The organism is Sphingomonas sp. Leaf21, from assembly GCF_916858675.1.
Lineage (GTDB): Bacteria > Pseudomonadota > Alphaproteobacteria > Sphingomonadales > Sphingomonadaceae > Sphingomonas.
Genome location: NZ_CAKASM010000024.1, coordinates 1 through 56,357, shown reverse-complemented (window position 1 = coordinate 56,357; position 56,357 = coordinate 1). Strand labels below are relative to the sequence as shown.

The window sequence follows — 56,357 nt, the reverse complement described above, 5'->3', positions numbered from 1 at the left end:
ATCTCGAAACCTTCGAGGTCGAGCTGCGCGAGCGTTCGCTCTAGGGCGCGAAATAGGATAAGGGATGGGGGCTATGACCCGTGGATATGACGCCCCCATCCCGATCCTGCGCAGCTTCGATGCGGAGCATGCGCGGGCCTTCTACTTCGACTTTCTGGGGTTCGAGCTGGTGTTCGAGCACCGCTTCGAACCCGACATGCCGCTTTACATGGGTATCGCGCGCGGGGCGTGCGTGCTGCACCTGTCCGAACATTATGGCGATGCGACGCCGGGCTCGGCGGTGCGGATTCCGGTGGACGACGTCCATGCGTTCGTCGCCGAACTCAACGCCAAGGGACATGGCCACGCCCGTCCGGGGAAACCCCGGTCGATGCCCTGGGGCATGGACGAGATCGCGCTGACCGACCCGGCGGGCAACCGCCTGATTTTCTATACCGAACGAGATGATGAAACAGAGCAATGAACCCCGGGGCGAACCCTCGGTCCGCACGCTGCGCGTCGGTGAGCAGGTGCGCCACATCCTGTCCGAAATCCTCGCGCGCGGCGATGTGCATGACGACACGCTCGCCAAGCATCTGGTCAGCGTGACCGAGGTGCGTATGTCGCCCGACCTGCGCCATGCGACGGTGTTCGTGAAGCCGTTGCTCGGCAAGGACGAGGAGGTGGTGATCAAGGCGCTGCGCACCAACACCGCCTATCTCCAGCGCGAGGTCGCGACGCGGGTGAAGATGAAATATGCGGCCAAGCTGAAATTCCTGGCGGACGAGAGCTTCGACGAGGGGAGCCATATCGACACGCTCCTCCGCTCGCCCAAGGTCGCACGCGATCTGGCGGATGGGGAGGAGGCTGAGGGCTGAGGGCTGAGGGCTGGGGGCTGAGGCCCCGTCCTGCTGTCCTTGGCCTTCGACTTCGCTCACGCTGAACGGGGCGAAGGATGATTCGCTCGGGCATCCGGCCGTCCGCCGCTCGAAATCGTGGCGCCCTTTCGATAAGGGCCTGTCATGGCCAAGCTCTATTTCTACTATGCCAGCATGAATGCCGGGAAATCGACCATGCTGCTGCAGGCCGATTTCAACTATCGCGAGCGGGGAATGAACACGATGCTGTTCACCGCCGCGATCGACGACCGCTTCGCCTATGGCACCATCGCTTCGCGCATCGGCCTGTCGCAGCCCGCGACGCCGTTCCATGCGACCACCGATCTGGAGGGCTGTGCGCTGGATCGGCATGTCGGCACGCCGCTCGCCTGTATCCTGGTCGACGAGGCGCAGTTCCTGACGCCCGAACAGGTCGACCAGCTGGCGCGGCTGGCGGACGTCCATCGAATCCCGGTGCTGTGCTACGGCCTGCGGACCGACTTCAAGGGGCAGCTCTTCCCCGGTTCGGCGCGTCTGCTGGCGCTGGCGGATGCGCTGAGCGAGATCAAGTCGGTGTGCGTCTGCGGCGCCAAGGCGACGATGAACCTGCGCGTCGATGGCCAGGGCAAGGCGATCGCCGAGGGCGCGCAGACCGAGATCGGCGGCAATGATCGCTATGTCGCCCTGTGCCGCCGTCATTTCGGCGAGGCGCTCGCGGGTGGGACGGTGCTTGAGAGGATGGCAAAGCCCGACTAACGCCCGAGCGATGCATGGATGGATCATTCTCGACAAGCCGCTGGGGCTCGGTTCGACCCAAGGGGTGAGCGCGGTCAAGCGCTGCTTGCGCCAGGGCGGCTATGGCAAGGGCATCAAGGTCGGCCATGGCGGCACGCTCGATCCGCTGGCGACCGGCGTGCTGCCGATCGCAGTGGGCGAGGCGACCAAGCTCGCCGGGCGGATGCTCGACAGCGACAAGGTGTACGATTTCACCATCCGGTTCGGCGAGCAGACCTCGACACTCGATGCGGAGGGCGAGGTGGTGGCGGAAAGCGACGTGCGGCCGACTCGCGCCGCGCTGGAGGCGGTGCTGCCGCGCTTCACCGGGCCGATCGACCAGGTGCCCCCCGCCTATTCGGCGCTAAAGATCGATGGCGAGCGTGCGTACGACCTCGCGCGCGCCGGGGAAGACGTGGTGCTGGCGAGTCGCGCGGTGACGATTCACAGCCTCCATTCCTCCCCATCTCTGATGGGGAGGGGGACCGCGCTCGAAGAGCGTGGTGGAGGGGCGGGGACGCTCGCCACCGCTCCCGGCGCTGGCGCGCCGCCCCTCCACCATCCTTCGGATGGTCCCCCTCCCCAAGCCGAGCTTGGGGAGGATTTGTTGGAAGAGATCACCCTTACCGCGCATGTCTCCAAGGGCACATATATCCGCAGCCTCGCGCGCGACATCGCGCTGGCGCTCGGAACCGTCGGGCATGTCACCATGCTTCGCCGCATCAAGGCGGGGCCGTTCACGCTGGCCCCGGCGATATCGCTGGACAAATTGAACGAAATGGGGCAGGCGCGCACCCTTGAACAGATACTCCTGCCGCTGAGGGCGGGGCTGGACGACATCCCGGCTCTTGCTCTCGACCCCGACCAGGCAGGGGCGCTCCGTCAGGGGCGTGTGCTGGTTGGGATCGCCGTGGACGATGGCCAATATTTCGCGATGCTGGGTGAGAACCCGGTGGCGCTGGTAGAGGCCTTGGACGGAAACGTCCGGGTCGTGCGCGGCTTCAACCTCGATTAAGAAAGGACCACGATGTCGGTAACCGCTGAACGCCGCCAGGAAATCATCAAGGATCATGCCCGCGCCGAGGGTGACACGGGTTCGCCCGAAGTCCAGGTCGCGATCCTGACCGAGCGGATCCAGAACCTGACCGGCCACTTCAAGACCCATGCGAAGGACAACCATTCGCGTCGCGGTCTGCTGATGCTGGTCAACAAGCGTCGCTCGCTGCTCGACTATCTGCGTCACAAGGATGGCGACCGCTATCTGGCGCTGATCGCCAAGCTCGGCCTCCGCAAGTAACAGCGGGGCGCAAAGCCACCAAAAAAGGGCACTCCCATCAGGGGGTGCCCTTTTTTTATCGGCTGGTGTATGTAGCACCGGGCCGACCGGATGCCGCAGAAATCGCGCATCCCCAAAGCCTCTATGTCATCAAACCCGGTGAGAATGCCGGGTAGAGCAATCGGAGGATCGGCAATTCGGCCGAGCTCCAGAGCCAATTTTGGCTCAACCCATAGGCCCCGGCGGGATAGGCCCGTCGGAGTGAAGGATATTCCATGTTCAATACCAAGAAAGTGGCCATCGAGTGGGGCGGCAAGACGCTGACCCTCGAAACCGGCAAGGTGGCCCGTCAGGCCGACGGCGCGGTGATCGCGACGCTGGGCGAGACGGTGGTGCTGTGCGCCGTGACGGCCGCGAAGAATGTGAAGGAAGGGCAGGACTTCTTCCCGCTCACCGTTCACTATCAGGAGAAGTTCTCGTCGGCGGGCCGTATCCCCGGCGGTTTCTTCAAGCGCGAGCGCGGCGCGACCGAGCGTGAGACGCTGATCAGCCGCCTGATCGATCGTCCGATCCGCCCGCTGTTCCCCGAGGGTTTCTACAACGAGATCAACTGCATCTGCCAGGTGCTCTCCTATGACGGCGAGAATGAGCCCGACATCCTGGCGCTGGTCGCCGCGTCGGCCGCGCTCACCATCTCGGGCGTGCCGTTCATGGGCCCGATCGGCGCCGCGCGCGTCGGTTATGTCGATGGCGAATATGTCCTGAACCCGACCGATGCCGAGGCGCTGGCCGGTGACCTGGACCTGGTCGTCGCCGCCACGCACGACGCGGTGATGATGGTCGAGTCGGAAGCCAAGGAGCTGTCCGAGGAAGTGATGCTGGGCGCCGTCATGCACGCGCACAAGGCGTCGCAGCAGATCATCGACGCGATCATCGACCTGGCCGAGCAGGCCGCGAAGGATCCGTGGGAGCTGAAGGTCGGCGACGACCAGAAGGCGGTCAAGGCCGAGCTGAAGAAGCTGATCGGCAAGGACATCACCGCGGCCTACAAGCTGACCGACAAGCAGGCGCGCCAGACCGCGCTGGGCGAGGCCCGCGCCAAGGCGAAGACCGCCATGGCCGAGCGTACCCCGCAGGAACAGCTCGTCGCCGCCAAGCTGGTCAAGAAGCTGGAAGCCGAGATCGTCCGCACCGCGATCCTGAAGGACGGCCGCCGCATCGACGGTCGCTCGACCACGCAGATCCGTCCGATCGAGGCGGAGGTTCACTTCCTGCCGCGTTCGCACGGCTCGGCGCTGTTCACGCGCGGCGAGACCCAGACGATCGCGACCACGACGCTGGGCACCCGCGACGCCGAGCAGATGATCGACGGCCTGAACGGCCTGTCGTACCAGCACTTCATGCTGCACTATAACTTCCCGCCCTATTCGGTCGGCGAAGTGGGCCGCTTCGGCGCGCCGGGCCGTCGCGAGATCGGCCATGGCAAGCTGGCCTGGCGTGCGCTGCACCCGGTGCTGCCGTCGAAGGAGGAATTCCCCTACACCATCCGCGTGACCAGCGACATCACCGAGTCGAACGGCTCGTCGTCGATGGCCACCGTCTGCGGCGGCTCGCTGGCGCTGATGGATGCGGGCGTTCCCTTGAAGCGTCCGGTCTCGGGCATCGCCATGGGCCTGATCCTGGAAGGAAAGGACTTCGCCGTCCTGTCCGACATCCTGGGTGACGAGGATCACCTGGGCGACATGGACTTCAAGGTCGCTGGCACGTCCGAGGGCATCACCTCGCTCCAGATGGACATCAAGATCGCCGGTATCACCGAGGAGATCATGAAGGTCGCGCTGGCGCAGGCCAAGGAAGGCCGTGCGCACATCCTGGGCGAGATGAACAAGGCGCTGTCGTCGACCCGGACCGAGCTGTCGGCGCACGCGCCGCGTATCGAGACGATGACGATCGACAAGTCGAAGATCCGCGACGTGATCGGCACCGGCGGCAAGGTGATCCGCGAGATCGTCGCCACCACCGGCGCCAAGGTCGACATCGACGACGAGGGCGTGATCAAGATCAGCTCGTCGGACGGTTCGCAGATCGAAGCCGCGATGAACTGGATCAAGGGCATCGTCGAGGAGGCCGAGGTCGGCAAGATCTACAACGGCAAGGTCGTCAACCTGGTCGATTTCGGCGCGTTCGTGAACTTCATGGGCGGCAAGGACGGTCTGGTCCACGTCTCCGAGATCAAGAACGAGCGCGTCGAGAAGGTCTCGGACGTCCTGACCGAAGGTCAGGAAGTCAAGGTCAAGGTCCTCGAGATCGATCCGCGCGGCAAGGTCCGCCTGTCGATGCGCGTCGTCGACCAGGAAACCGGCGCCGAGCTGGAGGACAACCGCCCGGCCCGCGAACCGCGTGAACCGCGCGGCGATCGTGGTCCGCGCGGCGACCGTGAAGGCGGTCGCGGTCCGCGCCGTGACGGCGGCGATCGTGGCGGTGATCGTGGCGGCGAGGGCCGTGGCGGTCCGCGTCGCGACCGGGGCGACCGTCCCCGTCGCGAAGGTGGCGAGCAGGGCGGTTCGTCCGAATTCGCCGCTCCGGCCTTCTTGACCGGCGATCGTGACTGATCCACTGCCGTGAGGTAGGAAAGGGGCTCGGGGGAAACTCCGGGCCCTTTTTCGTTGGAAGGGAGTGCCCCTCCACCACCCGGCTGCGCCGGGCGGTCCCCCTCCCCATCAAAGAAGGGGAGGATTTGCGCACCCATTCCTCCCCAAGCTATGCTTGGGGAGGGGGACCATCCGAAGGATGGTGGAGGGGCATGGGGCCCAGCCTCACCGCGACCGCAAATCCATCCAGCGGGCGATCACCCCCACCACCTTGTCCTCGATCCCATAATAGCCATGCGGCGTCAGCGACCCGCAGGGATTGTCCGACCGGGTCACCCCGCCCGACACGGCGATCACCTGCACCATCGGACTGTGCTTCATCGCGGTGGCGATCCGCGAGGCATTGTCGGGCGAGGCGACCTTGCAGGCGTCATCGCTGTTCGCGATCACCAGCGCCGGCACGGTCACGCCCGCCGGATCGGCGTCGAACACCGTCTCGTGGCTGCCGCCCATCACCGACACCGATTCGGTCAGCACCACCCCGGCGATACTGCCCGGTGCGGCATGGGCCGCGCCGTTCATCGCCGCGACCGATCCCTGGCTGGTGCCGAGCAGGAAGACCGGTCCCGTCCCTTCACGATGCGCCAGCGCCACCAGATCGCCGATCACCCGCGCATAGCCGGGCGAACTGCGCCGCCCCCGCATATTGGCGTGGCCCAGCGCATCGGGGATCAGCACGCCGTAACCCCGGGCGTTCCACAGCCCGTGAGCCCGCACGACGAAATTGTCGCCATGCCGCAGCGTCCCGTCGCGTTCGATCCCGATATCGCCCGCGCCTCCCGGCAGCATCAGGATCATCCCGCGCGGATGGACGGGCATCGACAGCAGGACCCGCTGATCGGCCCCGTTCGGCCGGGGCATGTCGATGACGCGGGTGGCGATCGTCCGGTCCTGCGCCCGGCCGGGTCCGGATAGGGCCAGCGGACCGCCGACCAGACCCGCTAGCAGCAAGAGTTTCGCCCAACGCATCGCCACGACCTTTTCCTGTCCGGGATCCCTTGTAAGCGCGGCCTCTGCTGAACGGAGGCTGATCGCGCGCCTCGCTGGACAGCGTCTTGGTCGGCACCCGAGCTGATGATCCTCGACGAACCCGAGGCGAGGCTGCATCCCGACCTGCTGGCGCCACTCGCCCGGCTGATCCTGAAGGCCTCGGCGCGGTGCCAGATCATCGTGGGGTCGCACGCCGCCCCGCTGGTCGAGGATGCCGAACGCCCGCGCTGGACCTGGCCGTCGCGATAAGCGTCAGGCCGGATCCTTCGCCCCCTCATGCGCGCTGTATCCCAGCCGCGCGTGGCCCTGCACCGGGCCGGCCACATCGGCGACCAGATAGAGCGGCCGCCGCTTCGACTCGATATAGAGCCGCCCCAGATATTCGCCGATCATGCCCAGCACGAACATCTGCACCGCGCCCAGCACGACCGTCACGAGCATGGTCGAGGTCCAGCCCTGCACCGCCGTGCCCGTCAGCCAGCCGATCGCGATATAGACCAGCAGCAGCAGCGACGCGCCGGTCAGCGCCAGCCCGATATGGCTCGCCCAGCGTAAAGGTGCCGTCGAGAAGCCGGTCACCGCGTCGAAGGCGAGCGCGATCATCTTGCCCAGCGGATAATGCGTCTCCCCCGCATGACGCTCGGCGCGGTCATAGGGGAAGGGGACCTGGCGGAAACCGACCCAGGCGACCATCCCGCGAATGAAGCGCGCCTGTTCGGGAAGCGATTGCAGCGCATCGAGCGCCCTGCGGCTCATCAGGCGGAAATCGCCCGTGTCGAGCGGGATCGGCGTGTCGGTCAGCCGGTCGAGCATCCGGTAGAAGATCGCCGCCGTCGCCTTTTTGAACAGCGTTTCGCCCGCCCGCTTGCGACGCACCGCATAGACCACGTCGGCACCCTGCGCCGCCATGGTCGCGCGCATGTCGGTCAGCAATTCGGGCGGATCCTGAAGGTCGGCGTCGATGATCAGGATCTGCTCGCCCGCGCACAGGTCCAGCCCGGCGGTCAGCGCGAGCTGGTGGCCGTGGTTGCGCGACAGGTTGATCGCGACCAGATGCGGGTCGGCGGCGGCCAGCCGCTGCATCACCGGCCAGCTATCGTCGCGCGAGCCGTCGTTGATCAGGACGATCTCGTAATCCTCGCCGACCGCCGCGCGCGCCGCGCCCGCGATCCGGGCGTGGAGCACGTCCAGGCAGGCGGCTTCGTTATAGCAGGGAACGACGACGGACAGGGCAGGGCGCTTCATGACGCTGCCGGTTTAGCGGCGTCGGGCGCGTCCGTCACCCGTTGACGACGAGTTTGACCAGACGGCCCGGCGTCAGCGGTTGTTCGGGATCGAGGCCATTGAGCGTCACGAACCGCTCGCGCCGGTAGTCCGGATAGGCCATGCGTGCCGAGAGGCCGTCGATCGTGTCGCCGGGCTTCACCGCCACGATGCTGATCCGCTTGCCGCGAATGGCATTCGCCTCCGCCGTCGACAGCGGCGCGACCGAGGCGAGAAGCGGCAGGAACGGGCCGATACCCGAACCGGCGGGAGTCACCAGCGTGAAGGTATAGACGGCGGACGGGAAGCGATAGGCGACCACCGTCGCATCGACCGCACGATTGCTGGCCGAGGCGCGGGTCGTCACCCAGGCATAGGGAATGCCGTTGGCGGTGCCGTTCTGGAGCGTACCGGTCGGCGCGCCGGTGCCGAGCTGGCCGAAGCGCTGGCTGATCGCCTGGGTCAGGTCGGTCCCCTGGCCCAGCCGCATCTCGGCCTGCCCGCCCTGACCGACGATCGTCACGGCGTCGCTGCCATTCGCGATGGCATAGCCGTCCGGGGCCGTGAAGCGGAGCTTGAGGCCGGGATGGCGGAAGCTCCGGCCGTCGACGATCCCCTCCTTGGGGTCGTCGCCATAGGTCATGCCGTCGAGCATCCGCAGAAAGGCGATATCCTGTGGCGGCGTCGTTTCGGGGCGGCCGGTCTGCTTCGCCAGGGCGGCGGCGCGGCGAACCCGGTCGGCGCTGTTGGGGTGGGTCGAGGCCCAGGTCGGTACGGCGTTCGCCTCCTTGCCCGCCGTGCGCGCGGCAAGGTTGCTCGATGCCGCCAGCGAGGCGAGCATGTCGGCCGAGGCATAAGGGTCGTACCCGGCGGCGGTCATGTAGCGGATGCCCAGGCCATCCGCCTGATACTCCTGATCGCGGCCGTATTTCAGCGTGTAGAGCTGCGCGCCGGTGCCGACCAGCTGGGTGGCGACATTGCTGCCCGTCAGCAACCCCGCGCCCGCCGCCAGGATCGATCCGATGGTCGAGCGGGTGTTGCGGCTCTGCGAATGCCGCGCGGCGACATGGCCGACCTCGTGCCCCAGCACCGAGGCCAGTTCGGCCTCCGAATTCATCAGCGCGAGGAGCTGGCGGGTGACGTAGATATAGCCGCCGGGGATGGCGAAGGCATTCTCGACCGGCGAGTTGAGCGTCGTGACGGTGAAGTCGCTCTGCGCGCCCGACAGGCCCGACTGGACCGCGACCCGCTTGCCGACCCGTTCGACGAACGCCGCCTGCGGGCCGGTGTAGCGGCCGCCATATTGCTTGACGAGTTCGGGATTGGCCTGCGCCCCCTGTGCCTTGTCGGAGGCGGAGATCGACCGGGTCTGCTGGGCGACGACGGGCGTGGCGATCAGTGCGAATATGGCGGTGGCGGTGGCGAAACGCATATGGAGGCTCCCCTGTTCGAGCTTTCCAAAGCGCGTTGCGCGCGTGGGTTCCAGTATTTTGTTACGGCGGCGTCATTCCGGCGTCATGATGAGCGGCGCCCCGATCCTCCCCAGGCGTGCTCCGGGAGGGGAGGAACGATCAGACCCGCTCGACCGAACTCACCACGTCCGCCGCCCGAAGCGCCGCCATCAGGCGCATCAGATGTTGCAGGTCGTGCACCTCGACATCGATCAGGTTGGTGTGGAAACGCGTGTCGCGCGTGTCCAGCCGGACGTTGATGATGTTGGCCTTATGTTGGCCGATGATCGTCGCCAGGATGCCCAGCGCGCCGGGTTCGTTCTTGACCATGACGGAGATGCGCGCGGTCGCGCCCTCGCTGTCGTCGCCCCAGGAGACGTCGACCCAGTCGGTTTCCTCGTCCGAGCGATCGGCCAGTTCGGCGAGCACCGGGCACTGGATGGCGTGCACCTCGATCCCCGCATCGGGGCGGCGAAGGCCGACGATCCGGTCGCCGGGCACCGGATGGCAGCATTGCGCCAGGTCATAGGCGACGCCGGGGGTCAGCCCCTTGATCGAGATGGCGCTAGACTGCGGCGGCAGCGCGGCGACATCCGCACCCGCCGAGCCGGGCATCAGCGCCTCCATGACCGCCGCGTCGGACAGGGTACGCCGGGCGATGGCGATCATCAGATGCGCCTCGTCGGGCATCTTCAACCGCTGGAGCGCATGGGTCAGCGCGTCGGGCCCGATCTGGGCCGGAAGCCGCCGGACGATATCCTCGTACAGCTTGGTGCCGAGCGTCACCTGCTCGGCGCGTTCGGCATGGCGGAGGTGACGGCGGATCGCGGCCAGCGCCTTGCCGGTGATGGCCAGGTTCAGCCAGTTGGCCTGCGGCGTCTGTCCCGCCGAGCGCAATATCTGCACCTGGTCGCCGTTCGAGATGACGGTCGACAGCGGCACGACGCGGCCGTTCAGCTTGGCGCCCACCGCCTGGTCGCCCAGATCGGTGTGGACCGCATAGGCGAAGTCGATCGGCGTGGCGCCTTTGGGCAGCTGGATCAGCTCGCCCTTGGGGGTGAAGGCGAAGATGCGATCCTGGTACATCGCCATCTTCGTATGTTCGATCAGCTCCTCGGGGCTGTCCGAGGTGTCGAGGATCTCGACCAGATCGCGAATCCAGCTGACCTGCGCGTCATGGCGGGTCGCCTGCTTGTAGGTCCAGTGCGCGGCCAGGCCGTAATCGGCCTCGGCATGCATCTCGGGCGTGCGGATCTGGATCTCGATACGCGCATTGTCGGCATGGATCACGCTGGTGTGCAGCGAGCGGTATCCGTTGCGCTTGGGGGTGGAGATATAATCCTTGAACCGCCCCGGCACCATCGGCCAGCGGCGATGGATCAGCCCCAGCGCGCGGTAGCAATCCTCCTCGGTCGGCACGATCGCGCGGAAGGCCATGACGTCGGACAGTTGCTCGAAGCTGATGTGCCGCTCGTTCATCTTGCGGAAGATCGAGAAGGCGGACTTCTCGCGCCCCGTCACGTCGGCATCGACCCCGCCGCGCGACATCAGCAGCCTGAGCCCCGAGGCGATCTTGGAAATCCGGTCGCCGCCGCCTTCCTTCATCTGGGCGAGGCGAAGCGAGATCGATTCATAGGCTTCGGGTTCGAGTTGCTGGAAGGCGAGCATCTGCATCTCCTTCATGAACTCGTACATGCCGATCCGCTCGGCGAGCGGGGCATAGATGTCCATCGTCTCCTTCGCGATGCGGCGGCGCTTCTCCGGCTTCGCGATGTGATGGAGGGTGCGCATATTGTGGAGACGATCGGCCAGCTTCACCAGCAGGACGCGGATATCGTCCGACATGGCGAGCAGGAACTTGCGCAGATTCTCGGCGGCGCGCTCGCTCTCGGTCTGCGCCTCGATCTTGGACAGCTTGGTGACGCCGTCGACCAGCCGCGCGACATTGGGACCGAACAGCCGCTCGATCTCGTCATAGGTGGCGACCGTGTCCTCGATCGTGTCGTGCAGGATGGCGGTCGCGATCGTCTCGTCATCCAGATTCAGGTCGGTCAGGATGCCCGCCACCTCGATCGGATGGCTGAAATAGGGATCGCCCGAAGCCCGCTTCTGGCTGCCATGCGCCTTCATCGAAAAGACATAGGCGCGGTTGAGCAGCGCCTCATCGGCCTGGGGGTCGTAGTCGAGCACGCGGTCGACGAGTTCATACTGGCGGAGCACGATATCAGATTTGCGTGGTAGGGATGGGCATTGCAACATTTTTGATGCGATCAGGGTGATCGAGGTCTTCTTACGCCCCTTTCTTCTTAAGCCCCTCTCCCGGCAGGGGGAGGGGTTGGGGAGGGGCAAGAGCCACGGGGGCTGGTCTCTATGAGACCCGGTGCCCTCCCCCATCCCCTCCCGCCAGCGGGAGGGGCGCGGCCAGAGGCGAGGGTGGGGCGTGGCCTTCGACTTCAGCCTGAGCGAAGTCGAAGGCCACGGGCCTCACTCTCCCATCGCCTCCGCCGCCAGCGCCTCCGCCTCGATCAGCAGCTCGTCGTCCGCACTCCCCGTCGCGACCTTCTCGCGCCCGATCAGCACCAGCACCGGGACCGCCAGCGGGCTCACCCGCTCCAGATCGACGTGCAGCATCGTGCCTCCCGCCCGGTCGAGCAGATTCGCCAGCCGCCCCACATCGGTCATCCGCGCGCGCGCATCGTCCCACGCCGCCTGGAGCAGCAGATGGCCGGGCTCATATTTGCGCAGCACGTCGTAGATCAGGTCGGTCGAGAAGGTCACCTGCCGCCCGGTCTTGCGCTTGCCGGGATGCTGGCGCTCGACCAGCCCGCCGATCACCGCGACCTCGCGAAAGGCGCGCTTCAGAAGGTGCGACTGCTGCACCCAGTCGACGAATTCGTTTTCGAGGATGTCGGGCGAGAACAGGCTGGCCGGATCCTCCACCTTCTCCAGCCCATAGCAGGCCAGCGCATAGTCGCTGGCGACGAAGCCCAGCGGTTTCAGCCCCTGCGCCTCCATCCGCCGGGTGATCAGCATCCCCAGCGACTGGTGCGCGTTCCACCCCTCGAAGCTATAGGCGACCATGTAATGCCGCCCCTCGCGCGGGAAGGTCTCGACCAGCAACTGGCCGGGGCGGGGGAGGACCGAGCGACGGTCCTGCGTCTCCAGCCAGTCATGCACGTCCGCCGGAAAGCGATCCCATTCGCGGCGATCGGCCAGGAACGCGCGCACCCGGTCGGCGAGGCTGGTCGAGAGCGGCATCCGGCTGCCGCCATAGGTCGGGATGCGCGCGGGGCGGGAGGTGGCGCGGACGATCAGGTCCTCGCCGTCGATCGATTCGACCTCCAGGCTCAAGCCCGCGAAGAAGAAGGTGTCGCCCGGCGCGAGGGTGGCGGCGAAACCCTCCTCGACGCGGCCCAGCTGGCGGCCGTTGCGGAAGCGGACCTTGAGCATCGTCGCCTCGACGATGATCCCGGCGTTGAGGCGATGCTGCGCGACAAATTGCGGATGGGTGACGCGCCATGTCCCGTCCGCCTGCTGCACCAGCCGCTTGAACTTGTCGTAGGCGCGCAGGGCATAGCCGCCGTCCGCGATGAAGCGCAGAACCCGGTCGAACGTTTCGTCGTCCAGCGCCGAATAGGGCATGGCCGAGCGGATCTCGTCGAGCAGCGCGCCCTGCTCGAACGGGGCGGCGCAGGCGCAGGCCATGACATGCTGCGCCAGCACGTCGAGCGCGCCGGGGCGGAACAGGTCGGGATCCAGCTCGCCCGCCTCCACCGCGTCGAGCGCGGCGCGTGCCTCCAGATATTCGAAGCGGTTGCCGGGGACGAGAATCGCGCGACTCGATTCGTCCAGCCGGTGATTGGCGCGACCGATCCGCTGGAGCAGCCGCGACGAGCCCTTGGGCGCGCCCATCTGGATGACGCAATCGACATCGCCCCAGTCGACGCCCAGGTCGAGGCTGGCGGTCGCGACCAGTGCGCGAAGCTGTCCGTCCGCCATCGCGCCCTCGACCTTCGCCCTCGCCTCCAGCGAGAGCGAACCGTGATGGACGCCGATCGGCAGGCTCTTGTCGTTCGCTTTCCACAAATCCTGGAAGATCAGCTCGGCCAGACTGCGCGTGTTGCAGAAGACGATGGTGGTCCGGTTCGCCTCGATCACCCGCATCACCTGCGCGGCGGCGTAGCGGCCCGAATGGCCGGCCCAGGGGATGCGGTCCTCGGGCAGCAGGATCGAAATGTCGGGCGGCGCGCCCGGCTCGCCGGTGACCAGGCCGACCGCGTCGATATCGCCGTCGGGGGCGAGCCAGGCGCGATAGCCGTCCGGGTCCGCCACCGTCGCCGACAGCGCGACGCGGCGGAGTTCGGGGGACAGCCGCTGCAACCGCGCCATGCACAAGGACAGCAGGTCGCCGCGCTTGCCGGTGGCGAAGGCGTGGACCTCGTCGACAACGATGGTCTTCAGCCCGGCGAACATGGTTTCCGCATCGGGGTAGCTGAGCAGCAGCGACAGCGATTCGGGCGTGGTCAGCAGGATCTGTGGCGGCTTGACGCGTTGCCGCGCCTTCTTGTCCGACGAGGTGTCGCCGGTGCGCGTCTCGACGCGGATGTCGAGGCCCATTTCCTCGATCGGCGTGACGAGGTTGCGGCGGATATCCACCGCCAGTGCCTTGAGCGGCGAGACGTAGAGGGTGTGAAGCCCCTCGGTCGGCTCATCGATCAACTCGGTCAGGGTGGGCAGGAACCCCGCCAGCGTCTTGCCCGCGCCCGTCGTCGCGACCAGCAATGCGTGGCGCCCCGCGCGCGCTTCCTCCAGCATCGCCAACTGGTGGGTGCGCGGTTGCCAGCCCTTGGCGGCGAACCAGTCGGTCAGGGCGGGGGGAAGGGAACCGGGGGGCATCCCGAAGGATATAGGTATCATGGTCAAGCTCGGCGACTGGATACAGCCCCATAAACACGGGATTTACGTGGCCCCCGCCGATGTGTGGGTCGACCCGTCCGAACCCGAGGCCAGGGCGCTGGTCACCCACGGCCATGCCGACCATGCGCGCGGCGGGCACGGCACGGTCTGGGCCACGCCCGAGACGCTGGCGATCATGGACGCGCGCTATGGCGCGCAGAACGGCGTCGGCGTGGGGTATGGCGAGACGATAAGGCTGGGGGAGGTGGAGGTGAGCTTCGTCCCCGCCGGGCACGTGCTGGGATCGGCGCAGATCGTGCTCGACCATCGCGGCGAGCGGGTGGTCGTGTCGGGCGATTACAAGCGCCGCGCGGATCCGACCTGCGCGCCCTTCGAGCCGGTGAAATGCGACGTGTTCGTCACCGAGGCGACCTTCGCGCTTCCCGTCTTTCGTCACCCGGAGACGGGGGATGAGATCGACAAGCTGATCGCGCGGCTGCACGCCAATCCGACCCGCTGCGTGCTGGTCGGCGCCTATGCGCTGGGCAAGGCGCAGCGGGTGATCGCGGAACTGCGCGTGCGGGGGCATGTGGCGCCGATCTATCTCCACGGTGCGCTGGCGCGGCTTTGCGCGCTTTATCAGGAACTGGGGGTCGATCTGGGCGAATTGCGCATGGTCGCCGACACCCCCAGGGCGGATATGGCGGGACATGTCGTGCTCTGTCCGCTGGGCGCGCTCAACGATCGTTGGTCGCGGCGGCTGCCCGAGCCCATCACCGCGATGGCCAGCGGCTGGATGCGGGTGCGCCAGCGCGCGCGGCAGAAGAATGTCGAGTTGCCGCTGATCCTGTCCGACCATGCCGACTGGGACGAGCTGACCCAGACCCTGACCGAGATCGCCCCGCGCGAGGTATGGGTGACGCATGGGCGCGAGGAGGCGCTGGTGCACTGGTGCGAGACGCGACAGATGAAGGCGCGGGCGCTGGCGCTGGTGGGGTTCGAGGATGAGGATGATTGAGGCGCCACGCCCGACCCTTACGCCATCGCCAAAGGCCGCACCGGCTCCGCCACCGCCGACCCCGGCACCACGAACACGCCCTTCTTCGCCAGCCGCTCGCCCGGCCGCACCTTGGCCGTCTCCATCGCCAGCCACGGCGCGAGCAGCAGCCCCAGCGTCACCGGCGACAGCCACGCCCCCAGCACCGGGTTGAGGAACGACACGCCTAGCAGCGCCACCCCCACCGCCAGATGCCAGTAATAGCGCGGCATCGCATCCGCCGCCGCCAGCCCGTCGCGCACCCGGCTCTGCGGGCTCCAGCCGGATGGCTTGCCGCGCACGATGTTGACGAGGTCGATCGTCTGGGTCAGCGCGATCACCGGCGCGGTCAGGATCGACAGCGGCACGTCGAGCGCAACCGACGCCAATATCCCCCGTGCACCGCCATAGCTCGCCCGGCGTTCACGGTCCGCCATCGCCCAGACGACGCTCAGCAGCTTGGGCCCGAACAACAGGATCAGCGTCACGACCAGCACCTGGGTCGAGGTCACCTCGCGCACCGTCGCGGCATCGTCGGACAGGCTCTGCGCGATCGAGGTGACGATCAGGATCAGCCAGGCGGGCGACATCAGATAGGCGAGCGCGCCGATGAAGAGCTGCAACCGGCTGATCCAGTGAAATCCGCTCGAACCCAGCAGTTTCAGATGCTGGGTATTGCCCTGCGCCCAGCGCCGGTCGCGCACCGCCTGGTCGATCAGGGTGGGCGGAAACTCCTCGAAACTGTCCTCGACCATCAGCATGTGCAGCCGCCAGCCGCGCCGCCGCAGCAGCGCCGCCTCGACCATGTCGTGGCTCATGATCGTGCCGCCGAAGGGCGGGCGTCCGGGCAGGTCGGGCAGGCCGCAGCTCTCGGCGAACGCGCTGATCCGGATCAGCGCGTTGTGACCCCAGAAGGTCGACTCCGATCCCGACCACCAGACCAGCCCCGCCGTGGAGATCGGGCCGTAGAATCGGCTGGCAAACTGCATCCAGCGCTGGAAGAAGGTGGTCGCGCCGATAATCATCGGCACCGTCTGCAACAGCGCGATCGAGGGGCGCTGCTCCATGATCTGCGCCATGCCGACCATCGTGTCGCCACCCATCAGGCTGTCGGCGTCGAGCATCAGCATGAAGTCGTAGGCGCCGCCGTAATTGCGCACCCATTCGGCGACATTGCCCGGCTTCCGCCCGACATTCTCGGTCCGGCGGCGATAATAGAGCGGTACGCGCAAGCGGGGGGCGAGACGGTCGCGCGCGGCGCGCTCCTCCGCTTCCGCGGCCTCTCCCGAATCGGACAGGACGAAGAAGGCGAAGCGATCGCCCGCACCCGCGCGGTCGATCATCATCGCCATGCGCGCGATGCGATCGAAGACGGCGTCGACATCCTCGTTATGCACCGGCACCAGCACGGCGGTGCGCGCGGTCGGCGGCGCGCTGCCGCGCGGGGCGGCGACGATGCCCGGGTGCGCGCGTGAGATCAGCAGCACGAAGCCGATCGCCGCGGTCACGAAGCCGAACGATATCCAGGCGAAGAGCGGAAAGAAGAGCAGCAGCAACAGCCCGTCGAGCAGGCTGAACCCGTCGCTGAGCAGCGCCTCCTTCACCGAGGCCGAGGCGGCGGTGGCGAGCAGGCCGGTCAGCAATACCAGCAGGAGGCGCCGGGTCAGGATATCGTCGGGCGCCAGATTGACCCCCGCGCGCGGCTCGGGCGCGTTGTGCGATGGCGGCGTGCCGTCGAACCGCTGGACCTCCATGGTCAGCGGCGCGGCCTCGGGCATAGGGGGGAGCGGGTCGCTCATGGCAGGAAGACGGGGGCGAGCACCGTCTCCGTCAACGCCTTGTCGCCGCGCTTCAGGAACAGGCGGACATCGGCCGGACCCTGGCCCTCGGGCGCGATATCGGCGGTGGCGCGCCAGCGGTTGGCCTGCCCGACGACCGGATAGGCCGCCTGGGTCAGCAGTCTGCCGCGCGCCACGCCGATGTCGGCGGTGACGTTGCTCTGCCGGTCCAGCCCCGCCAGCGCCGGGCCGACGAAATCGACGACCAGCTTGCGCGCGCCGGGAGTCGGCTCGGCACCGGGACGGCCTGCCGCGCCGGTCCACTGGTCGACCGCGTGCGCGATGGCGGGCACCACCGTCGGGTCGGTCGAACCCCAGCTCAGCCGATAGTCGAACTGCCGCTTCTGCCCGGCCCTGGGCGCATCGGCGGGGTTCCAGAAGGCGACGATATTGTCGACCGTCTCCGAATTGGTCGGGAAGGCATAGAGCATGACCTGTCCCCGGCCCCAATCGCCCTGCGGCTGGACCCACAAATTGGCGCGGCGGTCGTAAAAGGCGCCGTCGTCCTGATAATGATCGAAATCGCGGTCGCGCTGGAGCAAGCCGAAGCCGCGCGGATTGGTGTCGGCGAAGCTATCGAGCGTCGGGCGCGGCGGGTTGACCAGCGGCCGCCACAACCGCTCACCAGCGCCGGTCAGCAGCGCCAGACCGTCCGAATCATGGATTTCGGGCCGCCAGTCGCTGCCCGCCGCGCGATTGCCCTCGCCATACCAGAACATGCTGGTCGCGGGCGCGATGCCCAGCCGTTCGACCTCGCGGCGGAAGAAGAGGACGGCGGAGACGCTTTGCTCGACCCCGCCCGAACCCTTGATCGACTCGATGCGATAGGCGCCGGTGACGCTGGGTCCGTCGAGCAGCGCATAGACCGTATAGCCCTGCGCGCCGGTTCGCTCGATCCAGAATTGGGTGAAGGCGGGAAATTCCTCGCGCCCGTCGATCCCGGTGTCGATCGCGATCCCCCGCGCCGACAGGCCGTACTGGTCCTGCGCGCCAGCCGTGCGGAAATAGGACGCACCCTGAAAGGCCAGCCAGTCGCTCTTGCCGTCCGCCGTCATCGCGCGGAACCCGGCGATGCCCAGCGGCGGCGCATGGCCCGCTTCCGCCGTGAACAGCGAGCGCGAGAAGGGGACGGCGCGTGCCTGTCCGTCGGCGACGATCGCGATGCCGACCGGGTTGGGCGCGAAGCGGCCGAGCGGGAAGAGCCGGATGCCGCCCGCCAGCGTCCTGTCGTCGCGATAACGGATCGTCCCGACCGCATCATAATCGATCGCGGCGGCGGCCTCGACCTTGGCCTGTGGGCGATAGGGTTGGCGCGCCAGCCCTTCCGCCTGCGACTGGAGCATCGCCCAGGAAAAGGGAATGGGCGCGCCCAGCGTCGCGCCCGATGCGGCACCTTGCGCGGCGGCATGGCGAGCCCAGGCGGGGGACAGCCCCAATACGGCAAAGGCCGCGATCAACTCTCGACGATTGGCGTGAATCATCGGCTCCAGCATCTCCTGCGACGGTCGCACGGCCTCCTGCCTGCGTGAGTCCGGCCGTTTGTGCAACGCAACACGCGACGATCGGTTGCCACGACGCCGCCAGCTACCCGACTTGATACCGTATATTATATTTGACGTTTAACTATTTTAGGTTAAATTGACCGAATAAATCAAAGAGGGGGCTCTAACATGAATGGAAATTGCCGGTGGCTGGCCTGTTCGGCTGGCGCCATTGCTATCGCCTTGCTTTCGGTTTCGACGGCCAACGCCCAGGCGGCGCAAGATGCGGGTCCGGTCGCCGACTGCCAGCCGACGCCGGAAAAGCCTTGCCCGCCCGAAGCGGCGCGGATCTCCGACGACAAGACCCGGGGCAATACCGACGATTCGATCGTCGTCACCGGCACGCGCCTTCAGCGTCCGAACCTGGTCAGCAACAGTCCGCTGGCCGTCGTCGACGCCGCCGAGATCCGCTATCAGGGCGCGGTCCAGGTCGAGAATGTGCTGAACCGCCTGCCGCAGGTGACGCCGGATTCGAACGAGAACGTCTCGAACGGCTCGGACGGCACGGCGCGCGTCAACCTGCGTAACCTGGGCAGTAACCGGAACCTCATCCTCATCAACGGCCAGCGCATGCTGCCGGTTCAGGCCAACGACCTGAACTTCGTGCCCAGCGCGCTGGTCAAGCGGATCGACGTGGTGACCGGCGGCGCCTCGGCCGTCTATGGGTCGGACGCGATCTCGGGCGTCATCAACTTCATCCTGCGCGACGATCTGGAGGGCATTCGCACCGACATCCAGTATGGCTTTGCGCAGCATACCAACGACAACGACTATGCGCGCTCGATCCAGACGAATGCCAATTACCGGCTGGCCAACCGCCATGTGCTCGATGGCCAGAAGCTGGACTTCAACGTCGCGTTCGGCACCAACTTCCCCGACAATCGCGGCAATGTGACCGCCTATTTCGGCTATCGCGACACCAAGCCGATCCTGCAGGCCAATCGCGACGTGTCGTCCTGCGCCGCCGATCCGGCGGGCTTCACCGACGCGGGCAATACCGCCCTGGCCTGCGGTGGCTCGAGCAACAATCCGTTCGGTCTGTTCGATCCGCAGACCGGGCCCAGCGCCGATCTCGGCCGGTTCAACAATACCAAGGACGGCAACCGCACCTGGGTCCCGTATGACTCCAGCTTCCGCTACAATTATGCGCCGCTGAACTATTTCCAGCGCAACGACACCCGCTACACCGCCGGTGCCTTCGCCAAGTATGAAATCACGCCGGGTATCGAAGCCTATGGCAGCGTGATGTTCATGGACGACCACACCAATTCACAGGTCGCTCCATCGGCGCTGTTCCAGGGCTATACCTACACGGTCAACTGCGACAATCCGTTCCTGAGCGCGCAGCAGGGCCAGATCCTGTGCGGCAGCGCCTATGGCAGCTCGGCAAGCCAGGACCTGTATATCGGCTATCGCCCGGTGGCGGGCAATGCGCGGCCCCGTCGCGACGATCTGCGTCACACCGATTACCGCTTCTCGGGCGGCGTCCGTGGCGAGATCGCCGACGGCATCCGTTATGACGCCAACGCGCTGTTCTCGACGGTGCTCTACAACGAAACCTATGAGAACGACATCGACCCCAGCCGCGCCAATCGCGCGATCCAGGTGGTCAACGTCAACGGCACGCCCACCTGCAAGGCGGTGGTCGACCGCAGCGATCCGCAGTGCGTGCCGCTCGATATCTTCCGCTACAACGGCATTTCGGACGCGGCGTTCAACTATATCTATGCCCCGACCTCGACGCGCGGCGTCGACAAGGAAACGGTGCTGAGCGGCAATATCAGCGCCGATCTGGGCCGTTATGGCGTGAAGTCCCCCTTCGCCGACTCGGGCGTCGGCTTCGTGCTGGGCTTCGAGCATCGTTACGAGAGCCTGGAGTTCAAGGCCGACGCGCTCGCCATCCAGAAGGGGACGACCGAAACCTCCGGTCGGTTCAGCGTGAACGAGGTCTTCGCCGAACTGCAACTGCCGCTGATCGAAAATCGTCCGTTCTTCCACGACCTGTCGTTCAACGCGGGCTATCGCGGGTCGGACTATAGCAACCTGTCCAAGATCATCTCGACCTACAAGACCGAGCTGTCCTGGGCGCCGAGCCGCGATCTGCGTCTGCGCGGCAGCTACAACCACGCGATCCGCGCGCCGAACGTCTCCGAGCTGTTCAGCCCGCAGTCGAACGGCAACGTCAACGCGCAGGACCCGTGCGCCAACGATCCGGGCGTGTCGCCCACCGCGACGCTCGCGCAGTGCCAGCGCAGCGGCGTGACGGCGGCGCAATATGGCCGTATCTCGCCCTGTCCGTCCGACCAGTGCACCGGGCGCGGCGGCGGCAATCCGTTCCTCAAGCCCGAAGAGGCCGATACCTATACCGCGGGCATCGTGCTGACCCCGAGCTTCATCAAGCGCCTGTCGCTGTCGGTCGATTATTTCGACATCAAGGTGAAGGGCTATATCGGATCGATCCCGGTCAGCCAGACGATCAGCCAGTGCATCGCCACCGGCAATCCGTTCTTCTGCAGCCTGTTCAACCGCGATCCGCGCAGCGGCATCATCTTCGGCGACCAGGGCTATATCATCTCGACCACGCAGAATACCGGGTCGCTGCGCACCTCGGGCATCGATATCTCGGGCACCTATACCCAACCGCTCGGCTCGCTGGGCAGCGCGAGCATCGACTTCATGGGCACCCGCCTGCGCAAGCTGGTCACCGAGCCGCTGCCGGGTCTTGGCTCCTATGACTGCGTCGGCTATTTCGGTCCGACCTGCGGACAGCCTTCGCCCAAGTGGCGCCACCAGGCGCGCTTCACCTGGGCCGATGCCGCCGGGGTCGGTACGATCTCGCTCAACTGGCGCTATATCGGTGGGACGAACCTGACCAACAATTCGACCATCGCCGACTTTGCGAGCGACCCGTCGATCATCAATGCCCGGATCAAGGCGTATAGCTATTTCGATCTGGCAGGGACGGTGAAGGTGCAGAAGGGCATCGTCTTCCGTGCCGGTGTCAACAACCTGCTCGATAAGGACCCGCCGCTGATCCAGTCGGGCCTGCTGGCCTCGTTCGGCAACGGCAATACCTATCCCGGCATGTACGACGTGGTCGGACGCTCGGTGTTCATCGGCCTGACCGCGGAATTCTGATCGCCGAATTGCGATCGATCACAGTTACCCCAACCTGCCCCGTCCGGTTCGCACCGGGCGGGGATTTTTTGTCGAGCGCGATGATGCTCCCCGGCGGGGGGAGGGGAAGAACGCAAGGGGCGCCCCTGGGCCGGATCGACGTTCAGGTAAGGCCCCTCATCCCTCTCCCCTGGACAGGGGAGAGGGTTAGCGGAGCTTGCCAGCGTGCTGGCTAGCGCGGCTTGGGTGAGGGGTTGAGCGAGCCTTCAGGCTCGCGCGCTCTTCGAGCGCTTCACCCCTCACCCAGCTCCGACCAGGCCTTTGCTTTGGCAAAGACCAAGTCTGCGCACCCCTCTCCCCTCTATGAGGGGCGAGGGACAAGAAGCGCATGTCTGAATGTCGATCCGGCCTATTGGCACGCCCCCTCCGTCACGCCTCGCCCAGCAGCTTCTGCGCTTCCGCGCCCGCCCAGTCGAAGCCGCCGGTCACGCGCCAGATCTCCTTGCCGTCCGCGCCGTACAGGATCGTCGTCGGCAGGTTGGCCTTATAGTGGACGCTGAGGCCCAGCCCGGGGTCGAGATAGATGGGCAGCGCGTCGAGTTTCTTGTCCGCGAGGAACGGCTTGACCTTGGCGGCATCGTCCTGCGCCACCGCGATCACCGCGAGCTTGCCCTTCAGCCGCTCCGCCGTCGCGGCCAGCGTCGGCATCTCCGCGACGCACGGCCCGCACCAGGTGGCCCAGAGGTTGACCAGCACCGGCTTGCCCCGGAAATCGGCCAGTGTCGCCGGTTTGCCGTCGAGCGCGGTGAAGCCCAGGCCCGGCGCGGCTTCGCCCTTGTGGCTGCGGTCGACCGCGCCTGCGGGCCTGGGGGCCTCGGGAGCGGATGACGCGACCTCGCCGCCGGTCACTTCGCCGCTTGAAACTTGGGTGGCGGAAGTGTTGCTGGCTTGCTCCGGGGCGGGGCTTTGCTTATCGCACCCGGCGACCATCAGCCCCAGGAGACAGGCGATCACGGTACGCGACGACATGGGCGGCTCCAATGCAATGTGGGGCGGGCGCTTCGCAGAAGGTCCCGCCGCGGTGATGCGCGAGATAAACGCGTCCATCCCCTTCGACAAGCGACTGTGGAAACAGGATATCGCCGGGTCGAAGGCGCATGTCGCCATGCTGGGCAAACAGGGCATCGTCTCGGCCGAGGACGCCGCGACGATTTCCGAAGGGCTCGACCGGGTCGCCGAGGATTATGCCGCGAACGGCGTGGCCGAGGACCTGACCCTCGAAGACATCCATATGCAGTCGGAGGCGAAACTGGCCGCGCTGATCGGCCCGGTCGCGGGACGCCTGCACACCGCGCGGTCGCGCAACGACCAGGTCGCGACCGATTTCCGCCTGTGGGTGCGCGATGCCATCGACGAGACGCTGGCGGCGCTGGGCGCGTTGCGGAACGCGTTGCTGACCCGTGCCGAGCAACATGCCGACAGCGTGATGCCGGGCTTCACGCACCTCCAGTCCGCGCAGCCGGTGACTTTGGGCCATCACCTGATGGCCTATCACGAGATGATCGTGCGCGACGCCAGCCGCTTCGTCGCGGCGCGGGCGCGGATGAACCAGTGTCCGCTGGGCTCGGCGGCGCTGGCGGGGACGGGCTTTCCGGTCGACCGCCACATGACCGCCGAGGCGCTGGGTTTCGACGAGCCGACGCGCAATTCGCTCGACGCGGTCAGCGACCGGGACTTCGCGATCGACTATCTGCAGGCGGCGACCAACTGCTCGCTCCACCTGTCGCGGCTCGCCGAGGAATTCGTGCTGTGGGCGTCGCAGCCCTTCGGCTTCGTCGCGCTGTCGGATCAATGGTCGACGGGCAGCTCGATCATGCCGCAGAAGCGCAACCCGGACGCCGCCGAACTGGTGCGCGGCCATGCGGGGCGGATCATGGGCTGCATGACCAGCCTGATGGTCACGATGAAGGGCCTGCCGCTCGCCTATTCCAAGGACATGCAGGACGACAAGCCGCCGGTGTTCGAGGCGCACGACCTGCTGGCGCTGTCGATCGCGGCGATGACCGGGATGATCGAGAGCGCGACCTTCCGGACGGAGCGGATGCGCGCCGTGGCGGAGGCGGGCTTCTCCACCGCGACCGACCTGGCCGACTGGCTGGTGCGGGTCGGCGGCATTCCGTTCCGCGAGGCGCACCATATCACGGGGCGCGCCGTGAAGCTCGCCGAGGAGAAGGGCGTGATGCTGCATCAGTTGTCGATCGACGACCTGACCGCGATCGACGCGCGGATCACCGAGAGCATCTACGACGTGCTGTCGGTCGATGCCTCGGTCGCCAGCCGGGTCAGCTTCGGCGGCACCGCGCCCGCCAATGTCCGCGCCGCGATCGCGACCGCACGGGGCCTGCGCGCATGAAGCCCGCGCTCGCCTTGCTGATCGCGCTGGCGCTGACCGGATGCGGCGCGGCCAACCGGCTGCAACCGGCCAAGGGCGAGAGCCTGCCCGTCGCGCCGCGCGGCGCCACCGCGACTCCGACGCCGCAGCAATTGCTGACGGCCACTCCCCAACAACGCCCGCAACGCTCCGACGAACTGATGACCCAGTCGCAGGACCGGCGTTCGGACGAATTTGATTTGCCCCCCCGCTGATGGACCATTTTCACTTCTCGAACGGCGAACTCCATGTGGAGGACGTGCCCGTATCCCGGATCGCCGCCGAAGTCGGCACGCCGGTCTATATCTACTCCGCCTCGACCTTCCGCCGTCATGCGCAGGTGTTCCGCGACGGGCTGAGCGCGCTGTCGCGTGTCCACCTGGCCTATGCGATCAAGGCGAATCCGAACCTCGCCGTGTTGCGCGTGCTCGCCGATGAGGGGTACGGCGCCGACGTCGTCTCGGTCGGCGAGATGCGCCGCGCGCTGGCGGCGGGGATGAAGGCGGAGGACATCGTCTTCTCCGGCGTCGGCAAGACCCGTGCCGAGCTGATCGCCGCGCTGGAGGCCGGGATCGGCCAGTTCAACCTGGAGCTGGAGGAAGAGGGCGCGGTCCTCGCCGAGCTGGCGCATGAGCGCGGGCTGGTCGCCCCCGCCACGCTGCGGGTGAACCCGGACGTCGATGCGGGGACGCACGCCAAGATCTCGACGGGGCGCAAGGAGAACAAGTTCGGCGTGCCGATCGATCAGGCGCTGGGCATGTTCGACCGTCTGGCGGGCCTGCCCGGCATCGACCTGAAGGGTGTCGCCTGCCACATCGGCAGCCAGCTTGGCGATCTCGCGCCGCTGGAGGCCGCATACAAGCGCGTCGGCGAGCTGGTCGCCGAGCTGCGCGGGGCGGGGCACCGCATTGCCCGCGTCGACCTGGGTGGTGGACTGGGCGTGCCCTACAAGCCGGGCGACGTCATGCCCGCGCCCGCCGCTTATGGCGAGATGGTGGCGCGCGTGACGAAGGACTGGGACGTCGAGCTGATGTTCGAGCCCGGCCGGGTGATCGCGGGCAATGCCGGTGTGCTGGCGACCGAAGTCGTCTGGGTGAAGCCCGGCGTCGCCAACCCCTACGTCATCGTCGATGCGGCGATGAACGACCTGATGCGGCCCGCGCTCTATGATGCCCATCACGACTTCGTCGCGGTTCGCCCCACCGGTGAGACGATGATGGCCAACATTGCAGGGCCGGTGTGCGAGACGGGCGATACCTTCGCGATGAATCGCGAGATCGACGCGGTGAAGTCGGGCGATCTTGCCGTTTTCCGCACCGCCGGGGCTTATGGGGCGACGATGGCGTCGACCTATAACAGCCGTCCGCTGGTCCCCGAGGTGATGGTCGAGGGCGACCGCTTCGCCGTCGTCGCCGACCGTATCGCCGCCGAAACGATCATCGCCGCCGAGCGCGTGCCGGAGTGGCTGAAGAAGTGACGCTCGCCGCCCCATTCCTCCCCATCTTCGATGGGGAGGGGGACCGCGCCCGCAGGGCGTGGTGGAGGGGCCGGGGACATCTGCCCCTCCACCACCGCTTCGCGGCGGTCCCCCTCCCCAAGCACAGCTCAGGGAGGAATAGGTGAGTCTCGCCAGCCTGCCGCTGTTCGTCCGTTTGAACGGTCGCCCGGTCATCCTGCTCGGCGAAGGCGAGCCCGCCGAGGCCAAGCACCGTCTGCTCGACCGTGCGGGCGCGGTGGTCGTTGGCGAAGGCGCGCAGGCTTCGCTCGCCATCGTCGCGATCGAGGATGAGGAGGAAGCCCAGGCCGCCATCGCCCGGCTGAAGGCGCGCGGGGTGCTGGTCAACGCGGTCGATCGCCCGGCGGCGTGCGACTTCACCCTTCCCGCCATCGTCGAGCGAGGACCGGTGATCGTCGCGATCGGCACCGGTGGTGTGTCGGCGGGGCTGGCGGCGGCGCTTCGCCAGCGGCTGGAGACGCTTCTGCCCGCCGGATTGGGGACGCTGGCCGAGGGGCTGTATGCTGCGCGCGCCGCCTTGCGCGCGCGCTTTCCGGATGGAGCGGAGCGGCGACGGGCGATCGGGGCGGCACTGTCGCCCGGCGGCCCGCTGGACCCGCTGGCGGGAGAAACCGGTGTCGACGCCTGGCTCGATGGCGTCGCGCGTCCCGCCGCCACGGTCGCGGCGTTCGTGCTGACCTCGCACGACCCCGACGACCTGACCCTGCGACAGGCGCGCGCCTTGGCCGCCGCCGACCGCGTCTATCACCGCGCCGACGTGCCGCCCGCCATCCTGGACCGCGCGCGCGCCGATGCGGTGCGGATCGAAAGCGACGCGCTCCCGGCGGAACCGGGCGAGGGCCAGATCGTCGACCTGACCATGGACACCCGCGCATGACCGGCTTCGCGTTTCGCATCGACGGCGGCAAGGCCGACGCCATCCCGATCCGCGAGGCGGTGGAGGCCAAGGCGCGGCTCGTTTGGGTGCATCTGGAAACCAATGACGCGGTGGCGCAACGCTGGCTGCGCGACTCGGCGCATCTGGGCGATTATGTCGTCGACGCGCTGACCGCTACCGAGACCCGCCCGCGTTGCGAGGCGGTGGGCGAGGGGGCATTCCTCAACCTGCGCGGACGGAGCAGCGAGCCGCTCGACGGGTCGGACATGCTCGCCTCGGTCCGCATCTGGGCGGTGAAGGGCAAGGTCTATTCGGTCACCCGCCGCCCGCTGCTCGCCGTCGATACGGTGCGCCAGGAGGTCGAGAAGGGTGCGGTCGCCGATCCGGGCGACCTGATCACCGCCTTCGCCACCGCGATCACCAGCGACATGGACCCCGATGTCGCCAATCTGGGCGACGAGCTGGACGGGTGCGAGGAGCAACTGGACGAACACCGCGTCTTCCAGCTCCGCCGCACGGTCAGCCGGGTGCGCGTCGCCGCGATCGGCTATCGCCGCTTCCTCAATCCGCAGCGCGCCGCGCTCGAAAAGCTGGCCGCGCTGCCCGGCGACTGGCTGGCCGATGACGACCGGCTGCATCTGTCCGCCGCCGCCGACCGCGCGGCGCGGATGGCCGAGGAACTGGAATCGATCCGCGAACGCTCGGCACTGATTCACGAGACGCTGAGCGACATGCGCGCCGAGCAGATCGACAATCGCGCGCTCGTCATCTCGATCGTGGCGATGGTGTTCCTGCCATTGACCTTCATTACCGGGCTCTACGGGATGAACGTCAAGACCCTGCCCTATGCCGAGGAGCCCTGGGCGTTCGACGCGATATTGGGCGCGTGCACGCTGATCGCTGCGGGGATCGTCATCTATTTCGTGCAGCGCCACTGGTTTCGGCGGTGACGGTCATACCGTTCCGTTCGCGCTGAGCGAAGTCCGCGGCGCACGGGGATCCCCTGCGGCGCGCTTTCCCGCTCTTACGCCCCCGCCTTCGCCTTGCTCATCTGGCGCACCGTTTCCCACGCCTCGGCGATGTCGGCGATGTTGGTCGCCACGTCGCGGAAGACCTGCGGATTCTGGTCGAGGGAGCCGTCGACGATCTGCCGACGCGCGCCCGCATAGAGCCTGGCGAAGGTGATCGACATCTCGCCGCCATTCTCGAAGTCGAGGCCCGCCTCGAGCGCGAACAGGATGGCGGTGGCGCGCGTCACCCGCTCGCTCTTGCGCGCGAGCTGGCCATGCTCGGTCGCCCAGGCCGCCGAGCGCAGCGCGGAGACGAGTTCCTCGTAGAGAAGCTGGACCAGCGCGGGGCCGTCGGCTATCGCGGTGCGGCCGACGACGTCGATCTGGCGATAGGTCGCGGCGGGATCGGCCAGCAGTCCGGTTGCATAGGCCATGTCAGCTGCTCTTCGTCCACATCTTGACCTGCTGGTCCATGAAGTTCTGCACCGATTTGTAGCTGGAGACGCGGGCGTTCATCGCGGAGAATTGCGCGGTCATCCGGTCCTGGGTCGCGCTCTGGTCGTCGGTCAGGTCGCTCTGTGCCAGGCTGTTGGCGCTCTGCGCCTCGCTCAGCCGCTTGCTGCTGGCACCGAGGCCGTAGAGCGTGCTGGTCGCCGCGAGCTGGATCTTGTTGAGCTGCGACGACAGGCCGACGATATTGTCGCCGCTCGACTGGAACATCTGCTCCACCGCGTCGGGATATTGCGCCATCACCTGTGCCAGCCGCACCGAGTCGACCTTCAGCGTGCCGTCCTTCTGCGTCGCCACGCCCAGATCGGCGAGCGTCTTGGGGCCGGGCAGGCTTTCGTCGCCAGGGACGATCTTGGTCGTGGTCAGGCGGCCCAGCGACTGCGACAGCGTGCGCGCCGCGAGGTCGGTGCGCAGGTCGCCGGTCTGCGGATCCAGCTCCTTGTTGAGCTCGGTCATCTTGTCGTTGAAGGTCGAGACGAAGTCCGACACGATCGAGGTCAGCGCGGCGGTGGGTCGTGTGCCGGTCAGCGATACGGGCGTGGTCGAGACCGAATTGAGCGTCATCGTAACGCCGCTGACCAGGTCGCTGACCGTGTTGCTGGCGCGCTCGACGGTGACGCCGTCGACGGTCAGCTGCGCATTGCCTGCGGTCGCCGCGGTCCGGGTGCCCGTCGCGGAGCCGCCCACCGCCAGATTCGCGAGGCCCGGCGTCTGGCCCTCGCTGGCGGTTACGGTGAAGCTGTTCGCGCTGCCCGTCGCGCCGGTGAAGGACAGATAGGCCTTGCCATCGGCATCGGTGATGACCGAGGCGGTGACGCCGGTCTTGGCTGCGTTGATCCTGGACGCGACATCGTCGATCGTCGGGCTGGTGCCGTCGTCGAACGCGACCGTGACGGCGGCGTTGGTGCCGACCTGGATCGACAGGCTGCCGGTGCCCATCGATGCGGTGCGGTCGTAGCTGGTCTTCGTCACGCTGGTCTGCGCCGTGGCGAGTGCGTTGACGGTGATCGACTTGGACAGCCCGGCGAGCTTGGCGCCGGCCGCGGTCGTCACGCTGAACACCGCCGCATTGCCACTGGTCGCCTGGGTGGCGAGCGTGCCGCCCTTGGCGAGGCTGGCGAGCGAGGTGGCGAAGTCGGTGATCGAGCTCATCACGGTCGAGGTCGCCGAAATCTGCGAGGTCAGCGTGTCCGCCTTGGCCTTCAGCGCGGCGGTGCGCGCGGCGAACTGTGCCTGGACCAGCGAGGGGACCAGCGACGACAGGTCGATGCCTGAGCCCGTCTGGAGCGAGGTGAACAGCGCCTGTGCGGCGGATTTGGTCGCGTCGGTCGTCGATGGCGTCGGGGTCGCCGTGCTTGTCGTCGCCGTGGACGACGATGAGGTCGAGGAAATGGTCGTCATCGACGGTACTCCGGCACGCGTTCGCAGTCGTTAACGACGCGCCGTCCCGAAACTTTAGGAGTTTGCGACGAATGGTTCGGCACGCGACGGATCATGACTGGGGCGCGCCATTCTCGTCGAAGCGGGCACCGACCGGGACCTCGACCGGCGGCTGCGCGGTGCCGCCCGCCCCGGCGTTGAGCCCGAAGACGAAGGCGAGCACGACCGCGATCGCCTGATACAGGTCGGCACGGACCTCCTGCCCCTCGCGGCTGGTGTAATAGAGCGCGCGGGCGAGCTGCGGATATTCGAGCACCGGCTTGGCATATTCGCCCGCCATCTCGCGGATCGCCAGTGCCGTCGCGCCGCGTCCCCGTGCGACCACCACCGGCACCTCGTCCTCGCCACGCTCGTAGCGCAGCGCGACGGCGAAGTGGGTCGGGTTGGTCAGGATGACATGCGCCTCCTGCACCGCCGCGCGCACGGCGCGGTGCGACATCTCGCGCTGCTTGGCTCGCATATGCGCCTTGGCTTCGGGATTGCCCTCGCTCTCCTTGTGTTCGTCCTTGACCTCCTGCTTGGTCATCTTGAGCTTGGAGAAGAGCTGGAAGATCTGGAGCGGTACGTCGAAGCCCGCGATCAGGACGAGGCCCATGCCCATCACCAGCAGCACCGAGATGAAGGTGCCGCCAAGCGAGCCGATCGCGCCGTTCAGGTCGCTTTGCGCCAGCCCCATGGTGGTGCGCGACGATTTCCACAGCATATAGGCGCCGATCGCGCCGAGCAGCACGACCTTGAGCAGCGATTTGCCCAGCTCGGTCCAGCCCTGCGAGCCCAGGATCCGTTTCAACCCCGAGGCGGGGTTGAGCTTGGAGGGCTTGGGCGCCATCGCCTTGGGATTGAAGTGGAGCGAGCCCAGCCCCGCCTGCGACGCGATGGTCGCGACGATGGTCACCGCGAACAGAGAGGCGAGCGAGGGGGCGAGCTTCCATCCCGCCTCCATCAGCGGGCGGAAGGGTTCGAAATCCTCGACATCGGCATGGTCGAACTGGAAGCTGGCGGCCATCACCGCCTTGCACGCGCCCAGCAGGGTCGGCCCCGCGAAGATCAGCCAGGCGATGCCCGCCATCATGACCAGCGCCGCCGCGAGATCGCGGCTGCGCAGCACCTGCCCGTCGTCGCGCGCCTTCTCGCGGCGCTTCTGGGTTGGGGCTTCCGTCTTTTCGCCGCCCTCCGACATCAGCCGAGCACCAGAGTCTGGGTGGCGGCGAGGCCTTCGCGCAGGATGACGAGCATATAGTCGCCCATGGCGGGGAAGGCGATGGCGATGGCGATGACGCCGAGGAACAGCGCGGCGGGCAGGCCGACCGAGAAGAGATTGAGCGAGGGCGCGGCGCGGCTCATCATCCCCATGACGAGGTTGAGGCAGAGCAGCAGGAAGCCGACGGGGAGCGCCAGCAACAGTCCGGCGAGAAAGGCATAGCCGCCGAAAAGGGCGATCGCGCGATACTGCGCCGGTGCCATCCACGCCTGGCCGGGCGGCAGTGCGTCATAGCTTTTCACGATCGTATCGACGAGGACGAGATGACCGTCGACCGACAGGAAGAGCAGGGTCAGCATCACCGTGAAGAACTGGCCCAGCGCCTGGCTCGACCGGCCGTTGAGCGGATCGATCGTGGCGGCGAAGTTGATGCCCATCGATCCGCCGATCAGCTCGCTGGCGACCAGCGGCGCGGTGAAGGCGACCTGAAGGATGAGACCCAGCGCGAGGCCGACGATCGCCTCCGCGACCACCGACATGATCGTCGGCACCGCGAAGATGACCGGCGGCGGCACCACCGGATGGACCGAGTTGACGAGGAAGGCGATCGCCCCCGCCAGGCTGACCCGCACGGGCAGCGGGATCGACACCGCGCCGAACACCGGCGCGGTGATGAACGCCGCACCGATCCGGATCATGACGAACAGGATCGCCCAAGCCTGCGGCTCGATCGAGAGGCCGAAGCCGAGCATGTTACTTCACCCGGGCCTTCACTTGACCAGGTCCGGGATGCGCTCGAACATGCTGACGGTGAAGTCGCTGAGCAGCCCCATGATGAGGCTGCCGAAGATCAGGATCGAGATGGCGACGACGATCAGCTTGGGGACGAAGGACAGCGTCTGCTCGTTGATCGAGGTGGCGGCCTGCACCATGCCGATGACGAGGCCCGACACCAGCACGGGCAGCAGGATCGGCGCGGCGGCGAGCGCCAGCACCCACATGGTCTGGTTGGCCAGCGTCAGGAAATAATCGGCGTCCATGATGCGGTCTTTATCCCGTGGGGAGTGAGGGGCGTGGGCTTCGACCTCGCTCCGGCTGGGCGACGTCGAAGGCCGAGGGAATCACGTCGCGAAACTGTTCGCCAGGCTGCCCATGGTCAGCGCCCATCCGTCGACCAGCACGAACAGCAGCAGCTTGAACGGCAAGGATATGATCGACGGCGACAGCATCATCATGCCCAGCGCCATCAGCACGGTCGCGACGACCAGATCGATGACGATGAAGGGCAGGAAGATCAGGAAGCCGATCTGGAACGCGGTCTTCAGCTCCGACGTGACGAAGGCGGGGAGCAGCACCGCGTAGGGAATGTCGTTGGGGCTGGCATAGGGGCCCGACTTCGCCATCTCGGCGAACATCGTCACGTCCTTCACGCGCGTCTGCTTTGCCATGAAGGCGTGGAGCGGCGCGCCTGCCGCCTTGATCATCTCGGTGCCGGGCAGGCGACCCTCGGCATAGGGCTGGATGGCTTGCGTGTTCATCTGGCTGATCGTGGGCGCCATGATGAACAGCGACAGGAAGACCGACAGGCCGATCAGCACCTGGTTGGGCGGGGTCTGTTGCAGGCCCAGCGCCTGGCGCAGGATGGCGAGGACGATGACGATCCGGGTGAAGCTGGTCATCATCAGGATGATGCCCGGCAGGATCGTCAGCAGGCCCATGATGATGAGGACCTGGAGCGACAGGCTGAGCGAGCCCGAGCTGCCATTGCCGCCACCGCCGAGCTGGCCGATCGCGCGGTCGACCGCGTCGCCGACGCCGGGCGCGGGTGCCGCGGCCGGTGCAGCCTGGGCGAAGGCGGGCATCGCGATGACCAGCGCCAGCAGCAGCGCCAGCACGATCCAGAGCGGCTTCAGGCCGCGCTTCGCGGTGCGGTCGGCGCGCGCGCGGATCAGCGCGGGGCCGGTCCCCCGCCGGGTCACGGAAATGCTCATTGGTCGAACTTCTTGGGCGCGAAACGCGACACGAAATCGGCGGGACGACGCGGGGTGGTGGGCGGCACCGGATTCGGCGTCACCGACGGGGTCCCGTTCCCTTCCACCTTGTCGACGAGCTGCACGCCACCGCGCCCGACCGACACGAGCAGGTTGCGCCCCTCGAACTCGATGACCGCCAGCCGCAGGCCGGGCGAGATCATCATCGTCTCGCGCACATGGATCAACCGCGTCGCGGGCCGCCCCGGCATCCGGCTTTCCAGCCGCCGCCAGAGATACAGGCACCCGATCATCAGACCGCAGATCAGCGGCAGGAGAATGACCAGCTTGAGGATATAGGACCAGAGCATGGGGTGGTTCAGCCGCGCTTGTCGGGGTTGACCAACTCGGTCATGCGCACGCCGAAGCGGTCACCGACCGTCACCACCTCGCCGCGGCCGATCAACGTGCCGTTGACCAGCACGTCGAGCAGCTCGTTGGCCTGGCGATCCAGCTCGATCACGCTCGATTCGGACAGCGCCAGCAGCTCGCGCAGCGACAGCTGGGTCGATCCGATCTCCACGGTCAGCTTGACGTCGACATCCTGGAGCAGCCGGAAATTGGCCGCGACCGATGTGTCGACGGGGAAGCCCCCGGTCATATCGTTCATTCTTCGGGTCCTTCGTAAGCGCGGGCCAGTCCTTCGACGGACCGGTTGAGCGAGGTAAGCTGGACGGCGGCGCGGCCATTGGCGGTGCCGACCGTGCCCGTGCCGAGCAGGTCGCCGCCGACCATCACCGGCACTTCCGGGCCGAAACTGATCGGGATCACGTCGCCGATCTTCAGGTCCATCAGGCGGCTGAGCGACACCACGGGCTCGGCCAGGACAGAGCGGACCGGGAAGCGCACCGTCATCACCGCGCGGGTCAGGTCGCCGCGCCAGGTGGGGTCGGCCTCCGCCTGCTTGTCGACGACCTTGCCGGTGAGCGCGGAGCCGTGCGGCTTCAACGCGCTGACCGGATAGAGGATGTCGAGCATGGTCGGGCGGCGGGTCTGGCCCGCGATGCCGAAGCGGGTGACGATCATCGCATCCTCGCCCTCGATCCCCGACAGCATCGCGGGCGAGGATTCGGGGCGACCGGCATGGAAGTCGAGGCGCGCCAGCGATTCCCAGGCGTTGCGGAGCGGCGTCGCCATCATATCGCCGAGCTGGGTCACCATCGTCTCGGCCCCGTGCGAGAATTCGGCGGGCAGGGGATCGGGGACGTTGCCGGTGCCGCCGAAGAACAGGTCGATCAGCGACAGGCTGAACCCGCCATCGATGACGATCAGTGCCTGCGCATCGGCGGGCGACCCGCCGGGCGAGGTCATCGTCATCGGCAACCAGGCGCTGAGCCCTTCGCCGCGCTCCGCCCGGTAATCGGCGAAGCGCTGGACGACCAGCGGCTCCGCCCAGCAGCGCAGTTCCTCGCGCAGCAGCGATTCGAACAGCCCCTTCAGTGTCCGCGCCAGCCGCGCGGACAGATGCTGCATCGTATGCAGATCGCCGAACGGGTTGAGCTTGGTCGAACCCAGCACGCCATGGTCGGCGATGGGCTGTTCCCGATTGCGCTCGCGTCGATCGGCCTGAGGGGTGGCGTTAACCATGTCTCACTGAACAACGAAATTGGTAAAGTAGACGTTAGCGACGCCGCCGAATCCCTCCTTTTGGCGAAGAATCTCGTTGATCGAGTCGACCAGCTTGCGCTGGAGCTGACGCTTGCCGTCGCTGGAGAACACCGTTTCCTCGGTCGCGTCGCCCAGCGTCATCAGGATCGCCGAACGGACCGCCAGGTCGTTGGTCTTCAGATTGTTGATGACCGTGTCGTCATAGGGCGTCGATACCGCCAGCCCGACCTGGATGATATGCACCGAGTCGCGCATGTTGGACGTGAAGTCCTTGGGCATCTGGTAATAGTTGCTGGCATAGCGCTCGCCGCCGTCGCCGATCGGCGTCTTCATGCCGACATTCTCGTGCGCCGCGCCTTCTTCGCCGCCCTCGCCGCCGCCATGGCCACCCTCGCCGCCTTCGCCGCCTTCACCGGCGCGCTTCTGCTCGGCCTTGGGGACCAGCTTCGGGCCGGGATGGCTGGCGTCGGCGGCGGCCTCCTCGGCACCCGCCTTGCCCGAATGACCGCCGATCAGCCCCGAATTGGCGGCATAGAGCCCGGCCCCGACGCCACCGCCCAGCAGGACGACGACCCCGGCGGCCATGACGAGGATCTTGCCGATCTTGCCCTTCTTCTTCTTGGGCGCGCCCTCGGCTTCGGGCGTGTCTTTCGCGTCGCTCATGTCTTGGTTCCTCAGGCGATTCGGGTGGAAGCGGCGGCGGCGGGGGTGCCCGTCGCCCCGTCGCGGGAAAATTCGGCGTCCGGCATACGCGGGCGTGTCGGCTGGACGGGCGCGGGCGGTGCCGCCGGGCGCTGGTCGCGCGCCGACTGGCCCAGGTCGGCGCCGCCGGACGCACCCGCGTTCACCGCCATGCTGCCCAGACGCATCCCCTTGTCCTCGGCCAGCCGCGACAGCGTCGCATGTGCGTCGGCCAGGATCGTCGCGGTCTGCGCCTGCTCGGCGATGAAGTGGAGGTGGGTGTGATCGTCGTCGCGACGAATCGCCACGGCGATCCCGCCCAGCGCATCGGGTGAAAGCTGGATCCGGGTGTCGGCGGTCGCGGCGTCCTCGCGCATCCGGTCGATCCGGTCGATCATCGCCTGCGGCCAATGATGCTGGGTCATGTCGAGCGGCCCCGAATCACCCGACGGCGTCGATGCCACGACCGCCCGAACGCCCTCGGCGGAGGCCAGAGTGGCGGGGTCGATCGCACCCGTCATCGGCGAGGCGGGGCGATCGACCGCCTCGTCTGCCTTGTCGGCTGGGACGGACAGGCTGCGCAGCGTGGTCGCGAGCAGGCCGATCACCGGTGCCCCCTGCGCGGGTTGCCGCACGGTCAGCGGACCGCTGGGGAGCGCAGGGAGGATGGCGGTCGGCGTCGCGACCGCCTCGACCTGGGGATTCGCCATGACCAGGCGGAATCCCTGGCCATTGGGTGGAAGCGGCGTGGCGCCATCCTGCGGCGACGGCGTGGCGGTGCGGGCCAGCGCGTCGACCATGGCGGTATCGCTCGGCCGAACCAGCGGCGTCGCTGCGCTTGCGGGAGCGGCGGGCGGCGCCATCGCCGGTGGCTCGGTCCGGGGCAGGATGGCGGTCGTGTCGAGCGACACGGGGCGCGGCACGGCCGCAGCCCCCAATGGCTTGCCCGCCGGTATCGGCCTGGGCGCGCCGGGTGTCAGGATCGGTGTCGCCGCCTGCGCGACCGGGACCGTATCCGGAAGCGGGCCCGGCACTGGCACCTGTACGGGCATTGGCACCGGTACTGGCGTCGAGCGCGCGACCGGGCTCTGGCCCTCGTCCAGTGGTGTCGAATCGGCGGAGGGCGCCGTCGCCTCTGGCGGATTGGCCGACGTCCCTGCGCTCTTCATCGGCAGCGGCGACGCGACCGCGTCCGCGGCCACCGTCGATACCGCCACAGCAATCGTGGATGTCGAGGGCGGCGCTGCTGGTGGTGCTGTCTGCAAGACCGGCGGTGTGGCGATGACCGGCACGGCGACCGGCAACGCGATCGCCAAGGGGGGCGGCAACGCGATCGGCAAGGGGGTCGGCAAGCCGTTGCCGGGATCCGCTGCCGCCTTGGCGTCGCTGTCGGGGGTGTCACCCGTCCCGCCGGTGACGGGAATGAGGCCGGTCCCGTCCGGCATGGGCGCCCCTGTCGCCAGTAGATCGGAAAACTTTCCTGCGATTCCAGTATCTGGCTGGCCCGCTCCGCGTGTCTTCGCGGTCAGGCCGAGACGCGGCTGGGGGGCGTCGATCGTGAGGAGGGAGGCAATGGCTGACATGACATCATGGTCATCAGCAAGGATCGTGCCGATTTTGCGAGCGGCGCGCACCCGTGCTGGGCATGTCCTCCAGCGCGCGCATCTCGGCGCGGATCGCGGCGACGCGGGCACGCTCGATCAGCTTTTCGACGGCGGTCTGGTCGCGCTTGGCGTCGCGGGTCTGCTCGGCCGCGCGGTCCGCCTGCTGTTCGGCGACGGCGACGCGGCCGATGGCGGCGTCGGACGATTCGTTGAGGCGATGGCGGAAATGGGCACGCGCCATCAGCGCCGACGCGGCGGTCGGCGGCGCGGGGGCGGGGGCGACCGCCTGGACGAGCTGGGTGATACGGTCGGAGAGCTGGCGCTCGGTCGCGACCCGCTGCTGCGCGCGCGTTTCCTCGGCCATGGTCAGGTTGAGTTGCAGCGTGCGGACCCGGTGGAGCCGGTTCAGCATCGCCTGTTGCCGGTCGGGCATGGTCGTTCCTTCGTTCAGGCGCCGGGTTGGCCGAACACGCCGACCAGTTCCTCGACGGCATGGTCGAGCGGTACGATCTCGTCGGCGTCCTGGCGGATATATTCCATCACCGCCGGGTGGCAGGCGATGGCGGCGTCGATCGCGGGATCGGCCCCGGCGCGATAGGCCCCCATCAGCACCAGATCGCGATTCTCCTCATAGGTCGCGAGATGGCGGCGGAGCGTTCGCGCCGCTTGCGCATGGGGCTTGCCGACGATGTCGGTCATCACCCGGCTGACCGAGGGGCCGATATCGATCGCGGGATAGACGCCCCGCTCGGCCAGGTGGCGGTTGAGCACGATATGCCCGTCGAGGATCGAACGGGCCGAGTCGACGACCGGATCATTGCCGTCGTCGCCGTCCGCCAGCACGGTATAGATGGCGGTGATCGAACCCGGCCCGTGCGCATCGGCACCCGCCCGCTCGATCAGATTGGGCAGCATCGCGATGGCGGACGGTGGATATCCGCGCGCCGAGGCGGGTTCGCCCAGCGCCAGCCCGATCTCGCGCCCGGCATGGGCGACGCGGGTCAGCGAATCCATGATGAGGAGGACCTTCTTGCCCTCGGCGCGGAACGCCTCGGCAATGGCGGTGGCGCGGAGCGCGCCGCGAATGCGCAGCACCGGCGAATGATTGGCTGGCACCGCGACCACGACCGAGCGCGCGCGCGCCTCGCCCGCGACCTTGGTCTCCAGAAAGTCGGCGACCTCGCGGCTGCGCTCGCCGATCAGGCCGATGACGATGACGTCGGCACGCGCGGCGCGGACCATCATGCCGAGCAGCACCGACTTGCCGACGCCCGAGCCCGCCATGATGCCGACCCGCTGCCCCTGGCCGATGGTCAGCAGCCCGTTGATCGCGCGCACGCCCACGTCGAGCGGCTCGCGCACCCGGCCGCGATCGAGCGGCGACTGCATCTTGCCCGCGAGCGGCCAGCGGCCCGCGCCGCGAATGGGACCAAGCCCGTCGATCGGCTTGCCCGACCCGTCGACCACCCGGCCCAGCATCGCGGCGCCGACCTCCGCCTCGCCCGGAGGGCCGAGCGGGCGCACCGGCGCGCGCGGGAGAAGCGGCGCGGGGCCGCCCAGATTCATCAGGAGTGTGCGGCCGTTGCGGAAACCGATGACCTCGGCCTCGATCCGCTCGCCGCCCGCGTCGCCGATCGCGCACACGGTGCCGACCGGCAGCGACAGGCCGACCGCTTCCATCAACAGCCCGTCATAGGAGGACAGGCGCCCCGACACCGCCGGGCGCGGCGCGAAATCCGCCTGGGCCAGCGTTTCGAGATAATCGGTCGTGAACCGGCTCAGCATGACGGGACCGGCACCTTGTCGATGACCGCCGCCAGTTGATCGAGCCACAGGCGCGGGCCGTCCTCGATGATGGTCGACGCGCTTTCCAGCACGAAGCCGCCGCGCTCGACACTGGGGTCGCCGACCGGGAAGATCGTCTGCGGCAACCGACCTTCCAGCGCCGCGACATCGTCCGGGTGGACGCGCAGCATCGCCGATTCATGCGCCTCGGCAAGCAGGTCGATCGCGCCCTCGATCCGGCTGGTCAGCCGGGCGGCGTCGATGCCGGTTTCCCCGACCAACCGGGTGACGAGCGCCATCACGGTCTGGCGGAGCTGGTTGGCCATCATCTCGCGGTCGATCCGCGAGGACAGCGCGTCGGAGATGCCGCCGACAAGCTGCGTGTCGCGGGCCTGTGCCTCGGTCATCGCCTGGAACTCGCGGGTGGCGTCCTCGACGCCCTGGGCATAGCCCTCGGCATGTGCGGTGGCGCGCGCCATCGCGATCGGATCGATCGCGGGCTCGTCACTTTCGCAGGCGGCAAAGGGATCCCAGCCTTCGGTCGGATCCTCCGCCCGGTTGGCGGGGTGGAAGTGGCGCGGCCGGGCCTGGATGTCGGCATCGGCCTGATCCGCGCCGGGCATCGGCGAACGCGCGCGGAACGAGACCGGGCCGGAGCCCATGTCGAAGCCCATGCCCGCGTCCGACCCCGTGCCCAATCCGGCACCCATGCCCGCACCCAGCCCCATGCCGGGCAGGTCGGAGCGCGCAAAGGCGCCGGGCGGTGCGAAGGCCTGTTGCAGCGCCGCCGCCGCCGCATTCTGGCGCGCGGAGAAACCGGCGACGAAGTCAGACATAATCGTCCTCCCCGCCGCCCATCATGATCGTGCCTTCCTTGGCCAGGTTGCGCGCGACCGCGATCATCGCCTTCTGCGCCTCCAGCACCTCGGACAGCTTCATCGGCCCGCGCGAGTCGATCTCGTCGCGGATGCCCGCCGCCGCACGCGCCGACATGCACGCCAGGAAGCGTTCGCGCGCCGCCTCGTCCGCGCCCTTGAGCGAGCGGATGAGCACTTCGCCATCGACGTTGCGGATGAGCGCGCCCAGATTCTTGTCGTCCATCTCCAGCAGGTTGTCGAAGATGAACAGCGCTTCTTCGATCTGCTTGGCGACGTCGCGGTCGATCTTGAACAGCTTGGGCATGACCCGCTGCTCGGTCGACTTGCGCGCGCTCGACAGGATCTTGGCCGCCTCGCGCGAGCCGCCCATGGTCAGGCCGTTGCCCGCGCCGCCGCCGCCGCCGCCGCCACCGGTCGCGCGGCGCGTCAGGATCGCGTTCAGCGTTTCGATCGCCTGCGGCGTCACCGGCCCCAGCCGCGCGACGCGGTGGAGGATGTCGGGCTGCATCGCATCGGGCAGCAGCTCGAGCACCTGGCCCGCCACGCCGGGATCGCAATTGGCGATCAGCACCGCGCCGATCTGCGGATGCTCCTTCTCGACGATCTTGGCGATGTCGCTGGCGTCGAGCCAGTCGAGCATCTCGATCTCGCACTGCGCCTCGGGCGGGACGATGCGCGACAGCACGCTGTCGGCGCGTTCGGGGCCCAGCGCCCGGTTCATCAGATTTTCGACCAGCGGCTTGGGCTGGAACGCGATCGAGGTACGGGCGCGGGCGCAGCCGACGAAATTGTCGAGCACCGCGCCGACGTCGTTCTCGCTGACATCGGCGATCGAATACATCGCCTTGCCCAGCTCGCGTACCTCGTCCGGGTCCAGCTTCTGCAGGATGGCGGCGGCTTCCTCCTCGCCGACCAGCATCATCAGCACCGCCGCGCGCTCCACCCCGCTATAGGCGCGGGCGGCCTCCGCCACCGCGGTCACGCCTGGACCTCGGGGGTGCGGATCATGTCACGGATGGCGAGCGCGGCGCGTGCCGGATTGTCGCGGGTGAAGCCGCGCACCTTGCCGATGCGGTCGTCGAGCACCGTCGACTGCTCGATCTCGTCGAGCGTGACCGGGGCCTGCACCGCGATCTGCTCGGGACGACCCTGGGTCGCCAGCGCCGGATCGCCGCCGTCCTCGGTCAGGCGGGCCGAGCCGGGCGCGCCATCGGCCGAGCCCATCGGCAGCGCCTTGGTCGCGGCATCATCCTTCTTCTTCGTCATCGCCTTGATCAGCGGACGCACGCCGAGCAGCAGGACGAGGAGCGCGATGACCAGCGCGGTCGCGTTGCGCGCCAGCACCGGCAGCCAGCTCTTGTCGTACCATGCCGGACCCTGATCGACGCTGGCGTCGGCGAACTTGCGGCTGATGACGGTCACATTGTCGTTGCGCTGCTGGTCGAAGCCGACCGCCGACTTCACCAGGTCGGAAATCTGGCCGATCTCCATCTGGGTGCGCTTGCCGGTGGCGGGATCGCGCAGCAGGACCGCGACGGTCAGCCGCTTGATCGAACCCGGCGCGGCGCGAGTCACCGAGACTTCCTTGCCCAGGTCATAGGCGCGCTGGAAGCTGTCGGACTGTTTTTCGGGGTTCACGCCCGGACCACCGGCGACCGGCTTCTGGTCGGCGGGCGGCGTGCCCGGCGCACCATTGGCGGGCTGCGGCTGTTGCAGCGTGCTGGCGGGCGGCGGGGTGTTGGACAGTGCGCCGGGGATGCCGCCGGGCGTGGTGGCCGGATCCTTCTGGTTGCCGGTCCAGTTGCCGGTCTCGGCCCGCAGCACGCCCTGCTTGTCATAGGATTCGCGGGTCGCGCTGGTTTCGTCCAGATTGACCTCGGCCTGCACCTCGGCGGTGAAATTGCCCGCGCCGACCAGCGGGGTCAGGAGCTGGACGAGCTGGGTGCGGTATTTCTCTTCCATGCGGCGCTGGAAATCGATGCGGCGATCGTCGCCATTCCCGCCCTCGGCGCCCTTTTTGGAAAGCAGGCCACCGAGCTGGTCGACGATGGTCACGTCCTCGGGCTTCATCCCCGGCACAGACGAGGCGACGAGGTTGACGATCGACTGGACCTGCGATTCGGACAGCGAGCGCCCGCCGTTGAGCTTCAACACCACCGAGGCGGAGGGCGAGGCGTGGTCGCGCACGAAGACCGACGCCTCCGGCATGGCGAGGTGCACGCGCGCCTCGGCCACCGCGTCGATCTCCTGGATCGAACGGGCGAGTTCGCTCTCGCGCGCCTGGCGAAGCCGTTCGCCCTCGACCGCGCGGCTGACGCCCATCGGCAACTGGTCGAGGATCGCGTAGCCGCCGGGCGCCTGCTTCGGGAGCCCCTGGCCCGCCAGCAGCATCCGCGCCTTGGCGTAATCCTCTTCGTTGACGGTCAGCGCGCCGGTGCCGTCGCTGATCCGGCTCTTGATGTTCGCGGTCGACAGCGCGGTCGTCACCGCCTGCTTGTCCGCGTCCGAAAGATTCTCGAACAGCGTCTTCTGCGGCGGGCTGGACAGCGCCATCCAGGCGAGCGCGGCGGCGGCGATCAGTCCGATCAGCGCGGCCATCGGCGCCGAACGGCGAACGGCGGGCTGCGCCATCACCGACTTGATCTGGCGAAGCGGGTTGGCGAACTTTTCCGGCAACGGCGGCAGCGCCGGGGCGGGATTGGTCGATGCGGGGGTGAGGGCAGTGCTCATCTTACACCGGCATGCTCATGATGTCCTTATAGGCGGACAGGAGTTTGTTACGGACCTGCAGCGTCGCTTCGAACCCGACCGATGCCTGCTGGCGCGCCATCATCACCTTGGCGATGTCGACGGTCTCGCCGCGTTCATAGGATTCGGACAGGCGGGCGGCCTGTTGCTGGCCCTCGTTCACGCCCTTCAGCGCGGTTTCCAGCGTGTCGGCGAAATTCGCCGGGGCCGCCGGGGCCTGGGTGGAGGCGGCCTGCGCGGCCTGGTTGGCACCGGCCTGGCTTGCCGCCTTGAGCGCCTGATTGCGTTCCAGGATCTGCGCACGCAGCGCCATCACCCGGTCGACGCTCATCGCGCCGCCGACACCACCGACGCTCACGCCATCATGGCCCGGCTAGACGGGCGGATGATCTCCTCGCCCTGCTCGCGCGCCTTGGCGAGGCGGTAGCGCAGCGTGCGCTCCGAGATGCCCAGGCGCTTGGCGGTCTCGACCCGGTTGCCGCCGCACGCCGACAACATGTCGCGGATCGCGGCGAACTCGCTCATCTGCACGACCTTGCCCAGCGTGGCCTCGGCCGTGGTGATGGTCAGCGGCATGTCGTCGGTGTCGTTGGCGACCATCGGGCGGTCGAACACGATATGCTCGGGCTCGATCGTCGCGCCGCCCGCGAAGAGCAGCGCGCGCTGGATGACGTTTTCCAGCTCGCGGACATTGCCCGGCCAGTTGTGCATGGCCAGCTTGTCGATCGCCGCCGCGCTCGGCCACGGCATCACGGTGCGGCTCGCGGCATGGCGCAGGATCATCGTCGCGGCGAGCGCGGGAATGTCCAGACGGCGCTCGGCCAGCGGCTTGGTGGTCAGCGGGAAGACCGACAGGCGGTAGTAGAGGTCGGCGCGGAAGCGACCGGCGGCCACCTCGGCCTGGAGGTCGCGATTGGCGCAGGCGATGACGCGGACATCGACCGACTGCGGCATCGACGCGCCGAGCGGGATCACCTCGCGCTCCTGCAACACGCGGAGCAGCTTGGCCTGGAGCTGGAGCGGCATCTCGGCGATCTCGTCGAGCAGCAGGGTGCCGCCATCGGCGGCGCGGAAAAAGCCCTCGCCCGCCTGGGCGGCGCCGGTGAAGGCGCCCTTCTGGTGACCGAAGAGCAGCGCCTCCAGCATCGATTCGGGCAGCGCGGCGCAGTTGATCGCGACGAACGGCTTGGTGGCGCGCGACGACTGCGCATGGATGGCGCGGGCCAGCACTTCCTTGCCGGTTCCGGTCGGGCCGTTGATCAGGACGGTGATGTCCGACTGCGCGACCCGCTCGGCCAGGGTGAACAGGGCCAGGCTTTCCGGATCGGCGGCGGTGGGCATCTGCGGCCCGGCGACCAGCGCGCGGACGAAGCTGTTGCCGACACCGGCCTGGCTGGCGGGATAGAGGACCGTCATCGGGCGGCCATCCTGCATCGGCAGGATCGCGGGCTCGGCGCCCTCGCCGACGACCACGGTGCGCGCCGGATGGGTGACGACGTCGTCAGGGGTCAGCAGGAACATGTCCCCCGCCTGCGGCGCGGCACCCGGTTCGGCGATCGCAAGACCCTGGGCACGCAGCGCGGAGACCAGCGCATATTTCTGCTTAATCAGGGCAGGGGAGGGAAAAATCGACGGCATCGGCTGACAAGTCCTTTCGTGACTCGCCAATGCGGCCTCTTTGGTAAAACCGCAGTTAATGCGGCAACGTCGGCGGCAAGTTTTTTCCGGGCGCACGCGGGGGCACGTGCGTAAGTGCCCGTAGGCGCGCCCATAGGGGCCCGCGCCCCCGCGAAAACGGCAAAACCGGCAAAAGCTTTAGGCGGTTTTTTGCCGGTTGGCGGCTAAACCCTGCCGAAATGCGGCCGTTCTCCGGTTCGACGGCGCGACGGTCCGAGGGGATGCAGCGATACCGTCGGGCGATTCGGAGATTATGAAAATGGCTGTTATTGCGAGCAACATCAGTGCCTTGCGGGCGACCTCGGCGTCGACGACCGCGAACAACGCGCTCAACGTGTCGATGCAGCGGCTGTCGACCGGCAAGCGGATCAACTCGGCGCGCGACGATGCGGCGGGTCTTGCCATCGCCGCCTCGATGACGGCGCAGGTGCGCGGCATGGCGCAGGGCATCCGCAACGCCAATGACGGCATCTCGCTGGCGCAGACGGCGGAAGGCGCGCTGGACGAAGTCGGCAACATGCTCCAGCGGATGCGCGAATTGAAGGTCCAGGCGTCGAACGGCACCTATGCCGCCAGCGACGTGACCAACATCAACACCGAGCAACTCGCGCTGGCGAATCAGGTCAATGCGATCGTCAGCAACACCACCTTCAACGGCAAGGCGCTGTTCGACGCCGATGCGGCGGACACGACCAAGGGCTTCGTGATCCAGACCGGCGCTACCAGCAGCGACTCGGTGCGGATCAACACCGTCAACTTCCAGTCGGGCGGTTCGTCGGCGCTGAAGGCCGTGACGGCGGGCGGCGGCGGCACGCCGACCACGACGACGGTCGCGGCGGTCACGCTCGACCAGTATGACTCGGCGATCGCCGAGGTGTCGACCGCGCGTGCGGGGCTCGGCGCGGTGCAGAACCGTCTCCAGTCGGCGGTCAACAACACGACCTCGACCATGACCAACCTGACCGAGGCGCGTAGCCGGATCGAGGATACCGACTTCTCGGTCGAAACCACCGCGCTCGCCAAGGCGCAGATCCTGTCGCAGGCGTCGACCGCGATGCTCAGCCAGGCGAACCAGTCCCAGCAGGGCGTGCTCAAGCTCCTGAGCTGATCCTGACGGCGCTACCGGCCACGGGCTTCCCCTCGGCCGTGACCGGCGAATCGACCCCGGCGTCCCCGTGACGTCGGGGTCGACCGTGTTTTGGGGTGGGTGATGCGGTAGCGTCATACCCTCCCTCGCCCCTGGCGGAGGGGAAAGGGAGGATAGACCCCAACCCGGCAAGATTTCGCCGCCCAACGGCAAAATAGTTCCGAAGATGACTTAAGTTTGCCGGTTCGATGACGTTCTCTTCATTGGCGGCTCGGTCGATCCATGAGGGGATCTGGAGGGGATCGCCGAGACTTCATCAGGGGATTATTCATGGGCGTTATTGCCAGCAATATCAGCGCACTGCGTGCGACCTCGGCCTCGACCATGGCGTCGAGCGCGCTGAACGTGTCGATGCAGCGCTTGTCGACCGGCAAGCGGATCAATTCGGCCAAGGACGATGCGGCGGGCCTCGCCATCTCGGCGTCGATGACCGCGCAGGTTCGCGGCATGGCGCAGGGTATCCGCAACGCCAATGACGGCATCTCGCTGGCGCAGACGGCGGAAGGCGCGCTCGACGAGGTCGGCAACATGCTGCAGCGGATGCGCGAACTGGCCGTGCAGGCGTCGAACGGCACCTATGCCGCAGGCGACAAGGCCAATATCGCGACCGAACAGCTCGCGCTCGCCAGCCAGATCAACAGCGTCGTCTCCAACACCAAGTTCAACGGCAAGGCGCTGTTCGATTCGACCGCGGCGACCGGGTTCGACATCTACACGGGCGCGACGGCGAGCGACAAGGTGACCGTCGCCTCGACCGACCTGACGCTGACCACCGGTACGTCGAAGCTGGTGCTGGTGACCGGCACCAATGCGGGCCCGCCCTTCACCGCGCCGACCACCACCTCGGTCGCCGGGGTGACGCTCGCGCAATATGACGACGCGATCAAGGAAGTGTCGACCACTCGCGCCAGCCTGGGCGCCGCGCAGAACCGGTTGCAGTCGGCGGTCAACAACACGACCTCGACCATGACCAACCTGTCGGAGGCGCGCAGCCGGATCGAGGATACCGACTTCTCGGTCGAAACCACCGCGCTCGCCAAGTCGCAGATCCTGTCCCAGGCGTCGACCGCGATGCTGAGCCAGGCGAACCAGTCGCAGCAGGGTGTGCTGAAGCTGCTCAGCTAAGCCCGATCGACATTCAACTATGCCTGTCCTTCCCTCTCCCCTCGTGGAGGGGAGAGGGTTGCGCAGACTTGGTCTTTGCGTAGCAAAGGCCTAGTCGGAGCTGGGTGAGGGGTGATGCGCTCGAAGAGCGCGCGAGCCGAAGGCTCGCTCAACCCCTCACCCAAGCTGCGCTAGCCAGCACGCTGGCAAGCTTCGCTAACCCTCTCCCCTGTCCAGGGGAGAGGGGAGAATACGCTGAATGTCGATCCGGCCTAAGCCCGGCAAAGCCTCGCCAAGCTTCGGCCCCGTCGTCCCCAGGGACGGCGGGGTCTTCGCGTTCTGGCGCCTTTTTCAAAAAAAGCGTTTGGTATCATTGGCTCGTGAAGATGTGCGGCCAATGCGTGGTGCGCCGACCCGGCAACGCCCACGCACGAAACCGGCAGGATTCGTCCCCCGACGGCTAAAGTTTGCCGCCGCCTTGCCGTTTTCCATCCTGACGGTTCGAGCGGTCAGGGGAAGGGTCCCAGGGCCGGATCGTCCGACCAATTTCACGGGAGCTTGATCATGACGGTTATCGCAAGCAACATCAGCGCGCTGCGCGCGACCTCGGCGTCGACCATGGCGTCGAACGCGCTCAACGTGTCGATGCAGCGCTTGTCGACCGGCAAGCGGATCAACTCCGCCAAGGACGATGCGGCGGGTCTCGCCATCGCCGCCTCGATGACCGCGCAGGTTCGCGGCATGGCGCAGGGCATCCGCAACGCCAATGACGGCATCTCGCTGGCGCAGACCGCCGAAGGCGCGCTCGACGAGGTCAACAACATGCTGCAGCGTATGCGCGAGCTGGCGGTTCAGGCGTCGAACGGCACCTATGCGGCGGGCGACAAGACCAACATCGCGACCGAGCAGGACGCGTTGCAGAAGCAGATCTCGGCGATCACCGCCAACACCAAGTTCAACGGCAAGACGCTGTTCGATGCCACCGCCGCGACCGGCTACGACATCTATACGGGTGCCGGTTCGGCGGACAAGGTGACCATCCAGTCGACCGACTTCACCGCCGCCGCATCGAAGGTGAAGGTGATCACCGACAACGCCTATACCGGCGGCACGCCCGGCGTCCCCGCGCTCAGCGATTATGACGATGCGATCGCGGAAGTGTCGACGACGCGCGCGAAGCTGGGCGCGGTGCAGAACCGTCTCCAGTCGGCGGTCAACAACACGACCTCGACCATGACCAACCTGACCGAAGCCCGCAGCCGCATCGAGGATACCGATTTCTCGGTCGAAACGACGGCACTCGCCAAGTCGCAGATCCTGAGCCAGGCGTCGACCGCGATGCTCAGCCAGGCGAACCAGTCGCAGCAGGGCGTGCTCAAGCTGCTCGGCTGATGAAGCGGGTGTTCCCTCTCCCCTCTGCGAGGGCGAGGGGAACAGGGCCCCGTCATCCGCAAGGGTGGCGGGGCCTTTCGTATGTCTGGCGGCGTGGGGAATTCCGGCACATTCCATTCGAAAACCGGCAAGATTTGTCGTCCGACGGCTAAAGTTTGCCGCTGCGCTGCCGTTTCTCCTCCTGACGGTTCGAGGGGTCAGGGGAAGGGTCCCGAGGCTGGAACGTCCCACGCATTTCACGGAGCTCGATCATGGCAGTTATCGCAAGCAACATCAGCGCGCTGCGCGCGACCTCGGCGTCGGCCATGGCGTCGAACGCGCTCAACGTGTCGATGCAGCGCCTGTCGACCGGCAAGCGGATCAACTCCGCCGCCGACGACGCCGCCGGTCTCGCCATCTCGGCGTCGATGACCGCGCAGGTTCGCGGCATGGCGCAGGGCATCCGCAACGCCAATGACGGCATCTCGATGGCGCAGACCGCTGAGGGCGCGCTCGACGAGGTCAACAACATGCTGCAGCGCATGCGCGAGCTGAAGGTCCAGTCGTCGAACGGCACCTATGCCGCCAGCGACGTCGCCAATATCCAGACCGAGCAGAAGGCGCTGAATTCGCAGATCGCCAGCATCATGACCAATACCAAGTTCAACGGTAAGGGCCTGTTCGACTCGGCGGCCGGCGCGACCGGCTTCACCATCCAGACCGGCGCGGGCACCAGCGACACGGTGACCTTCAAGTCCAAGGACTTCCAGACCGCCTATACCGCGACCAGCGCGGGCGACCCGACGCCGAGCGCGGGCAGCTACCTGACCCGCCTGACCGCGCTGGTCACCGCGGCGAATGTTACCGCCGGTACGGTCACCGATACCTCGACGCTGGGCAATTACGACGACGCGATCGCCGAGGTGTCGACCGCGCGTGCGGGGCTCGGCGCGGTGCAGAACCGGCTCCAGTCGGCGGTGAACAACACGACCTCGACCATGACCAACCTGACCGAGGCGCGCAGCCGCATCGAAGACACCGACTTCTCGGTCGAAACGACCGCGCTCGCCAAGTCGCAGATCCTGAGCCAGGCGTCGACCGCGATGCTGAGCCAGGCCAACCAGTCGCAGCAGGGGGTGCTCAAGCTCCTCGGCTAAGCCCCTGCAATGACATGAAGACCCCCGCCATTTCAGAGAGATGGCGGGGGCCTGCCGAAAAAATCGTCGCCCGCCGCACTTTTTTTCCTAAAGTGCGGCGACAGGCGGCCGTTTTCCGTGGTGGCAGCTCGACCTTCGCCTTGGGGGCGGCGGAGAGCTCCGGCTTTGGAGAACGACCATGACGGTTATCGCCACCAATATCTCGGCGCTACGCGCCTCCAGCGCGTCGACCAGCGCACAGGACGCGCTGAGCGTTTCGATGCAGCGCCTGTCGACCGGCAAGCGGATCAATTCGGCCAAGGACGACGCGGCGGGCCTCGCCATCGCCGCCTCGATGACCTCGCAGGTCCGCGGCATGAACCAGGGTATCCGCAACGCCAATGACGGCATCTCGATGGCGCAGACCGCAGAGGGCGCGCTGGACGAAGTCGCCAACATGCTTCAGCGGATGCGCGAACTGGGCGTGCAGAAGGCCAACGCCACCTATTCGGCCAGCGACGTGTCGAACCTGACCGCCGAGCAGGATGCGCTCAGCGCGCAGATCTCGACGATCCTGACCAACACCTCGTTCAACGGCCAGAAGCTGTTCGACGGCACGGCGGGCGCCTCCGGCACGGTCAAGATCCAGGCGGGTTCGGGCACCAATGACGGCATCAACATGACCTTCGGCAATCTCAAGTCGGAGTCGACGTTGACCGACCTCATCGATTTCACCGCCAGTCCGCCGGTCATGAAGTCGACCGCGACGCTCGACCAGTTCGACCTGGGCATCGGCAAGGTCGCGAACATCCGCGCCGGTCTCGGCGCGGTGCAGAACCGGCTTCAGTCGGCGGTCAACAACCTGACCTCCAACATGACCAACCTGTCCGAAGCGCGCAGCCGGATCGAGGACACCGATTATTCGGTGGAGACGACCGCGCTCGCCAAGGCGCAGATCCTGAGCCAGGCATCGACCGCGATGCTGAGCCAGGCGAACCAGTCGCAGCAGGGCGTGCTCAAGCTGCTCGGTCAGTAACACCGGTTCCTGAGCGCCCCGGCACCGCGCCCCCACTCGGGTATCGGGGCCAACCGGCCGCGCCTCGGCGCGCGGCGTGGTTTGCAGGACAAACCCCGGCGGCCTTCGGGTCGCCGGGGTTTACTCGCGTTCGGTGTCGATCGGCGGCGATCCTTTCCCCTTCTTGATGGGCGAGGGGCCTTTCATTCGCCGCGCAGCACCAGGGCGGGCGGTACGCGCGCGGCCTGCCAGGCGGGATAGAGGCTGGCCAGCACCGCCCCCGCCATCACGCAGGCTGCGATGATCGCCACCTCGTGCGGCGCGATTCCGATCGGCAGCGACAGGAAGACGTCGAGGTCGCGTTCGCGCGTCGGGGCCAGCCACAGCGCGAAGGCCGCGATCCGGTCGCGCTGGGTCAGCACGCCCGTCGCCAGCGCCAGCCCCGCGATCGTACCGACGCCCGCGATGATGCTGCCGACCGTGGTGAAAACGCGTGCGACGCTGCGCGCGGACATGCCCATGCTGCGCACCACCGCGATCTCGCGGCGCTTGGACCGGGCAAGCAGGGTCATCGAGGATAGCACGTTGAACAGCGCGATGACGGTGACCAGCCCAACGGCGATGGTCATCCCGATCTTCTCGGTCGCGAGCGCGGCGAGCAGCGCATGGTTGCTCTGCGTCCAGCTCGTGATTCGATAGCCGGGGCCGAGGCGCCGCCGGATCTCCATCGTCACCCGCGCTTCGTCGGCCGGGTCGGCCAGCGTCACCGCGACCCGGTGCGACACCGCCGCCGTGTCGTTCAGGATCGGAAGCCCCGCGACCGGCCCGATCACCAGCGGCGACTGGCCGCCATCGGCGTCGTCGTCATGATAGAGCCCGGCGACCCGCGCATCGAACAGGTCGAGCGACACCGCCTGGTCGGGCGCGACCTCGACCCGCCCCAGCGCGACCGGCATGCCGGGCAGCAGGCCGAGCTGCACAGCGGCATTCTCGCCGATGGCGATGCTGTCGGGACCACCGGGGCGGCGGCCCATCGCCATGCGTGCGAGCGAGGGATGGTGCGCCAGTCCGTCGGGATAGAGCCCCTGGAGCCGGATCGGGCTGGTCCGGCCATCGATGCTGAGCGCGGCGGTCAGCTCGCGTTGCGGTTCGGCGCGGACGATCCCGGGCAGGCGCGCGATCGCGGCGGCGACCTCCGCCTCGTCCATGATCCGGTGCGCGGTGGCGGTGATGCTGAGATGCCCGTCGACCGGCGCGACGCTGCTGGCGAGCTTGGCCGTCGCGCCGTTCATCACGGCGAGGACCAGTATCAGCGAGGCGACGCCGATCGCCACGCCGATACAGCCGATCGCCCCGACCAGCAGCACCAGCCGCCCCCCGGCACCCGGCCAGAGATAGCGTGCGACGAGGCGGCGTTCGTGACGGGCAAACATGCTCTTCCCCCGGATCAGGGGGGACGGCTTATGGCGGAACGGGGATCAAAGGAAACCGCAATTCCGTGCCCCGCCCAAGATCGGGGGCGTTCGGTCGATGTCGATCACACCTGCGCGCCGAGCGCCTTTTTCAACTTGGCATGGGCCGCGCTCTTGATCTGGCAGATGCGCGCGGCGCCGACGCCGAGGACCTGGCCGATCTCCTCGAGGTTGAGCTCCTCGACATAATAGAGCTGGATCACCATCGCCTCGCGCTCGGGCAGCGCCGAGATCGCGGCGATCAGCGCGTCGCGCAGGTCGCTTTCGGCGAGTTGCTCGAACGCGTCGGGCGTGTCGTCGGCGAACCAGGGCAGATCGTCCGAATAGACATCGTCGATCGAATCCATCCGCACCGCCTCCGCGGTCTTGTACTCGGCACGCAGGCGATCGACCGGCACGCCCAGCTTCTGTGCCACCGCCTCGTCGGTCGGGGCCTGGCCGTCGGGCTGGGTCAGCGAGGCGACGGCGCGTGTATAGTCGCGGCGACGGCGCATCGCGCCGCGAGTCGTCGTCGCCTGACGCCGCAGCTCGTCGATCATCGCGCCGCGCAGGCGCGCTTTCAGATAATGGCCGAACTCGACACCGCGTTCCTCGAACGAGGCGGCGGCCTCGACCAGTGCGACCAGCCCGACCTGGACCAGATCCTCGATCTCGACCAGGTTCGACATCGACCCGTGGACATGCCACGCGATGCGCCGGACCATCGGCAGATGCTGTCGGATCAGCGCGCTCGCGTCGCCGCCGGGCTTGCGCGGGGCGGGGCGATAGGTGAGCGGCTGGTCCGCGATCGTCGGATTGACCAGCGCGGGGTCGAAGCTCGCCGGGTTGATCGGCTGGGCGTCCATGAATGCGCCGCTGAGAGGGTGCGAGGTCATGCAGCAATCGCCTGTTGCTGGGAGTGATGGGGGGCGCCGATGACGGCGACGACTTCGACCGGCTTGTCTTCCGGTACTTCGAAGAAGGAGAGGACGGGCACGTCGGGCAGGCAGGTGCGCAACAGCTTGCGCATCGCCAGTCGCACGCCCGGCTGGACGACGAGGGCAAAGGGCTTGGCCTCGGCGATCAGCGGTTCGGCGGCCTGGGTCAGCGCGACCGTGATCCGCTGGCCCAGATCGGGTTCGATGACATGGCGGCGCGAGACGTCGGCGCGCATCGCCTGGCCCAGCAGCCCTTCGAGCTGGCCGTCCAGCGTCATGACGCGAAGCGGCTCGCGCACGCCGCACAGCTTCTGGACGATCAGCGCGCCCAGGCTGGGGCGGATCGTCTCGATGATCTCCTCGGCATCGACCGTGCGCTGCGCGGCGACCGCGACCGCGCTGGCGATACGGCGGAATTCCTTGAGCGAGATGTTCTCCGCCAGCAGGCCCTTGAGAACCTGGGTCAACGTGGTCAGCGGCAGCGGCGTCGGGCAGAGCGAGGCGGCCAGCTGCGCCGCGCGTTCCTTCAGCCCGTCGAGCAGCGCCTGCACCTCGTCGGGGCCGAGCAGTTCGGACGCGTTGGAGCCGAGGATGTGGTTCAGATGGGTCGCCATGACGGTGCCCGGATCGACCACCAGATAGCCCATGCCGGTCGCGGCATCGGCATCGCCCTTCAGGATCCAGGTGGCGGGCAGGCCGAAGGTCGGGTCCTTGACCGGCTTGCCGTTCAGCGTGCCGAAGGCCTGGCCGGTATCGAGCGCGAGCATCTCGTCGGGCGACACCTGATCCTCGGCGGCGACGACGCCGTTGATGAGGATGCGGTAGCTATAGGGTGCCAGGCTGATGTCGTCGCGGACCCGCGCCTGCGGCACGACGAAGCCCAGATCCTTGGACAATTGGCGGCGGACGCCGGTGATGCGCGCCATCAGGGGGGCGCCGCGACGCTCGTCGACCAGCGGCACCAGGCCGTAGCCGATGTCGATATGCACCTGCATCCCGTCGGTCACGTCTTCCCAGGCGATGCGCGAGGGGTCGACCGGCTCGGCGGCGGGTGCGGCGGCGGCGATGACGGGGCGCTTCTCGATCTGGCGCAGCTTCCATGCGGTGAAACCGGCGATGGCGGCGGCGGGCAGCAGGATAAGGTGCGGCATGCCGGGCAGCACGCCGAGCAGGCCCAGAATGACCGCGACCGGCAGCCAGGTCTTGGACGCGCCGAACTGCGACCCGATCTGACCCGCCAGATCCTTGTCGGACGACACGCGCGTCACGATCGCGGCGGCGGCGATGGAGAGCATCAGCGACGGCAACTGCGCGACCAGCGCGTCGCCGATGGCGAGCAGGATATAGGTCTTGGCGGCGTCGGCCACGCCCATGCCATGGCTGACCGGACCCAGGATCAGGCCGCCGATGATGTTGGCCGCCAGGATCAGCATCGCGGCGACCGCGTCGCCCTTCACGAACTTGGACGAACCGTCCATCGAACCGTAGAAATCGGCCTCGGTCGACACCTCGACGCGGCGCGCCTTGGCCTGGTCGGGCGTGATGAGACCGGCGTTCAGGTCGGCGTCGATCGCCATCTGCTTGCCGGGCAGCGCGTCCAGGGTGAAGCGCGCGGACACTTCCGACACGCGCCCTGCGCCCTTGGTCACGACGATCAGGTTGATGATCATCAGGATCGCGAAGACGAAGAGGCCGACGACATAGTCGCCGCCGATCAGGAAGGTGCCGAACGCCTCGATGACGTGGCCCGCCGCGCTCTCGCCCTCATGGCCATGGACCAGCACGATGCGGGTCGAGGCGACGTTGAGGCCCAGGCGGAACAGGGTCGCGAACAGGAGAACGGTCGGGAAGGCCGAGAAGTCGAGCGGCTTTTCCGCGTTCAGCGCGACCATCAGGACCGCCAGGCTGATCGCGATATTGGCGACGAAGAAGATGTCGAGCAGCGCCGGTGGAATCGGCACGACCATGACGAGCACCAGCAGCAGGATCGCGGCGGGGAGGGCCATGGTACGGCCGTTGGCGAGAATCTTGCCCATCCGATCAGCCCCCCATGCTCGCAAGCATCATGTACGCCAGCCGCGCATGGTCGGGCTTGGGACGCAGCACGCTGTCGCCGCCGGTCGCTCCGCCCCCCCGCAGCCCAAGCTGGTTCATCGTGCTGGTCGCCCAGGCGAGCGCGTCGCTGGCGCTTTGGTTGTTGCCGGTGACGACGGTCGCGTCGCCGTTCATCCCCTGCATCGCGAGCGCCTGCGCCGCGAACTGGAGGTTGGCGGAGCGCGTCGCGTCGCTGTCGGCCGAGCTTCCCGCGAGCTTGCCCGCGAACCGGTCGTAGATATCCGACAGCGAGCGCGGCTGGCCGTTCGCGGCGTAGAAGACCGAACGATTGGCGCGCGCGGCGGCGGGGAACATCGCGGCGCCGCTGGCCTGCGGATTGCTCGCCATCGTGCCGAGAAACTTGGTCGCGCCGCCAAGGCCCAGGAAATGCGCCATGTACAGGTCGGTGCCGTTCGCCTCGCGACCCAGCGTCGATTCGAGCGCGGCCTTGTTGTCCGAAGCGTGTTCGGCGGCCATCAGCGAGGCGGCGGTGGGATCGTTGCGAAGCCCCATCACCGCCGCGCGCGCATTGCCCGCGACATAATAGCGGCCGCCCGACTGGCCGATCGAGTCGGCGGCCCAGCCCATCCCATGCTCCGCGCCGTGCTTCTTGAGTACCGCCAGCCAGCTTTGTTCGACGAACTGATAGAGCCCCGAAGCCGAGGAGGTCCCCGCACGCGCATTGGCGTTCAGCCCGGACTCGAGCTTCGCCTGGCCGAGCAGATAGCCGAAATCGACCCCCGTGCGGCTGGACGCCAGCGCGATGGCCGATTGGACTCTGGCTTGGGAAACGGGTTGGACGGTCATGCTGTGTGGTTAAAGCCCTGGTTTGGGCTTCATTCAGCAAGGGGCGTGCCAATTCTCCGGGATCGCCTGTCGCCGCATCGGGCGGCAGGCCATCGTGCAACAAAAAAGCCCGGAAAACCGGGCTTTGCGTCACGTTGGCGGGATCGTGCCAGGTTCCGCGACGATGGTGGGATACGGCGCGGCAAGCGACTGTCCGGCAAAGCGGCAAGGGCTTGCCGCGGCAAGGCGGCAATCAGGCGAAGGCGCGCATCATCGGGCGATAGCCCGCCCCGGCATCGCCGGTCAGGGTCTGCAACCGGCGGCGGACATTGGCGGCCATCAGGTTGACATAGATGCGGCACGTCTCGTTCAGCCGGTTGGCCTCGTCGGCCAGTTCGCGCAGCTCGGGACCGGCGGGACCGGTGCCCAGCGCGGCGACCTCCTCGATCGCGGCCAGCTTTTCGGTGGTCGCGCGCTCCAGGCCTGCAACGTCATTGACCTTCAGGGCCGCGATCTCGCGGTGAAGGGCCTCGATGACCCGGATCAGGGCGTCACGCCGCGTCATTGTTGTTCCAGCTCAGCTTCAGGGCGATCATCTGGTCGGCGATGGTCGCCGGGAGGATCGGAAAATTGCCTTCGGCGATCGCCCGCTTGATCTGGGCGATGCGCTCGGCATTGACCGGGGGCTGCGAGGCCATCGCGGCGGACAGGCCGCTCAACGCGCTCGTGTCGCCGGGGGTGAGCTTCGCCGGGGCAGGACCTGCCTCGGGAGTCGCCGCCACGCGGGACGGCGCGATCCGCGCGACCCTCGTGTCTCCGGCATTCAGCCTTGAAGTCGTTATTTCCACCATGCCCGCACCTATCGGTTTCGCTGACATCCATGGAAACGACCGCTTGGTGCATTTCTTTAGGCGGAATTCCTCACCGAACCCGCAGGAATGCGTTCATTCGGTCCAGCCGGGCAGGGTGGCACGACCGCTCGACAGCGCAACCGCTTGAATCGGCTGGCGAGTAGCCTCGATCTTCACGGGAAAATGCGCGCCGGGCGCGGCGTCGGCCATCGCGATTCCGTCGCGCGTGATCGAAAATCCGTCCGATCCCGCCTCGATCGTTACCGGATCGCCGCGCCGTATCACCGGCTCCTGCCTGACCGCGACCGCAGGCACGGCGGCGGCGGCGGCGATCGCCACCGGGCGCGGCGCTGCGAGCACCGGTACGAAGATGCGCCATTGCGGGCTCGAACAGGCGATGACGACGGCATCATGCGCCTCGGTCCGCCACGACATGGCGACGGTGGGGCATTGCGCCAGCCGCAACCGCGCATCGACGGGCGCGCGCGCGCCACCCTCGATACCGACCGGGCGGCCGGTAAAGGCGGCGACCGCCGCGTCGAGCGCGGCGACATCCTGGAAACCGGCGGCACCGGCCAGCAACAGGGACAGGATCATGGGGACTTCCTTCGGGGTTCACCGGAAAAGACGAGGGAGACGACCGCGCCGCGCCGACCGGCGGCGGAGGCGGTGGACAGGGTCAGGCGGTCGGTGGCGGTCGGACCGATCAGCGCGGCGGCGGCGCGCGCGCGATCGGCGGCGAGCACCACGGGGCTGTGGGTGACGGGGTCGACATCGG

53 protein-coding genes and 1 pseudogene (1 of these 54 running past the window's edge) are annotated in these 56,357 nt (G+C 67.7%); 20 read left to right on the top strand and 34 right to left on the bottom strand.

The window, feature by feature from the left end; all coding sequences use genetic code 11:
* From infB to pnp, 7 genes are all read left to right on the top strand, one after another.
* On the top strand, positions 1-44 hold part of the coding region annotated (gene infB, locus LRP66_RS15185; protein ID WP_230483443.1) for a translation initiation factor IF-2 (this coding region is incomplete at its 5' end). 2,164 nt of the annotated region lie to the left of the window's left edge; 44 of 2,208 annotated nt are visible.
* A gap of 29 nt (positions 45-73) precedes the next feature.
* Positions 74-463 carry a glyoxalase superfamily protein gene (locus LRP66_RS15180; RefSeq protein WP_230483442.1) on the top strand — a complete coding sequence of 130 codons (390 nt, stop codon included), beginning with the start codon at positions 74-76 and terminating at the stop codon, positions 461-463.
* Positions 447-857, top strand: coding sequence for a 30S ribosome-binding factor RbfA (rbfA, locus tag LRP66_RS15175; RefSeq protein WP_230483441.1), 411 nt, complete (start codon positions 447-449; stop codon positions 855-857). The genes LRP66_RS15180 and rbfA overlap by 17 nt, the downstream gene beginning before the upstream one ends.
* A gap of 144 nt (positions 858-1,001) precedes the next feature.
* A complete protein-coding gene (locus LRP66_RS15170) occupies positions 1,002-1,613 on the top strand; it encodes a thymidine kinase (protein ID WP_230483440.1) in 612 nt (203 codons plus the stop codon).
* Between the two features lie 10 nt (positions 1,614-1,623).
* Positions 1,624-2,646: a tRNA pseudouridine(55) synthase TruB gene (gene truB / locus LRP66_RS15165; protein ID WP_230483439.1), complete on the top strand. Its 1,023-nt coding sequence runs from the start codon at positions 1,624-1,626 to the stop codon at positions 2,644-2,646.
* 12 nt (positions 2,647-2,658) lie between these two features.
* Positions 2,659-2,928 carry a 30S ribosomal protein S15 gene (gene rpsO, locus LRP66_RS15160; protein WP_230483438.1) on the top strand — a complete coding sequence of 90 codons (270 nt, stop codon included), beginning with the start codon at positions 2,659-2,661 and terminating at the stop codon, positions 2,926-2,928.
* A gap of 254 nt (positions 2,929-3,182) precedes the next feature.
* Entirely contained in the window at positions 3,183-5,519 is a 2,337-nt protein-coding gene (pnp, locus tag LRP66_RS15155) for a polyribonucleotide nucleotidyltransferase (protein WP_230483437.1), read from the top strand.
* A gap of 204 nt (positions 5,520-5,723) precedes the next feature.
* Here pnp and LRP66_RS15150 read toward each other — a convergent pair whose 3' ends face one another.
* A complete protein-coding gene (locus tag LRP66_RS15150) occupies positions 5,724-6,527 on the bottom strand; it encodes an alpha/beta hydrolase (protein ID WP_230483448.1) in 804 nt (267 codons plus the stop codon).
* Between the two features lie 105 nt (positions 6,528-6,632).
* On the opposite strand from LRP66_RS15150, the gene LRP66_RS15145 reads away from it, so the two are divergent.
* Positions 6,633-6,797, top strand: a complete 165-nt coding sequence (locus LRP66_RS15145) for an AAA family ATPase (RefSeq protein ID WP_230483436.1) — start codon at positions 6,633-6,635, stop codon at positions 6,795-6,797.
* 3 nt (positions 6,798-6,800) lie between these two features.
* On the opposite strand, the gene LRP66_RS15140 is transcribed toward LRP66_RS15145, so the two are convergent.
* The 4 genes from LRP66_RS15140 to LRP66_RS15125 all read right to left on the bottom strand — a co-directional run bounded on the left by LRP66_RS15140 (position 6,801) and on the right by LRP66_RS15125 (position 14,158).
* Complete coding sequence (locus LRP66_RS15140; protein WP_230483435.1) at positions 6,801-7,793, bottom strand: glycosyltransferase family 2 protein; 993 nt, start codon at positions 7,791-7,793, stop codon at positions 6,801-6,803.
* A gap of 34 nt (positions 7,794-7,827) precedes the next feature.
* Entirely contained in the window at positions 7,828-9,243 is a 1,416-nt protein-coding gene (locus LRP66_RS15135) for a M48 family metalloprotease (RefSeq protein WP_230483434.1), read from the bottom strand.
* A gap of 139 nt (positions 9,244-9,382) precedes the next feature.
* Complete coding sequence (locus tag LRP66_RS15130; protein ID WP_230483433.1) at positions 9,383-11,482, bottom strand: RelA/SpoT family protein; 2,100 nt, start codon at positions 11,480-11,482, stop codon at positions 9,383-9,385.
* Between the two features lie 264 nt (positions 11,483-11,746).
* On the bottom strand, positions 11,747-14,158 hold the full coding sequence (locus tag LRP66_RS15125) for a ligase-associated DNA damage response DEXH box helicase (RefSeq protein ID WP_230483432.1): 2,412 nt from the start codon (positions 14,156-14,158) through the stop codon (positions 11,747-11,749).
* 19 nt (positions 14,159-14,177) lie between these two features.
* Between LRP66_RS15125 and LRP66_RS15120 the strand changes: the two genes are divergently transcribed.
* Complete coding sequence (locus tag LRP66_RS15120) at positions 14,178-15,176, top strand: ligase-associated DNA damage response exonuclease (RefSeq protein WP_230483431.1); 999 nt, start codon at positions 14,178-14,180, stop codon at positions 15,174-15,176.
* Between the two features lie 17 nt (positions 15,177-15,193).
* On the opposite strand, the gene mdoH is transcribed toward LRP66_RS15120, so the two are convergent.
* On the bottom strand, positions 15,194-16,993 hold the full coding sequence (gene mdoH / locus LRP66_RS15115; protein WP_230483430.1) for a glucans biosynthesis glucosyltransferase MdoH: 1,800 nt from the start codon (positions 16,991-16,993) through the stop codon (positions 15,194-15,196).
* Positions 16,990-18,543, bottom strand: coding sequence for a glucan biosynthesis protein (locus LRP66_RS15110; protein ID WP_329959284.1), 1,554 nt, complete (start codon positions 18,541-18,543; stop codon positions 16,990-16,992). The genes mdoH and LRP66_RS15110 overlap by 4 nt, the downstream gene beginning before the upstream one ends.
* A gap of 159 nt (positions 18,544-18,702) precedes the next feature.
* Here LRP66_RS15110 and LRP66_RS15105 point away from each other — a divergent pair, with 159 nt between their 5' ends.
* Positions 18,703-21,711 carry a TonB-dependent receptor domain-containing protein gene (locus LRP66_RS15105; RefSeq protein WP_230483429.1) on the top strand — a complete coding sequence of 1,003 codons (3,009 nt, stop codon included), beginning with the start codon at positions 18,703-18,705 and terminating at the stop codon, positions 21,709-21,711.
* Positions 21,712-22,119: 408 nt separating this feature from the next.
* On the opposite strand, the gene LRP66_RS15100 is transcribed toward LRP66_RS15105, so the two are convergent.
* On the bottom strand, positions 22,120-22,719 hold the full coding sequence (locus LRP66_RS15100; protein WP_230483428.1) for a redoxin family protein: 600 nt from the start codon (positions 22,717-22,719) through the stop codon (positions 22,120-22,122).
* 16 nt (positions 22,720-22,735) lie between these two features.
* Between LRP66_RS15100 and argH the strand changes: the two genes are divergently transcribed.
* The 5 genes from argH (at position 22,736) to LRP66_RS15075 (ending at position 27,464) form a co-directional block, all read left to right on the top strand.
* Complete coding sequence (gene argH / locus LRP66_RS15095; protein WP_230483446.1) at positions 22,736-24,103, top strand: argininosuccinate lyase; 1,368 nt, start codon at positions 22,736-22,738, stop codon at positions 24,101-24,103.
* The gene (locus LRP66_RS15090; RefSeq protein ID WP_230483427.1) at positions 24,100-24,336 is read left to right on the top strand and encodes a hypothetical protein; all 237 of its coding nucleotides are present in this window, start codon (positions 24,100-24,102) and stop codon (positions 24,334-24,336) included. Before argH ends, LRP66_RS15090 begins: the two co-directional genes overlap by 4 nt.
* Positions 24,336-25,598: a diaminopimelate decarboxylase gene (gene lysA, locus LRP66_RS15085; RefSeq protein WP_230483426.1), complete on the top strand. Its 1,263-nt coding sequence runs from the start codon at positions 24,336-24,338 to the stop codon at positions 25,596-25,598. Before LRP66_RS15090 ends, lysA begins: the two co-directional genes overlap by 1 nt.
* A 142-nt stretch (positions 25,599-25,740) precedes the next feature.
* Positions 25,741-26,514, top strand: a complete 774-nt coding sequence (locus tag LRP66_RS15080) for a precorrin-2 dehydrogenase/sirohydrochlorin ferrochelatase family protein (protein WP_230483425.1) — start codon at positions 25,741-25,743, stop codon at positions 26,512-26,514.
* Positions 26,511-27,464 carry a zinc transporter ZntB gene (locus LRP66_RS15075; protein ID WP_230483424.1) on the top strand — a complete coding sequence of 318 codons (954 nt, stop codon included), beginning with the start codon at positions 26,511-26,513 and terminating at the stop codon, positions 27,462-27,464. The genes LRP66_RS15080 and LRP66_RS15075 overlap by 4 nt, the downstream gene beginning before the upstream one ends.
* 74 nt (positions 27,465-27,538) lie before the next feature.
* On the opposite strand, the gene LRP66_RS15070 is transcribed toward LRP66_RS15075, so the two are convergent.
* From LRP66_RS15070 to LRP66_RS14985, 18 genes are all read right to left on the bottom strand, one after another.
* On the bottom strand, positions 27,539-27,958 hold the full coding sequence (locus LRP66_RS15070; RefSeq protein ID WP_230483423.1) for a flagellar export chaperone FliS: 420 nt from the start codon (positions 27,956-27,958) through the stop codon (positions 27,539-27,541).
* Between the two features lies 1 nt (position 27,959).
* Positions 27,960-29,435: a flagellar filament capping protein FliD gene (gene fliD / locus LRP66_RS15065; protein ID WP_230483422.1), complete on the bottom strand. Its 1,476-nt coding sequence runs from the start codon at positions 29,433-29,435 to the stop codon at positions 27,960-27,962.
* A gap of 91 nt (positions 29,436-29,526) precedes the next feature.
* The gene (locus LRP66_RS15060; RefSeq protein ID WP_230483421.1) at positions 29,527-30,654 is read right to left on the bottom strand and encodes an EscU/YscU/HrcU family type III secretion system export apparatus switch protein; all 1,128 of its coding nucleotides are present in this window, start codon (positions 30,652-30,654) and stop codon (positions 29,527-29,529) included.
* The gene (gene fliR, locus LRP66_RS15055; protein ID WP_230483420.1) at positions 30,654-31,427 is read right to left on the bottom strand and encodes a flagellar biosynthetic protein FliR; all 774 of its coding nucleotides are present in this window, start codon (positions 31,425-31,427) and stop codon (positions 30,654-30,656) included. The genes LRP66_RS15060 and fliR overlap by 1 nt, the downstream gene beginning before the upstream one ends.
* 18 nt (positions 31,428-31,445) lie before the next feature.
* Entirely contained in the window at positions 31,446-31,715 is a 270-nt protein-coding gene (gene fliQ, locus LRP66_RS15050) for a flagellar biosynthesis protein FliQ (RefSeq protein WP_230483419.1), read from the bottom strand.
* 81 nt (positions 31,716-31,796) lie between these two features.
* On the bottom strand, positions 31,797-32,666 hold the full coding sequence (gene fliP, locus LRP66_RS15045; RefSeq protein WP_230483418.1) for a flagellar type III secretion system pore protein FliP: 870 nt from the start codon (positions 32,664-32,666) through the stop codon (positions 31,797-31,799).
* Entirely contained in the window at positions 32,663-33,016 is a 354-nt protein-coding gene (locus LRP66_RS15040; protein ID WP_230483417.1) for a flagellar biosynthetic protein FliO, read from the bottom strand. The genes fliP and LRP66_RS15040 overlap by 4 nt, the downstream gene beginning before the upstream one ends.
* Positions 33,017-33,024: 8 nt before the next feature.
* Positions 33,025-33,315, bottom strand: a complete 291-nt coding sequence (fliN, locus tag LRP66_RS15035; RefSeq protein WP_230483416.1) for a flagellar motor switch protein FliN — start codon at positions 33,313-33,315, stop codon at positions 33,025-33,027.
* Positions 33,312-34,292 (bottom strand): flagellar motor switch protein FliM, encoded by a 981-nt coding sequence (locus tag LRP66_RS15030; protein ID WP_230483415.1) that lies wholly within the window; start codon positions 34,290-34,292, stop codon positions 33,312-33,314. Before LRP66_RS15030 ends, fliN begins: the two co-directional genes overlap by 4 nt.
* Positions 34,293-34,295: 3 nt before the next feature.
* Positions 34,296-34,976: a flagellar basal body-associated FliL family protein gene (locus tag LRP66_RS15025; RefSeq protein ID WP_230483414.1), complete on the bottom strand. Its 681-nt coding sequence runs from the start codon at positions 34,974-34,976 to the stop codon at positions 34,296-34,298.
* Between the two features lie 11 nt (positions 34,977-34,987).
* Positions 34,988-36,439, bottom strand: coding sequence for a flagellar hook-length control protein FliK (locus LRP66_RS15020; RefSeq protein WP_230483413.1), 1,452 nt, complete (start codon positions 36,437-36,439; stop codon positions 34,988-34,990).
* 151 nt (positions 36,440-36,590) lie between these two features.
* Positions 36,591-37,031 carry a hypothetical protein gene (locus LRP66_RS15015; protein ID WP_230483412.1) on the bottom strand — a complete coding sequence of 147 codons (441 nt, stop codon included), beginning with the start codon at positions 37,029-37,031 and terminating at the stop codon, positions 36,591-36,593.
* Positions 37,032-37,045: 14 nt separating this feature from the next.
* Entirely contained in the window at positions 37,046-38,383 is a 1,338-nt protein-coding gene (locus LRP66_RS15010; RefSeq protein WP_230483411.1) for a FliI/YscN family ATPase, read from the bottom strand.
* Complete coding sequence (locus LRP66_RS15005; protein WP_230483410.1) at positions 38,377-39,219, bottom strand: FliH/SctL family protein; 843 nt, start codon at positions 39,217-39,219, stop codon at positions 38,377-38,379. Before LRP66_RS15005 ends, LRP66_RS15010 begins: the two co-directional genes overlap by 7 nt.
* Positions 39,212-40,243: a flagellar motor switch protein FliG gene (locus tag LRP66_RS15000; RefSeq protein WP_268992465.1), complete on the bottom strand. Its 1,032-nt coding sequence runs from the start codon at positions 40,241-40,243 to the stop codon at positions 39,212-39,214. The genes LRP66_RS15005 and LRP66_RS15000 overlap by 8 nt, the downstream gene beginning before the upstream one ends.
* Positions 40,240-41,991 carry a flagellar basal-body MS-ring/collar protein FliF gene (gene fliF, locus LRP66_RS14995; protein ID WP_230483409.1) on the bottom strand — a complete coding sequence of 584 codons (1,752 nt, stop codon included), beginning with the start codon at positions 41,989-41,991 and terminating at the stop codon, positions 40,240-40,242. Before fliF ends, LRP66_RS15000 begins: the two co-directional genes overlap by 4 nt.
* Before the next feature lies 1 nt (position 41,992).
* Positions 41,993-42,367, bottom strand: coding sequence for a flagellar hook-basal body complex protein FliE (gene fliE / locus LRP66_RS14990; protein WP_443026704.1), 375 nt, complete (start codon positions 42,365-42,367; stop codon positions 41,993-41,995).
* Positions 42,364-43,647 carry a sigma-54 interaction domain-containing protein gene (locus LRP66_RS14985; RefSeq protein WP_230483408.1) on the bottom strand — a complete coding sequence of 428 codons (1,284 nt, stop codon included), beginning with the start codon at positions 43,645-43,647 and terminating at the stop codon, positions 42,364-42,366. The genes fliE and LRP66_RS14985 overlap by 4 nt, the downstream gene beginning before the upstream one ends.
* A 298-nt stretch (positions 43,648-43,945) precedes the next feature.
* Here LRP66_RS14985 and LRP66_RS14980 point away from each other — a divergent pair, with 298 nt between their 5' ends.
* The 5 genes from LRP66_RS14980 to LRP66_RS14960 all read left to right on the top strand — a co-directional run bounded on the left by LRP66_RS14980 (position 43,946) and on the right by LRP66_RS14960 (position 49,480).
* Positions 43,946-44,794 carry a flagellin N-terminal helical domain-containing protein gene (locus LRP66_RS14980; protein ID WP_230483407.1) on the top strand — a complete coding sequence of 283 codons (849 nt, stop codon included), beginning with the start codon at positions 43,946-43,948 and terminating at the stop codon, positions 44,792-44,794.
* 309 nt (positions 44,795-45,103) lie between these two features.
* A complete protein-coding gene (locus LRP66_RS14975) occupies positions 45,104-45,958 on the top strand; it encodes a flagellin N-terminal helical domain-containing protein (protein ID WP_230483406.1) in 855 nt (284 codons plus the stop codon).
* 543 nt (positions 45,959-46,501) lie between these two features.
* A complete protein-coding gene (locus tag LRP66_RS14970; RefSeq protein ID WP_230483405.1) occupies positions 46,502-47,329 on the top strand; it encodes a flagellin N-terminal helical domain-containing protein in 828 nt (275 codons plus the stop codon).
* 251 nt (positions 47,330-47,580) lie between these two features.
* The gene (locus LRP66_RS14965) at positions 47,581-48,465 is read left to right on the top strand and encodes a flagellin N-terminal helical domain-containing protein (protein ID WP_230483404.1); all 885 of its coding nucleotides are present in this window, start codon (positions 47,581-47,583) and stop codon (positions 48,463-48,465) included.
* 178 nt (positions 48,466-48,643) lie between these two features.
* Positions 48,644-49,480: a flagellin N-terminal helical domain-containing protein gene (locus LRP66_RS14960; RefSeq protein WP_230483403.1), complete on the top strand. Its 837-nt coding sequence runs from the start codon at positions 48,644-48,646 to the stop codon at positions 49,478-49,480.
* Between the two features lie 182 nt (positions 49,481-49,662).
* Here LRP66_RS14960 and LRP66_RS14955 read toward each other — a convergent pair whose 3' ends face one another.
* From LRP66_RS14955 to LRP66_RS14920, 8 genes and pseudogenes are all read right to left on the bottom strand, one after another.
* Entirely contained in the window at positions 49,663-50,892 is a 1,230-nt protein-coding gene (locus LRP66_RS14955; RefSeq protein ID WP_230483402.1) for an ABC transporter permease, read from the bottom strand.
* A gap of 104 nt (positions 50,893-50,996) precedes the next feature.
* Positions 50,997-51,806: a sigma-70 family RNA polymerase sigma factor gene (locus LRP66_RS14950; protein WP_230483401.1), complete on the bottom strand. Its 810-nt coding sequence runs from the start codon at positions 51,804-51,806 to the stop codon at positions 50,997-50,999.
* Positions 51,803-53,884, bottom strand: coding sequence for a flagellar biosynthesis protein FlhA (gene flhA / locus LRP66_RS14945; RefSeq protein WP_230483400.1), 2,082 nt, complete (start codon positions 53,882-53,884; stop codon positions 51,803-51,805). Before flhA ends, LRP66_RS14950 begins: the two co-directional genes overlap by 4 nt.
* Positions 53,885-53,888: 4 nt before the next feature.
* Entirely contained in the window at positions 53,889-54,749 is an 861-nt protein-coding gene (locus tag LRP66_RS14940) for a lytic transglycosylase domain-containing protein (RefSeq protein WP_230483399.1), read from the bottom strand.
* A 232-nt stretch (positions 54,750-54,981) separates the two neighbouring features.
* A complete protein-coding gene (locus LRP66_RS14935) occupies positions 54,982-55,293 on the bottom strand; it encodes a flagellar protein FlgN (RefSeq protein WP_230483398.1) in 312 nt (103 codons plus the stop codon).
* Positions 55,280-55,579, bottom strand: coding sequence for a flagellar biosynthesis anti-sigma factor FlgM (gene flgM, locus LRP66_RS14930; RefSeq protein ID WP_230483397.1), 300 nt, complete (start codon positions 55,577-55,579; stop codon positions 55,280-55,282). The genes LRP66_RS14935 and flgM overlap by 14 nt, the downstream gene beginning before the upstream one ends.
* 93 nt (positions 55,580-55,672) lie before the next feature.
* Positions 55,673-56,176 carry a flagella basal body P-ring formation protein FlgA gene (locus LRP66_RS14925; RefSeq protein WP_230483396.1) on the bottom strand — a complete coding sequence of 168 codons (504 nt, stop codon included), beginning with the start codon at positions 56,174-56,176 and terminating at the stop codon, positions 55,673-55,675.
* Positions 56,173-56,357 (bottom strand): annotated as a pseudogene (locus tag LRP66_RS14920) (hypothetical protein); the annotation flags it as partial. The gene LRP66_RS14925 and the pseudogene LRP66_RS14920, both read right to left, overlap by 4 nt.

What these genes read in the sequence shown, in the direction of transcription:
- fliQ (WP_230483419.1), bottom strand. Translation starts at nt 31,715, where the DNA reads ATGGACGCCGATTATTTCCTGACGCTGGCCAACCAGACCATGTGGGTG.
- LRP66_RS15145 (WP_230483436.1), top strand. Translation starts at nt 6,633, where the DNA reads ATGATCCTCGACGAACCCGAGGCGAGGCTGCATCCCGACCTGCTGGCG.
- LRP66_RS15125 (WP_230483432.1), bottom strand. Translation starts at nt 14,158, where the DNA reads ATGCCCCCCGGTTCCCTTCCCCCCGCCCTGACCGACTGGTTCGCCGCC.
- pnp (WP_230483437.1), top strand. Translation starts at nt 3,183, where the DNA reads ATGTTCAATACCAAGAAAGTGGCCATCGAGTGGGGCGGCAAGACGCTG.
- flgM (WP_230483397.1), bottom strand. Translation starts at nt 55,579, where the DNA reads ATGGTGGAAATAACGACTTCAAGGCTGAATGCCGGAGACACGAGGGTC.
- rpsO (WP_230483438.1), top strand. Translation starts at nt 2,659, where the DNA reads ATGTCGGTAACCGCTGAACGCCGCCAGGAAATCATCAAGGATCATGCC.
- rbfA (WP_230483441.1), top strand. Translation starts at nt 447, where the DNA reads ATGAAACAGAGCAATGAACCCCGGGGCGAACCCTCGGTCCGCACGCTG.
- LRP66_RS15075 (WP_230483424.1), top strand. Translation starts at nt 26,511, where the DNA reads ATGACCGGCTTCGCGTTTCGCATCGACGGCGGCAAGGCCGACGCCATC.
- LRP66_RS15120 (WP_230483431.1), top strand. Translation starts at nt 14,178, where the DNA reads ATGGTCAAGCTCGGCGACTGGATACAGCCCCATAAACACGGGATTTAC.
- LRP66_RS14960 (WP_230483403.1), top strand. Translation starts at nt 48,644, where the DNA reads ATGACGGTTATCGCCACCAATATCTCGGCGCTACGCGCCTCCAGCGCG.
- LRP66_RS15180 (WP_230483442.1), top strand. Translation starts at nt 74, where the DNA reads ATGACCCGTGGATATGACGCCCCCATCCCGATCCTGCGCAGCTTCGAT.
- LRP66_RS14950 (WP_230483401.1), bottom strand. Translation starts at nt 51,806, where the DNA reads ATGACCTCGCACCCTCTCAGCGGCGCATTCATGGACGCCCAGCCGATC.
- fliD (WP_230483422.1), bottom strand. Translation starts at nt 29,435, where the DNA reads ATGACGACCATTTCCTCGACCTCATCGTCGTCCACGGCGACGACAAGC.
- LRP66_RS15105 (WP_230483429.1), top strand. Translation starts at nt 18,703, where the DNA reads ATGAATGGAAATTGCCGGTGGCTGGCCTGTTCGGCTGGCGCCATTGCT.
- LRP66_RS15005 (WP_230483410.1), bottom strand. Translation starts at nt 39,219, where the DNA reads ATGTCTGACTTCGTCGCCGGTTTCTCCGCGCGCCAGAATGCGGCGGCG.
- lysA (WP_230483426.1), top strand. Translation starts at nt 24,336, where the DNA reads ATGGACCATTTTCACTTCTCGAACGGCGAACTCCATGTGGAGGACGTG.
- LRP66_RS14935 (WP_230483398.1), bottom strand. Translation starts at nt 55,293, where the DNA reads ATGACGCGGCGTGACGCCCTGATCCGGGTCATCGAGGCCCTTCACCGC.
- LRP66_RS14965 (WP_230483404.1), top strand. Translation starts at nt 47,581, where the DNA reads ATGGCAGTTATCGCAAGCAACATCAGCGCGCTGCGCGCGACCTCGGCG.
- fliN (WP_230483416.1), bottom strand. Translation starts at nt 33,315, where the DNA reads ATGAACGATATGACCGGGGGCTTCCCCGTCGACACATCGGTCGCGGCC.
- LRP66_RS15020 (WP_230483413.1), bottom strand. Translation starts at nt 36,439, where the DNA reads ATGCCGGACGGGACCGGCCTCATTCCCGTCACCGGCGGGACGGGTGAC.
- truB (WP_230483439.1), top strand. Translation starts at nt 1,624, where the DNA reads ATGCATGGATGGATCATTCTCGACAAGCCGCTGGGGCTCGGTTCGACC.
- mdoH (WP_230483430.1), bottom strand. Translation starts at nt 16,993, where the DNA reads ATGAGCGACCCGCTCCCCCCTATGCCCGAGGCCGCGCCGCTGACCATG.
- LRP66_RS15025 (WP_230483414.1), bottom strand. Translation starts at nt 34,976, where the DNA reads ATGAGCGACGCGAAAGACACGCCCGAAGCCGAGGGCGCGCCCAAGAAG.
- LRP66_RS15015 (WP_230483412.1), bottom strand. Translation starts at nt 37,031, where the DNA reads ATGCCCGACCGGCAACAGGCGATGCTGAACCGGCTCCACCGGGTCCGC.
- LRP66_RS15040 (WP_230483417.1), bottom strand. Translation starts at nt 33,016, where the DNA reads ATGCTCTGGTCCTATATCCTCAAGCTGGTCATTCTCCTGCCGCTGATC.
- LRP66_RS14985 (WP_230483408.1), bottom strand. Translation starts at nt 43,647, where the DNA reads ATGCCGTCGATTTTTCCCTCCCCTGCCCTGATTAAGCAGAAATATGCG.
- LRP66_RS15030 (WP_230483415.1), bottom strand. Translation starts at nt 34,292, where the DNA reads ATGGTTAACGCCACCCCTCAGGCCGATCGACGCGAGCGCAATCGGGAA.
- LRP66_RS14975 (WP_230483406.1), top strand. Translation starts at nt 45,104, where the DNA reads ATGGGCGTTATTGCCAGCAATATCAGCGCACTGCGTGCGACCTCGGCC.
- fliP (WP_230483418.1), bottom strand. Translation starts at nt 32,666, where the DNA reads ATGAGCATTTCCGTGACCCGGCGGGGGACCGGCCCCGCGCTGATCCGC.
- LRP66_RS15010 (WP_230483411.1), bottom strand. Translation starts at nt 38,383, where the DNA reads ATGCTGAGCCGGTTCACGACCGATTATCTCGAAACGCTGGCCCAGGCG.
- LRP66_RS14955 (WP_230483402.1), bottom strand. Translation starts at nt 50,892, where the DNA reads ATGTTTGCCCGTCACGAACGCCGCCTCGTCGCACGCTATCTCTGGCCG.
- LRP66_RS15170 (WP_230483440.1), top strand. Translation starts at nt 1,002, where the DNA reads ATGGCCAAGCTCTATTTCTACTATGCCAGCATGAATGCCGGGAAATCG.
- fliF (WP_230483409.1), bottom strand. Translation starts at nt 41,991, where the DNA reads ATGAGCACTGCCCTCACCCCCGCATCGACCAATCCCGCCCCGGCGCTG.
- flhA (WP_230483400.1), bottom strand. Translation starts at nt 53,884, where the DNA reads ATGGGCAAGATTCTCGCCAACGGCCGTACCATGGCCCTCCCCGCCGCG.
- LRP66_RS15090 (WP_230483427.1), top strand. Translation starts at nt 24,100, where the DNA reads ATGAAGCCCGCGCTCGCCTTGCTGATCGCGCTGGCGCTGACCGGATGC.
- LRP66_RS14970 (WP_230483405.1), top strand. Translation starts at nt 46,502, where the DNA reads ATGACGGTTATCGCAAGCAACATCAGCGCGCTGCGCGCGACCTCGGCG.
- LRP66_RS14940 (WP_230483399.1), bottom strand. Translation starts at nt 54,749, where the DNA reads ATGACCGTCCAACCCGTTTCCCAAGCCAGAGTCCAATCGGCCATCGCG.
- LRP66_RS15070 (WP_230483423.1), bottom strand. Translation starts at nt 27,958, where the DNA reads ATGGCCTATGCAACCGGACTGCTGGCCGATCCCGCCGCGACCTATCGC.
- fliR (WP_230483420.1), bottom strand. Translation starts at nt 31,427, where the DNA reads ATGCTCGGCTTCGGCCTCTCGATCGAGCCGCAGGCTTGGGCGATCCTG.
- LRP66_RS14980 (WP_230483407.1), top strand. Translation starts at nt 43,946, where the DNA reads ATGGCTGTTATTGCGAGCAACATCAGTGCCTTGCGGGCGACCTCGGCG.
- LRP66_RS14925 (WP_230483396.1), bottom strand. Translation starts at nt 56,176, where the DNA reads ATGATCCTGTCCCTGTTGCTGGCCGGTGCCGCCGGTTTCCAGGATGTC.
- argH (WP_230483446.1), top strand. Translation starts at nt 22,736, where the DNA reads ATGTGGGGCGGGCGCTTCGCAGAAGGTCCCGCCGCGGTGATGCGCGAG.
- LRP66_RS15135 (WP_230483434.1), bottom strand. Translation starts at nt 9,243, where the DNA reads ATGCGTTTCGCCACCGCCACCGCCATATTCGCACTGATCGCCACGCCC.
- LRP66_RS15060 (WP_230483421.1), bottom strand. Translation starts at nt 30,654, where the DNA reads ATGTCGGAGGGCGGCGAAAAGACGGAAGCCCCAACCCAGAAGCGCCGC.
- LRP66_RS15100 (WP_230483428.1), bottom strand. Translation starts at nt 22,719, where the DNA reads ATGTCGTCGCGTACCGTGATCGCCTGTCTCCTGGGGCTGATGGTCGCC.
- LRP66_RS15140 (WP_230483435.1), bottom strand. Translation starts at nt 7,793, where the DNA reads ATGAAGCGCCCTGCCCTGTCCGTCGTCGTTCCCTGCTATAACGAAGCC.
- LRP66_RS15150 (WP_230483448.1), bottom strand. Translation starts at nt 6,527, where the DNA reads ATGCGTTGGGCGAAACTCTTGCTGCTAGCGGGTCTGGTCGGCGGTCCG.